At 66.4% G+C, this 56,117-nt stretch carries 51 protein-coding genes (2 of these 51 cut by a window edge); 17 read left to right on the top strand and 34 right to left on the bottom strand.

Annotated features, from left to right (window positions below):
• From accD to AC56DV_RS18590, 13 genes are all read right to left on the bottom strand, one after another.
• On the bottom strand, positions 1 to 393 hold the beginning of the coding sequence (gene accD / locus AC56DV_RS18650) for an acetyl-CoA carboxylase, carboxyltransferase subunit beta (RefSeq protein ID WP_056394440.1). The gene continues 480 nt to the left of window position 1, outside the view; 393 of the gene's 873 nt are visible here — the first part of the coding sequence; the start codon lies at positions 391 to 393; its stop codon lies beyond the left edge, outside the window.
• A gap of 101 nt (positions 394 to 494) precedes the next feature.
• Positions 495 to 1,292: a tryptophan synthase subunit alpha gene (gene trpA / locus AC56DV_RS18645; RefSeq protein ID WP_496315741.1), complete on the bottom strand. Its 798-nt coding sequence runs from the start codon at positions 1,290 to 1,292 to the stop codon at positions 495 to 497.
• 45 nt (positions 1,293 to 1,337) lie between these two features.
• Positions 1,338 to 2,573, bottom strand: a complete 1,236-nt coding sequence (trpB, locus tag AC56DV_RS18640) for a tryptophan synthase subunit beta (protein ID WP_496315740.1) — start codon at positions 2,571 to 2,573, stop codon at positions 1,338 to 1,340.
• Positions 2,554 to 3,249, bottom strand: coding sequence for a phosphoribosylanthranilate isomerase (locus tag AC56DV_RS18635; protein ID WP_496315739.1), 696 nt, complete (start codon positions 3,247 to 3,249; stop codon positions 2,554 to 2,556). Before AC56DV_RS18635 ends, trpB begins: the two co-directional genes overlap by 20 nt.
• 12 nt (positions 3,250 to 3,261) lie before the next feature.
• Positions 3,262 to 4,104 (bottom strand): tRNA pseudouridine synthase A, encoded by an 843-nt coding sequence (locus tag AC56DV_RS18630; RefSeq protein ID WP_496315738.1) that lies wholly within the window; start codon positions 4,102 to 4,104, stop codon positions 3,262 to 3,264.
• A 69-nt stretch (positions 4,105 to 4,173) separates the two neighbouring features.
• Positions 4,174 to 7,071 (bottom strand): motility hub landmark protein FimV, encoded by a 2,898-nt coding sequence (locus tag AC56DV_RS18625; RefSeq protein ID WP_496315737.1) that lies wholly within the window; start codon positions 7,069 to 7,071, stop codon positions 4,174 to 4,176.
• A 257-nt stretch (positions 7,072 to 7,328) separates the two neighbouring features.
• Positions 7,329 to 8,456, bottom strand: a complete 1,128-nt coding sequence (asd, locus tag AC56DV_RS18620) for an aspartate-semialdehyde dehydrogenase (RefSeq protein WP_496315736.1) — start codon at positions 8,454 to 8,456, stop codon at positions 7,329 to 7,331.
• An 18-nt stretch (positions 8,457 to 8,474) separates the two neighbouring features.
• Entirely contained in the window at positions 8,475 to 9,548 is a 1,074-nt protein-coding gene (gene leuB / locus AC56DV_RS18615; protein WP_496315735.1) for a 3-isopropylmalate dehydrogenase, read from the bottom strand.
• 9 nt (positions 9,549 to 9,557) lie between these two features.
• Positions 9,558 to 10,205, bottom strand: coding sequence for a 3-isopropylmalate dehydratase small subunit (gene leuD / locus AC56DV_RS18610; protein ID WP_496315734.1), 648 nt, complete (start codon positions 10,203 to 10,205; stop codon positions 9,558 to 9,560).
• A gap of 49 nt (positions 10,206 to 10,254) precedes the next feature.
• Complete coding sequence (locus tag AC56DV_RS18605) at positions 10,255 to 10,377, bottom strand: hypothetical protein (RefSeq protein WP_496315733.1); 123 nt, start codon at positions 10,375 to 10,377, stop codon at positions 10,255 to 10,257.
• Positions 10,378 to 10,407: 30 nt separating this feature from the next.
• Positions 10,408 to 11,811, bottom strand: coding sequence for a 3-isopropylmalate dehydratase large subunit (leuC, locus tag AC56DV_RS18600; RefSeq protein ID WP_496316422.1), 1,404 nt, complete (start codon positions 11,809 to 11,811; stop codon positions 10,408 to 10,410).
• A 186-nt stretch (positions 11,812 to 11,997) separates the two neighbouring features.
• Entirely contained in the window at positions 11,998 to 13,899 is a 1,902-nt protein-coding gene (locus AC56DV_RS18595) for a chemotaxis protein CheA (RefSeq protein WP_496315732.1), read from the bottom strand.
• A complete protein-coding gene (locus tag AC56DV_RS18590; RefSeq protein ID WP_496315731.1) occupies positions 13,899 to 14,744 on the bottom strand; it encodes a protein phosphatase CheZ in 846 nt (281 codons plus the stop codon). Before AC56DV_RS18590 ends, AC56DV_RS18595 begins: the two co-directional genes overlap by 1 nt.
• Positions 14,745 to 15,162: 418 nt before the next feature.
• On the opposite strand from AC56DV_RS18590, the gene AC56DV_RS18585 reads away from it, so the two are divergent.
• From AC56DV_RS18585 to AC56DV_RS18560, 6 genes are all read left to right on the top strand, one after another.
• Positions 15,163 to 15,630: a universal stress protein gene (locus AC56DV_RS18585; RefSeq protein WP_496315730.1), complete on the top strand. Its 468-nt coding sequence runs from the start codon at positions 15,163 to 15,165 to the stop codon at positions 15,628 to 15,630.
• Positions 15,631 to 15,701: 71 nt separating this feature from the next.
• A complete protein-coding gene (locus tag AC56DV_RS18580; protein ID WP_496315729.1) occupies positions 15,702 to 16,346 on the top strand; it encodes a response regulator in 645 nt (214 codons plus the stop codon).
• A gap of 137 nt (positions 16,347 to 16,483) precedes the next feature.
• Complete coding sequence (locus AC56DV_RS18575; RefSeq protein ID WP_496315728.1) at positions 16,484 to 17,416, top strand: Crp/Fnr family transcriptional regulator; 933 nt, start codon at positions 16,484 to 16,486, stop codon at positions 17,414 to 17,416.
• Positions 17,417 to 17,563: 147 nt separating this feature from the next.
• Positions 17,564 to 17,761, top strand: coding sequence for a hemin uptake protein HemP (hemP, locus tag AC56DV_RS18570; protein ID WP_496315727.1), 198 nt, complete (start codon positions 17,564 to 17,566; stop codon positions 17,759 to 17,761).
• Positions 17,762 to 17,857: 96 nt separating this feature from the next.
• The gene (locus AC56DV_RS18565; protein ID WP_496315726.1) at positions 17,858 to 18,193 is read left to right on the top strand and encodes a hypothetical protein; all 336 of its coding nucleotides are present in this window, start codon (positions 17,858 to 17,860) and stop codon (positions 18,191 to 18,193) included.
• Positions 18,194 to 18,202: 9 nt separating this feature from the next.
• Positions 18,203 to 19,483: a DUF2325 domain-containing protein gene (locus tag AC56DV_RS18560; protein WP_496315725.1), complete on the top strand. Its 1,281-nt coding sequence runs from the start codon at positions 18,203 to 18,205 to the stop codon at positions 19,481 to 19,483.
• A gap of 60 nt (positions 19,484 to 19,543) precedes the next feature.
• Here AC56DV_RS18560 and AC56DV_RS18555 read toward each other — a convergent pair whose 3' ends face one another.
• From AC56DV_RS18555 to AC56DV_RS18490, 14 genes are all read right to left on the bottom strand, one after another.
• On the bottom strand, positions 19,544 to 22,297 hold the full coding sequence (locus AC56DV_RS18555; protein WP_496315724.1) for a TonB-dependent receptor: 2,754 nt from the start codon (positions 22,295 to 22,297) through the stop codon (positions 19,544 to 19,546).
• Positions 22,298 to 22,573: 276 nt separating this feature from the next.
• Entirely contained in the window at positions 22,574 to 23,938 is a 1,365-nt protein-coding gene (locus AC56DV_RS18550; protein WP_496315723.1) for a sulfite reductase subunit alpha, read from the bottom strand.
• An 11-nt stretch (positions 23,939 to 23,949) separates the two neighbouring features.
• Positions 23,950 to 25,059 carry an FAD:protein FMN transferase gene (locus AC56DV_RS18545; protein WP_496315722.1) on the bottom strand — a complete coding sequence of 370 codons (1,110 nt, stop codon included), beginning with the start codon at positions 25,057 to 25,059 and terminating at the stop codon, positions 23,950 to 23,952.
• Between the two features lie 121 nt (positions 25,060 to 25,180).
• Positions 25,181 to 25,999 (bottom strand): DUF4198 domain-containing protein, encoded by an 819-nt coding sequence (locus tag AC56DV_RS18540; RefSeq protein ID WP_496315721.1) that lies wholly within the window; start codon positions 25,997 to 25,999, stop codon positions 25,181 to 25,183.
• A 14-nt stretch (positions 26,000 to 26,013) separates the two neighbouring features.
• Complete coding sequence (locus AC56DV_RS18535) at positions 26,014 to 26,526, bottom strand: DUF2271 domain-containing protein (RefSeq protein ID WP_496315720.1); 513 nt, start codon at positions 26,524 to 26,526, stop codon at positions 26,014 to 26,016.
• Between the two features lie 11 nt (positions 26,527 to 26,537).
• The gene (locus tag AC56DV_RS18530; RefSeq protein ID WP_496315719.1) at positions 26,538 to 27,170 is read right to left on the bottom strand and encodes a PepSY-associated TM helix domain-containing protein; all 633 of its coding nucleotides are present in this window, start codon (positions 27,168 to 27,170) and stop codon (positions 26,538 to 26,540) included.
• A gap of 211 nt (positions 27,171 to 27,381) precedes the next feature.
• Positions 27,382 to 27,756 carry a KGG domain-containing protein gene (locus tag AC56DV_RS18525; protein ID WP_496315718.1) on the bottom strand — a complete coding sequence of 125 codons (375 nt, stop codon included), beginning with the start codon at positions 27,754 to 27,756 and terminating at the stop codon, positions 27,382 to 27,384.
• Positions 27,757 to 27,875: 119 nt separating this feature from the next.
• Positions 27,876 to 28,580, bottom strand: a complete 705-nt coding sequence (gene pdeM, locus AC56DV_RS18520; RefSeq protein WP_496315717.1) for a ligase-associated DNA damage response endonuclease PdeM — start codon at positions 28,578 to 28,580, stop codon at positions 27,876 to 27,878.
• On the bottom strand, positions 28,577 to 31,243 hold the full coding sequence (locus AC56DV_RS18515; protein ID WP_496315716.1) for a ligase-associated DNA damage response DEXH box helicase: 2,667 nt from the start codon (positions 31,241 to 31,243) through the stop codon (positions 28,577 to 28,579). Before AC56DV_RS18515 ends, pdeM begins: the two co-directional genes overlap by 4 nt.
• On the bottom strand, positions 31,240 to 32,892 hold the full coding sequence (locus AC56DV_RS18510) for an ATP-dependent DNA ligase (protein WP_496315715.1): 1,653 nt from the start codon (positions 32,890 to 32,892) through the stop codon (positions 31,240 to 31,242). Before AC56DV_RS18510 ends, AC56DV_RS18515 begins: the two co-directional genes overlap by 4 nt.
• The gene (locus AC56DV_RS18505) at positions 32,885 to 33,931 is read right to left on the bottom strand and encodes a ligase-associated DNA damage response exonuclease (RefSeq protein WP_496315714.1); all 1,047 of its coding nucleotides are present in this window, start codon (positions 33,929 to 33,931) and stop codon (positions 32,885 to 32,887) included. Before AC56DV_RS18505 ends, AC56DV_RS18510 begins: the two co-directional genes overlap by 8 nt.
• A gap of 89 nt (positions 33,932 to 34,020) precedes the next feature.
• A complete protein-coding gene (locus AC56DV_RS18500) occupies positions 34,021 to 35,496 on the bottom strand; it encodes a RecQ family ATP-dependent DNA helicase (protein WP_496315713.1) in 1,476 nt (491 codons plus the stop codon).
• 98 nt (positions 35,497 to 35,594) lie between these two features.
• Positions 35,595 to 38,537: a hybrid sensor histidine kinase/response regulator gene (locus AC56DV_RS18495; protein ID WP_496315712.1), complete on the bottom strand. Its 2,943-nt coding sequence runs from the start codon at positions 38,535 to 38,537 to the stop codon at positions 35,595 to 35,597.
• Entirely contained in the window at positions 38,534 to 39,664 is a 1,131-nt protein-coding gene (locus AC56DV_RS18490; protein WP_496315711.1) for a hybrid sensor histidine kinase/response regulator, read from the bottom strand. The genes AC56DV_RS18495 and AC56DV_RS18490 overlap by 4 nt, the downstream gene beginning before the upstream one ends.
• A gap of 128 nt (positions 39,665 to 39,792) precedes the next feature.
• Between AC56DV_RS18490 and AC56DV_RS18485 the strand changes: the two genes are divergently transcribed.
• Both AC56DV_RS18485 and AC56DV_RS18480 read left to right on the top strand, forming a co-directional pair.
• On the top strand, positions 39,793 to 40,299 hold the full coding sequence (locus AC56DV_RS18485; RefSeq protein ID WP_496315710.1) for a GAF domain-containing protein: 507 nt from the start codon (positions 39,793 to 39,795) through the stop codon (positions 40,297 to 40,299).
• Positions 40,300 to 40,421: 122 nt separating this feature from the next.
• Positions 40,422 to 40,664, top strand: a complete 243-nt coding sequence (locus tag AC56DV_RS18480) for a DUF29 family protein (protein WP_496316421.1) — start codon at positions 40,422 to 40,424, stop codon at positions 40,662 to 40,664.
• On the opposite strand, the gene AC56DV_RS18475 is transcribed toward AC56DV_RS18480, so the two are convergent.
• Positions 40,661 to 41,497, bottom strand: coding sequence for an HDOD domain-containing protein (locus tag AC56DV_RS18475; RefSeq protein ID WP_496315709.1), 837 nt, complete (start codon positions 41,495 to 41,497; stop codon positions 40,661 to 40,663). The two genes, AC56DV_RS18480 and AC56DV_RS18475, sit on opposite strands and share 4 nt — an antisense overlap.
• 99 nt (positions 41,498 to 41,596) lie before the next feature.
• Positions 41,597 to 42,361: an alpha/beta fold hydrolase gene (locus AC56DV_RS18470; RefSeq protein WP_496315708.1), complete on the bottom strand. Its 765-nt coding sequence runs from the start codon at positions 42,359 to 42,361 to the stop codon at positions 41,597 to 41,599.
• Between the two features lie 208 nt (positions 42,362 to 42,569).
• On the opposite strand from AC56DV_RS18470, the gene AC56DV_RS18465 reads away from it, so the two are divergent.
• The gene (locus AC56DV_RS18465; RefSeq protein ID WP_496315707.1) at positions 42,570 to 43,025 is read left to right on the top strand and encodes a DUF29 domain-containing protein; all 456 of its coding nucleotides are present in this window, start codon (positions 42,570 to 42,572) and stop codon (positions 43,023 to 43,025) included.
• Here the strand turns inward: AC56DV_RS18465 and fdhD are convergent.
• On the bottom strand, positions 43,022 to 43,852 hold the full coding sequence (gene fdhD, locus AC56DV_RS18460; protein ID WP_496315706.1) for a formate dehydrogenase accessory sulfurtransferase FdhD: 831 nt from the start codon (positions 43,850 to 43,852) through the stop codon (positions 43,022 to 43,024). The two genes, AC56DV_RS18465 and fdhD, sit on opposite strands and share 4 nt — an antisense overlap.
• A gap of 185 nt (positions 43,853 to 44,037) precedes the next feature.
• Between fdhD and AC56DV_RS18455 the strand changes: the two genes are divergently transcribed.
• Positions 44,038 to 44,784 (top strand): substrate-binding periplasmic protein, encoded by a 747-nt coding sequence (locus tag AC56DV_RS18455; protein ID WP_496315705.1) that lies wholly within the window; start codon positions 44,038 to 44,040, stop codon positions 44,782 to 44,784.
• A 202-nt stretch (positions 44,785 to 44,986) separates the two neighbouring features.
• Here AC56DV_RS18455 and AC56DV_RS18450 read toward each other — a convergent pair whose 3' ends face one another.
• Positions 44,987 to 45,586, bottom strand: coding sequence for a TetR/AcrR family transcriptional regulator (locus AC56DV_RS18450; RefSeq protein ID WP_496315704.1), 600 nt, complete (start codon positions 45,584 to 45,586; stop codon positions 44,987 to 44,989).
• A gap of 118 nt (positions 45,587 to 45,704) precedes the next feature.
• Here AC56DV_RS18450 and AC56DV_RS18445 point away from each other — a divergent pair, with 118 nt between their 5' ends.
• From AC56DV_RS18445 to AC56DV_RS18430, 4 genes are all read left to right on the top strand, one after another.
• Positions 45,705 to 46,766, top strand: a complete 1,062-nt coding sequence (locus tag AC56DV_RS18445) for a sugar phosphate isomerase/epimerase family protein (RefSeq protein ID WP_496315703.1) — start codon at positions 45,705 to 45,707, stop codon at positions 46,764 to 46,766.
• Between the two features lie 14 nt (positions 46,767 to 46,780).
• Complete coding sequence (locus AC56DV_RS18440) at positions 46,781 to 47,647, top strand: alpha/beta fold hydrolase (RefSeq protein WP_496315702.1); 867 nt, start codon at positions 46,781 to 46,783, stop codon at positions 47,645 to 47,647.
• A gap of 110 nt (positions 47,648 to 47,757) precedes the next feature.
• Complete coding sequence (mutS, locus tag AC56DV_RS18435) at positions 47,758 to 50,469, top strand: DNA mismatch repair protein MutS (RefSeq protein WP_496315701.1); 2,712 nt, start codon at positions 47,758 to 47,760, stop codon at positions 50,467 to 50,469.
• Positions 50,466 to 51,428 (top strand): hypothetical protein, encoded by a 963-nt coding sequence (locus tag AC56DV_RS18430; protein ID WP_496315700.1) that lies wholly within the window; start codon positions 50,466 to 50,468, stop codon positions 51,426 to 51,428. The genes mutS and AC56DV_RS18430 overlap by 4 nt, the downstream gene beginning before the upstream one ends.
• A 36-nt stretch (positions 51,429 to 51,464) precedes the next feature.
• Here the strand turns inward: AC56DV_RS18430 and AC56DV_RS18425 are convergent, their stop codons facing one another.
• A complete protein-coding gene (locus AC56DV_RS18425) occupies positions 51,465 to 52,007 on the bottom strand; it encodes an FKBP-type peptidyl-prolyl cis-trans isomerase (RefSeq protein ID WP_496315699.1) in 543 nt (180 codons plus the stop codon).
• Positions 52,008 to 52,164: 157 nt separating this feature from the next.
• Here AC56DV_RS18425 and AC56DV_RS18420 point away from each other — a divergent pair, with 157 nt between their 5' ends.
• The 3 genes from AC56DV_RS18420 (at position 52,165) to AC56DV_RS18410 (ending at position 54,353) form a co-directional block, all read left to right on the top strand.
• On the top strand, positions 52,165 to 53,298 hold the full coding sequence (locus AC56DV_RS18420; protein WP_496315698.1) for a JmjC domain-containing protein: 1,134 nt from the start codon (positions 52,165 to 52,167) through the stop codon (positions 53,296 to 53,298).
• Positions 53,299 to 53,309: 11 nt separating this feature from the next.
• Positions 53,310 to 53,786, top strand: a complete 477-nt coding sequence (locus AC56DV_RS18415; protein ID WP_496315697.1) for a DUF7931 domain-containing protein — start codon at positions 53,310 to 53,312, stop codon at positions 53,784 to 53,786.
• 294 nt (positions 53,787 to 54,080) lie between these two features.
• Positions 54,081 to 54,353 carry a hypothetical protein gene (locus AC56DV_RS18410; RefSeq protein ID WP_496315696.1) on the top strand — a complete coding sequence of 91 codons (273 nt, stop codon included), beginning with the start codon at positions 54,081 to 54,083 and terminating at the stop codon, positions 54,351 to 54,353.
• Positions 54,354 to 54,470: 117 nt separating this feature from the next.
• On the opposite strand, the gene bamC is transcribed toward AC56DV_RS18410, so the two are convergent.
• Together bamC and dapA are read right to left on the bottom strand one after the other, a co-directional pair.
• Positions 54,471 to 55,646 carry an NlpB/DapX family lipoprotein gene (gene bamC, locus AC56DV_RS18405; RefSeq protein ID WP_496315695.1) on the bottom strand — a complete coding sequence of 392 codons (1,176 nt, stop codon included), beginning with the start codon at positions 55,644 to 55,646 and terminating at the stop codon, positions 54,471 to 54,473.
• Positions 55,647 to 55,682: 36 nt separating this feature from the next.
• Positions 55,683 to 56,117, bottom strand: the final stretch of a protein-coding gene (gene dapA / locus AC56DV_RS18400) for a 4-hydroxy-tetrahydrodipicolinate synthase (RefSeq protein ID WP_496315694.1). The gene runs 444 nt beyond the window's last position; the window shows 435 of its 879 coding nt (coding positions 445–879); the start codon falls outside the window, past its right edge — the gene reads right to left on this strand; the stop codon is at positions 55,683 to 55,685.

The raw sequence follows: 56,117 nt of genomic DNA, 5'->3' as shown, positions 1-56,117 counted from the left end.
GAATTCGAAGCAAGCCACCACAACCGGCAGGCTCATGATGGCGCCGCCCATGACGATCAGCGCATCGGTCTCGCCGGTGGCTTCCATGGCCTGTTTCAGTCGGTCCGGGTACTTCTTGCTGTCCTTGAACTTCAGCGTGTCGACCGGCAGCGTTTCCTGGCCGATTTCATAACGGCCGCCCGCGTCCAGCAGGCCGTCCAGGCGCTCGCGCGCGCGGATGCGCATGTGGTGGTCGCACTTGGGGCAAACGTGCAGGTTCGATTCCAGGTCGGTACGGTACAAAACGGCTTCGCACGACGGGCATTTCACCCACAGGCCTTCGGGCATGGTCTTGCGTGCGGCAGCTTCGGAACGCTGGATGCGCGGTGGCAGCAATTTTTCCAACCAGCTCATAAATTTCTCCTAATGCACAATTCAGTGGCGGCAGTGTAGCCGTTTTAGCCGCCACTGTCGAACTTTACACCAGGACAACTTTACGCACGATCGTGATATTTTCAGGCGTCCAGCGCGCTGCGGATACCCGAAACGAAGGCCTGCACGGCCGCCGGCGCGCCGCCTTTCGGCGCGTTCTCGATCTCCTGGATGATGCGGCTGCCGATCACCACGGCGTCCGCCACCTCGGCCACTGCCCTGGCGGTGGCGCCGTCGCGGATGCCGAAGCCGACGCCGATCGGCAGCTGCACATGCTTGCGGATGCCTTTCAGGCGCTCGGCCACTTCCACGGTGTCGATATTGCCGGCGCCGGTCACGCCTTTGAGCGACACGTAGTAGCTGAAGCCGCCGCCCACCTTGGCCACCTGGGCGATGCGCTCCTCGGTCGAGGTGGGCGCCAGCAGGAAGATCAGGTCCAGGCCCGCCGCGCGCATCTGCGCGGCGAAGTCCTCGCACTCCTCCGGCGGGTAGTCGACCACGATGGCGCCGTCCGCGCCCGCTTCCAGCGCGGAGGCGATGAAGGCCTGCTGGCCGATGCGTTCGATCGGGTTGGCGTAGCCCATCAGCACCACCGGCGTGGTCTGGTTGGTCTTGCGGAACTCGCGCACATAGGCGAAGCAGTCGCGGATGCCGACGCCGAACACCAGCGCGCGCTCGCAGGCGCGCTGGATCACAGGGCCTTCGGCCATGGGGTCGGAGAACGGCACGCCCAGCTCCAGTACGTCGGCGCCGCCGGCCACCAGCGCGTGCATCAGCGGAACGGTCTGCTCGGGGCCGGGGTCGCCAGCGGTGATGAAGGTGACCAGGGCGGTTTTTTTCTGTTCTTTCAGGGCGGCGAAAGTGGATGCAATACGGGACATATTCAATTCCTTATAAGTAGTGAGCGTGGATGGGGCGAGCCGGCATTACCCGAACTTGAGCCCCATGCGCTCCGCTACCGTATGCATATCCTTGTCACCACGGCCCGACAGGTTGGCCAGCACGATCTTGTCCTTGGGCAGCGTGGCCGCCAGCTTGGCCGCGTAAGCCAGCGCGTGCGACGACTCCAGCGCCGGGATGATGCCCTCGATGTGGCAACAGTCGTGGAAGGCCTGCAGCGCTTCCTCGTCCGTGATCGACACGTACTGCGCGCGCCCGCTGTCCTTCAGGTAGGCGTGCTCCGGCCCCACCCCCGGATAGTCCAGGCCGGCCGACACCGAGTGCGTCTCGATGATCTGGCCGTTGTCGTCCTGCAGCAGATAGGTGCGGTTGCCGTGCAATACGCCCGGGTAGCCCTTGGTCAGCGAGGCCGCGTGCTTGCCGCTGTCCAGCCCCTCGCCCGCCGCCTCCACGCCCACCAGCTGCACCTGCTGCTGGTCGATATACGGGTAGAAGATGCCCATGGCGTTCGAGCCGCCGCCGATGCAGGCCACCACGTAGTCCGGCTGGCGGCCGGTCATTTCCGGCATCTGCACCAGGCATTCCTCGCCGATCACCGACTGGAAGTCGCGCACCAGCATCGGGTACGGGTGCGGGCCGGCCACGGTGCCGATGATGTAGAAGGTGTTTTCGATGTTGGTGACCCAGTCGCGCATGGCTTCGTTGAGCGCGTCCTTCAGGGTCTTGGAACCGGACTCCACCGGCACCACGGTGGCGCCCAGCAGCTTCATGCGGTACACGTTCTGCGCCTGGCGCTTGACGTCCTCGCTGCCCATGTAGACCACGCACTCCAGCCCGAAACGGGCGCAGATGGTGGCCGTGGCCACGCCGTGCTGGCCGGCGCCGGTTTCGGCGATGATGCGCTTCTTGCCCATGCGGCGGGCCAGCAGCGCCTGGCCGATCACGTTGTTGATCTTGTGCGCGCCAGTGTGGTTCAGGTCTTCGCGCTTGAAGTAGATCTGCGCGCCGCCGGCCTGCTCGGACCAGCGCTTGGCGTGGTAGATCGGCGATGGACGGCCGACGAAGTGCTTCAGCTCGTAGCGGAACTCGTCGAGGAAGATGGGGTCTTTGCTGTAGTGCTGGTAGGCGGCGTTCAGCTCGGCCAGCGCGAAGGTCAGCGTTTCGGCGGCGAAGGCGCCGCCGTAGGGGCCGAAATGGCCCTTCGCGTCGGGCAGATGGTAATCGGACGCGTGGAACAGCGAATTAGGGACTTGGTCTTTCATGGTGCGGATCTCTCTCAAAGGTGGCATCGGCCGCACGGACCGCGCGCACGAAGGCGGCGATCTTGTGGGCGTCTTTTATGCCCTTGGACGCTTCGACACCACTGCTGATGTCAACCGCGTAGGGGCGTAGCTGAGCCACCGCGCCAGTCGCGTTGAGTACGCTCAAGCCACCACTCAAAACGGCCCGATGCGCGAGATCTTTTGGAACGAGTGACCAATCGAAAACCTTTCCTGCGCCGCCGTAGGCATCCACCCAGGTATCGAGCAACAGGCCCGAAAACAGCCTGCTGGATGCACGGCATTGTGTTTCGTATTCTAGCAAATCGCCCGGCGTAGTGTCGGGTTTGACGCGAAATACCCGCAAATAGGGGCGGTTTGCCAGTTCGGCGGCGGCCGCGCACTGCTCGGCCGTCTCGTCGCCGTGGAATTGCAGCAGGCCCACCGGGGCGATCCGCACCGTCTCGGCCACCTGCTGCGGCGTGGCGTTGACGAACAGGCCGGTGGCGGTGACGAAGGGCGGCAGGCCCGCGATCAGCTCGGCGGCCCGCCGCGGCGTGACGTAGCGCGGGCTCTTGTCGTAGAACACGAAACCGACAGCGTCGGCGCCGGCGGCCACTGCGGCGGCCACGTCTTCTTCGCGGGTCAGGCCGCAGATCTTGATGCGGGTGCGGTGCATGCGCTTATCCTTTTAAAACCACGGCAGCGGGCGCGCGCTTTCCTGCGGCAGGCCCCACTTGTCGTCGTATTCGATGTCGGCCAGGTACAGGCCATCCGGCATGAAGGTGGGCGCGGCCTTTGACCGGTCCTTCATCGCCAGCAGCCGCCCCAGCCATTCCGGCTCCTCGCGCCCGGCGCCGATGTAGACCAGCGAGCCCACCAGGTTGCGCACCATGTGGTGCAGGAAGGCGCTGGCGCGCAGGGTGAACACGATCAGGTCGCCATGCCGCTCGATGCGGATCTCGTGCATCTGCTTGACCGGGGTCTTGGCCTGGCAGTGCGCGGCGCGGAAAGTGGTGAAGTCGTGCTCGCCGATCAGCGCGGGCACGGCGGCGCGCATGCGCTCCACGTCCAGCGGGCGGTGCGTGAACCCGGCGCGGCCGGCCAGCAGCGGCGAGCGCACCTGGTGGTTGTGCAGCAGGTAGTGGTAGGTGCGGGAACGGGCGCTGAAGCGGGCGTGGAAGTCCTGCGCGGTGTGCAGCGGCGGATTGGCATCCGCTGCGGCGGGGTCGTAGGGCGCCACCTCGTGCAGTTCCTTGGCCCAGCGCACGCCGATCGAGTCCGGCAGGAAGGCATTGATGCCGCGCACCCAGGCGTGCATTTCGCGGTTCAGTTCGGTGTCGAAGTGCACCACCTGGCCCAGCGCGTGCACGCCGGCGTCGGTGCGGCCGGCGCAGGTGGTGGCCAGCGGCACCGTGGCGAAACGTTCGATCGCCTTTTCCAGCTGGTCCTGCACGGTGTTGCCGCAGGGTTGGGTCTGGTAGCCTTGCCAGGCTGTGCCGTCGTACTGGACTCCTAATGCGATGCGTTTCAATTGCTGCTCTGTATGTTGTGTGCCTCGGCGCATTATACCCGCCGGGGCAAGGGGCCGCTGCCCTGCCCCTTAGCCCAGCAAGGCGCGCATGGAGCTGGCGCGGGCCACCTGGTCGTCGCTGCCGCCGCGGATGACTTCATCCAGCAGCTCGCGCGCGCCTTCCTTGTCGCCGATTTCCTGGTAGGCGATCGCCAGGTCCAGCTTGGTGTCCATTTCCATGTGCATGGCCGACATTTCGTCGTCGCCGGCCAGCGGGCTCTTGGCGGCGGCGCTGCCCAGCAGGTCCAGGTCGATGCCGGACAGGTCGAACTCCGGTGCGGCCTGGGCCGACGGCGCGGCAGCGGGCGCCGGGGTGGCGGTGGCGTCGGCCAGGTCGGGAATGTCGAAGTCGTCCATGGACAGCTCGGCACCGGCAGCAGCCGGTGCCGGCGCCGGTGCATCGGGCAGCTTGAAGTCCATCATGTCCAGTTCGGCCAGCGGGTCCGGCTGTACCGGGGCCGGGGTGGGCGCGCTGGCGGAGGCCGGCAGGTCCAGGCCGAAGTCCATGCTGAAATCTGCCGCCTCGGCGTCTGCCGACAGCGCGGCCGGGGTGGCCGTGGCGTCGTTCTGTGCCGCTGCCGGTGCCGGGGCCGGTTCGGCCTTGGCCGGCGGCTCGAGGTCGAAGGCGAAGTCGAATGGCTCGGCGGCGGCCGACTCGGCCTTCCGCTCCAGCGCCTCGGCCACGATGGCCGGCTCTTCCGTCGGCGCCGGCATTTCGATGGCCGGTGCGGCGGCGGCGACCGGCTCGAAGCTCAGGCCGCCCAGGTCGAAGTCCAGGAAATGGTCGGCGTCGGCGGCCGCAGCCACCGAGGCCGGGGTCGGCGCCGTGGTGGCGGCCGGCTCGTCGAAAGACGGCAGCGCGGTGGCGTCGCGGTCCAGGTCGAAGTCCATCAGGTTCGATTCGGCGACCGGCTCCGGCGCGGCAGGAGCTGCCGGGGCGGGGGTGGCGTCCAGGCTCAGATCCAGGTCCAGGCCGCTGAAATCGGCGGCAGACGGCGCTTGCGTGGCGGGCGCCGGCGGCGGCTCGGCGAACATGCTGGCGAAGTCGTCGGCCGTCGGCTCGCTGGCGGCCGCGCCGGCAGCGGCAAAGCCTGCGGCGGCGCCTGCCACGGCAGCGCCGGCGCCAACGCCGGCACTGCCGCCGGTCGCATTGGCGTACAGCGGATTATGCGGATCGATGGCCTGGCCCAGCAGCGCCGCCTGCGCCCACTCTTCGCCCTCGCCCTTGGTCATGGCATACAGCTCGCTGGCCTGCATTTCGAAGGAGCGCGCGTCCTTGCGGTTGGCGTAGATCTCCAGCAGCTTCAGGCGCACCGGGTGGCGTTCCGGGTGGGTGCGCAGCGCTTCCTTCAGGATTTCCTCGGCCTGCGCGTCGCGGCCGTAGGCGATGTACACGTCCGCCTCGGCCACCGGATCGACTTCATTGGTGTCGAGCTGGCTGGCCGACGGGGCGAAGTTGGAGTTGAACACGCTGTTGTTGGTGTCCACGCTCTGGCCGCCGGTTTCGGCGATCAAAGGCTGGGCTTGCGCGCCGGGATCGCCCAGCACGCTGATTTCCGGCTTGCTCAGCACGGTGGCCTGCTCCTGCTTGCGGCGACGCGCCAGGATATAGCCGGCGCCGGCCAGCAAGGCGGCCAGGGCGATGCCGATGGCCTGGATGTTGTCCATGATGATGTCCATCACGCCCGGCTCGGCAATCGGCGGCGGCGCCACGGGCACTTTCGGCTTGGGCGCCGGAGCAAGCGGCGCGGCAGCAAGCGGCGCCGGCGCGGGGGCCGAGGCTGCCGGAGCGGCCGGCGTGGCGGCCGCTTGCTGCTTCTCGGCCATGGCCTTGCTCTTCACCGCCATCAGCTTTTCCAGGTCGGCGACGTTCTTTTCCAGTTCCTTGACGCGGGCATTGGCTTCGGCCACCTGCTTTTCGCGGGCGATCTTGTCTTCCTCGCCCGCCATCGCGGTCTTGCCTTCCGCTGGCGCGCCGGTGGCCTTGGACAGCTTCAGCTGGTCTTTCGATTCGGTGACGGCGGTGGGGCGCTCCTCCACTTTCGCGGTGATCTTGCCGGCCGCGCTCTGGCTGGTTTCCGGCGCCTTGGCCGGCGTGCTGGCCGACACCTGGCCCGCCAGCTTGGCGCGGTAGGCGTTGAAGTCGGCCGCGTGGGCCACCACCACGCCGTGCGCTTCGCCCTGATCGGCGCCGCCCTTGATGGCGTCCGAATCCGGCACCGCCAGGATCTGGCCCGACTTCAGGCGGTTCATATTGTTGCCGATGAAGGCTTCCGGATTGGCGCGGTACAACGCCACCAGCATCATGTCCAGCGACACGTCGGCAGGCTTCAGGCGCGAGGCGATGCGGCCCAGCGTGTCGCCCTGCTTGACGCGGTATTCCTTCTCGCCCTCGGCGGACGGCTCGCGCGGGGCCGGGGCCGGGGCGGCGCGCGGCGCCGGGGCTTGCGCCTGGGCTTGGGCGCGCGCCGCTGCCGCCAGGGCGGCCGGCGACGGGGTGGCGGCGCCGGCCTGCGCGGCGGCGCGGCCCGGCACGTCGACCGGGGCGGCCACCTGCGCCGGCTGGGTGCTGCGCAGCTCGGCCGGGTCCAGCAGGAAGGTGTATTCGCGCACCAGGCGCCCGCCGGTCCAGCTCAGCTCGAGCAGCATGTCGACGAAGGGCTCGTTGACCGGCTGGGTGGAGCTGACGCGGATGAACTGGCGGCCGTTGCGCTGGTCCACTTCAAAGCGCAGCGACAGCAGCGCCGGGTTGAACTCGATATTGGCGAGGCGGAAGGCGTCCGCCGGGGCCAGCTTGGCGGCCAGGCCGGCAGCCTCCTCCGGAGTGACGGCGGTCAGTTCGATCTCGGCGCGCAGCGGCTGGCCCAGCGACGACAGCACGGTCAGCTTGCCCAGCCCGGCTGCGTTGGCTGCCGGGGACAGCAGCACTGCACAGGCAATAGCGCTGGCGAGTGTTTTCAACGCGAACGTAACGGTCTTGGGGGGGCGATTTACATGCATAGTGTCGTGGGCGTCTGTGGTGAGCGGAAAAGTTGCTTTCCGAGATATACCAACATATCACCATGGACAACAGCATGCAAGCTTTGCCGCTGCTTCTGTCACCTCTGTGCTGAATTCAAAGTTTGATGCTTAAAAAAAAGGCCGATTTCCCTATGAAATCGGCCTTTTGCACGGCTGCTTACAGCTTACTTGTCGAGCACGATGCGCAGCATGCGGCGCAGCGGTTCGGCCGCGCCCCACAGCAGCTGGTCGCCCACGGTGAAGGCCGACAGGTACTCGCCGCCCATGCTCATCTTGCGCACGCGGCCGACCGGGATGGTCAGGCTGCCGGTGACGGCGGCCGGCGACAGGTCGCGCACCGACGCTTCGCGCGTGTTCGGCACGAACTTCACCCACTGGTTGTCGCCGGCGATGATGTCGTTTACTTCATCCAGCGGCACGTCCTTCTTCAGCTTGATGGTCAGCGCCTGCGAGTGGCAACGCATGGCGCCGATGCGCACACACAGGCCATCGACCGGGATCGGGGCGCTGCCGAAGTCCAGGCCGCGGCCCAGGATCTTGTTGGTCTCGGCGCCGCCCTTCCACTCTTCCTTCGACTGGCCGTTGCCCAGGTCCTTGTCGATCCACGGGATCAGGTTGCCGGCCAGCGGGGCGCCGAACTGCTTGATCTCGTCGGCCGAATAGCCGTGCTGGGTGGCCAGCACCTGGCGGTCGATTTCCAGGATCGCCGAGGCCGGGTTGTCCAGCAGCGGACGCACGGCGGCGTTGATGGTGCCGAACTGGGTCAGCAGTTCGCGCATGTGCTGCGCGCCGCCGCCCGATGCCGCCTGGTAGGTCATGGAGGTCATCCATTCCACCAGGTCGTGCTTGAACAGGCCGCCCAGGCCCATCAGCATGCAGGACACGGTGCAGTTGCCGCCGACGAAGTTCTTCACGCCCTTGGCCATCGCGTCCTTGATGACGTTCAGGTTGACCGGGTCCAGCACGATGACGGCGTCTTTTTCCATGCGCAGCGTGGAGGCCGCGTCGATCCAGTAGCCGTTCCAGCCGGCCGCGCGCAGTTTCGGGAACACTTCCGAGGTGTAGTCGCCGCCCTGGCAGGAGATGATGATCTCGCAGCGCTTCAGTTCGTCGATATTGGTGGCGTCCTTCAGCACGGTTTCATTCTTCGCCATCGCCGGCGCTTTGCCGCCGGTGTTCGAAGTGGTGAAAAACACCGGCTCGATGTGGGCGAAATCGCCCTCTTCCTGCATGCGCTGCATCAGGACCGAACCGACCATGCCGCGCCAACCTACCAGACCTACGAGTTTCATTTTGCTATCCCTTGAGTTTTATTGTGCCAGCGCTGCAACCACTGCATCGCCCATTTGTTCCGTGCCGACCTTCGTGGTGCCGGCTTCATAGATGTCCACGGTGCGCAAGCCTTGCGACAGCACCTTCTTGACGGCGCTCTCGATGCGGTCCGCCTGCCCGGGGCGGTTCAGCGAGAAGCGCAGCATCATGGCTGCGGACAGAATGGTCGCCAGCGGATTGGCGATGCCTTTGCCTGCGATGTCCGGCGCGGAACCATGCGACGGCTCGTACAGGCCCTTGTTGTTGGCGTCCAGCGAGGCCGACGGCAGCATGCCGATCGAGCCGGTCAGCATGGCGGCCGCGTCCGACAGGATGTCGCCGAACATATTGCCGGTGACGATGACGTCGAACTTCTTCGGCGCGCGCACCAGCTGCATGGCGGCGTTGTCGACGTACATGTGCTCCAGCGCCACGTCCGGGTATTCCTTGTGGACGTCGATGACGATGTCTTTCCAGAACTGGAAGGTTTCCAGCACGTTGGCCTTGTCCACGCTGGTCAGGCGCTTGCCGCGCTTTTGCGCGGCCTGGAAGGCCACGTGGGCGATGCGGCGGATTTCGCCTTCGGCGTAACGCATGGTGTCGAAGCCTTCGCGCTGGCCCTTGAAGGGGCCGTCCGGGCACTCGCGCACGCCGCGCGGCTGGCCGAAGTAGATGTCGCCGGTCAGTTCGCGGATGATCAGGATGTCCAGTCCGGACACCACTTCAGGCTTGAGCGTGGAGGCGCCGGCCAGCTCGGGGTACAGGATGGCGGGACGCAGGTTGGCGAACAGGCCGAGGTTCTTGCGCAGGCCGAGGATGGCCTGCTCCGGGCGCAGCGCGCGTTCCAGGCCGTCGTACTGGTAGTCGCCGACGGCGCCGAACAGCACCGCGTCGGCCGCCTTGGCCAGCGCCAGCGTGCCTTCGGGCAGCGGGTGGCCGTGCGCGGCGTAGCCGGCGCCGCCGACCGGGGCGGTTTCCAGTTCGAACTTCTCGTCCAGCACATTCAGTACCTTGACTGCCTGCGCCACGATTTCCGGGCCGATGCCGTCGCCCGGGAGGATTGCAATTTTCATGGTGGGTTCTTAAATGACGTTGGCCAGCCAGGGCTGGTTCGCCAGATGACGCTCTTCGAAGGCGCGGATCTCGTCTGCGTGGCGCAGCGTCAGGCCGATATCGTCAAGTCCGTTCATCAGGCAGTATTTGCGGAAGGCGTCGATCTCGAAGGGGTAGGAGACGCTGCCGTTGCTGGTGGAAATACGCTGCTGTTCAAGATCCACCACCAGGCGATAACCGGGGAAGGCCTTGACTTCATTGAACAGATGATCGATCTGTTGCTCGCTCAATACGATGGGCAGCAAGCCGCTTTTGTAGCTATTGTTGAAAAAGATGTCGGCGAAGCTGGGCGCGATAATGGCGCGGAAGCCGTACTGGTCCAGCGCCCACGGCGCGTGCTCGCGCGAGGAACCGCAGCCGAAGTTCTTGCGCGCCAGCAGGATGGAGGCGCCCTGGTAACGCGGCTGGTTCAGCACGAAGTCCGGGTTCAGCGGACGCTTGCTGTTGTCCATGCCGGGTTCGCCGTGGTCCAGGTAGCGCCACTCGTCGAACAGGTTGGGGCCGAAGCCGGTGCGGTGGATGGACTTCAGGAATTGCTTCGGGATGATGGCGTCGGTGTCGACGTTGGCGCGGTCAAGCGGCGCCACCAGTCCTTCGTAGATCGTAAATTTTTCCATGATGTTTTTCTGCGATGTGCAGTCCGGCCCGGGGCCGGGTGCATAGCTGTTATTTCCCGCCGGCGCCGGTCACGACCTGGCCGACCTTTTGTACGTCCCTGCCGATGCCGGATATGGTGTTGCAGCCGGTCAGGACGAGGGTGGCGATAATCAGGGTGGTCAGCGTTTTCATGGTGGGATACTCTTAGTTTCGGTTAAATGATCAGTGTACTTTGCGCACGTCGACGAAGTGGCCGGCGATGCCGGCTGCCGCCGCCATGGCGGGCGACACCAGGTGGGTGCGTCCGCCCTGGCCCTGGCGGCCTTCGAAGTTGCGGTTGGAGGTCGAGGCGCAGCGCTCGCCCGGTTCCAGGCGGTCGGCGTTCATGGCCAGGCACATGGAGCAGCCCGGCTCGCGCCATTCGAAGCCGGCGTCGCGGAAGATGCGGTCCAGGCCTTCGCGTTCGGCTTGTTCCTTCACCAAGCCGGAACCCGGCACCACCAGCGCCAGCTTGACGTTGGAGGCGCGCTGCTTGCCGCGCACCACGGCGGCCGCCGCGCGCAGGTCCTCGATGCGGGAATTGGTGCAGGAGCCGATGAAGACCTTGTCGATGCGGATGTCCTCGATGGCCGTGTTCGGCTTGAGGTTCATGTACACCAGGGCTTTTTCCATGGCGTCGCGCTTGACCGGGTCTTTCTCGAGGTCCGGGTCCGGCACGCGGCCGTCCACGGAAATGACTTGCTCGGGCGAGGTGCCCCAGGTGACCTGCGGCTTGATCTCGGCCGCGTTCAGCGTGACCACCAGGTCGAATTTCGCGCCGGCGTCCGAATGCAGGGTGCGCCAGTATTCCACCGCGCGGTCCCAGTGCGGGCCCACCGGCGAGAACGGGCGGCCCTTGACGTAGTTGATGGTGGTGTCGTCGACGGCGACCATGCCGGCGCGCGCGCCGGCCTCGATCGCCATGTTACAGACCGTCATGCGGCCTTCCATCGACAGCGCGCGGATGGTCGAGCCGCCGAACTCGATGGCGTAGCCGTTGCCGCCGGCGGTGCCGATCTTGCCGATGATGGCCAGCACGATGTCCTTGGAGGTCACGCCGGCCGGCAGCGCGCCGTCCACCTGCACCAGCATGGCCTTCGATTTCTTCTGCAGCAGGGTCTGGGTGGCCAGCACGTGCTCCACTTCCGAGGTGCCGATGCCGTGCGCCAGCGCGCCGAAGGCGCCGTGGGTGGAGGTGTGCGAGTCGCCGCAGACCACCGTCATGCCCGGCAGGGTGGCGCCCTGCTCCGGCCCGATCACGTGCACGATGCCCTGGCGCTTGTCGTTCATGTTGAAGTAGGTCATGCCGACCGACTTGGTGTTGGCGTCCAGCGTTTCGACCTGCAGCCGCGAGGTCGGGTCGGCGATGCCGTGCGAGCGGTCGGTGGTCGGCACGTTGTGGTCTGCCACGGCCAGGTTGGCGGAAATGCGCCACGGCTGGCGGTTGGCGGCGCGCAGGCCGTCGAACGCCTGCGGGCTGGTTACTTCGTGCACCAGGTGGCGGTCGATATAAAGAATGGACGTACCGTCGTTTTCGGTGCGCACCACATGGGATTCCCAGAGTTTGTCGTAAAGCGTCTTCATGATTGCTGCTACTGCCCGTGTGAGAATTTCACTTTGATTATGCCATATTTGTGCAATGCAAAACCAAGCCCGTCTGTCCGCCTCGTGAGCCGATGCGGCTTAGGGTTCCGATCCACCTGTTATGACGCCCTTTGAAAAAAAAGCCTGCGGATCTCGCAGGCTTTTGTGTTTTCTTGCTGCCGGCGGGTTTCAAGCCGCCATGCGCACACTACCCCTGCATCCGTCCATCAGGAACGATAGGCCTACCACTAGCACCAGTTCGCCCTCGGCGGAACGCGCGGTGCCGGTAATGCCTTCGACCGAAATCGCCGTCATCGGCTTGATCACCAGGTCGGCCGTGCCGTCGACCGCTTCCACGGCCAGGATGTATGGCTGCGGCGCGTTGACCACGATGCCGACACGTTCCGACGCGGGCGCGTAGCCCAGCGCGCCGGCCAGCGTGCGCACCGGCAGCGGACGGCCCTGGTCCTTCAGCACCGGCGCGCCGCCCACTTCCATGAACTCCTCCGGCAGTTCGACCACGCGCTGCACCACGGCCATCGGCAGCGCCAGCAGCGCGCCCGAGGTCGAGACCAGCATGGTCGGCACGATCGACAGCTCGATCGGCAGGCGGATGGCGAACTTGGTGCCCTTGCCCAGCGTCGAGTCGATGTGGATGGCGCCGCGGTTCTTTTCCACGGCGGTTTTCACCACGTCCATGCCGACGCCGCGGCCGGACACGCTGGAGGCCACTTCCTTGGTCGAAAAGCCCGGCAGGAACACCAGCTGGTACGATTCGTCGTCCGTCATGTTAGCAGATGGCGAGATCAGGCCCTTTTCCGCCGCTTTTTTGCGCAGCGCGATCGGGTCCATGCCCTTGCCGTCGTCCTGCAGCACGATCATGACGCTGTTCGCTTCCTGCCACGCTTTGAGCGAGATGTAGGCCTTGGCCGGCTTGCCGGCGGCCACGCGCACGTCCGGCGACTCCACGCCGTGGTCGAGCGCGTTGCGCAGCATGTGCACCAGCGGATCGTACAGGCTGTCGACCACCACGCGGTCGACTTCGGTCTCCGCGCCTTCGATGGTCAGCTCGACTTCCTTGCCCAGGTCTTTCGCCAGCTCGCGCACCAGGCGCGGGAACTTCTGGAACAGGCGGCCCACCGGCTGCATGCGGGTGGCCAGCGTGGCGCGCTGCAGTTCGCTGGAGTAGCGCGAGGCGCGCTCCAGCGTTTCGGTCAGCGCCGACATCAGGCTGGCGGCCTGGCCTTCGAATTTGAATTGCTGCAGGCGTTCCAGCAGCACGGCGGCCTGGTTGGCGGCCTGCACCGACTCTCCCGCCACTTCCAGCAGCGCGTCCAGCTTGACCGCGTCGATACGGATGCTTTCTTCCTTGGCCGGCGCGGCGTGCGCCTTGTCGTCGCGTTCCGGACGGGCGCGCGGGGCTGCGGCGGGCGCGGCCTCGGCGTGCACCTCGGCCAGCGCGGCGGGCGGCGTGCCGCCGGCGGCCACGATGGCTGCGGCCACGCCTTCCGAGACGGCCGGGGCCGCGGCAGGCGCCGGGGCGCTGCGCGTGTAAGTACCTTCCGGCACCACGGCGATGTACATGCCTTCCCAGTCCAGGCCGTCCGCCGAAGCGGCGCCGGCCGGCGCGGCGGCGGCAGCCGGCGCGGCAGCCGCAGCAGGGGCAGCCGCAGGCGCGGCGGCGGCAGGCTTGGCCGGTGCGGCGGCCTTGCCTTCGATGGCGTCCTTCAGGATCGCTTCCAGCTCGGCCGGCATGGCCGGCAGGTCTTCGGCCGCGCCGCCGTTGTTCAGTTCGGTGAGCTGGTCGGCCACGAAGCCGGACGCCATCAGCGCCGCCTCGATCGCGATCGGCGTCACCGGCGCGGCGCCGGTGCGCAGCGCGTCGAACAGGTTCTCCGTCAGGTGGCAAGCCGACACCAGCGCGCCCAGGCTCATGAAGCCGGCGCCGCCCTTGATGGTGTGGAAGGCACGGAAGACGGCGTTCAGCGTTTCCTTGTTTTCCGGGTCGCGTTCGAGGCGCAGCAGGTTTTCTTCAACATTTACAGCCAGGTCCATCGCCTCGACGACGAACTCCTTGAGCATATCGTCCATTAGAATCCCAGATCGGCAAGCAGATCATCGACACTGTCCTGGTTCAGCGCCACCGCCGGGGCGGATGGGCCGGACATCAGCGACACCTCTTTCTGCGCAATCTTCTCGCGCACTTCGGTCGGGGCGTTGTCTTTCAACAGCTGCGCCAGTTCGGACTCGACCGTCTTGGTGATGCCGACCACTTTCTTGATCAGCTGGCCGGTGATGTCCTGGAAGTCCTGCGCCATCATGATTTCCAGCAGGCGGGCTTTTTCCGCCTCGGTGGCGGCCGACACCGCTTGCGCGAAGGCGCGCGAATCGCCGGCCAGGGTCTTGAATTCGTCCAGGCTGAGCTTGCCGGCGAACAGCGCGGCCCAGCGGTCTTCCATTTCCCTGGACTGCTTGGACAGCACGTCCTGGGCCGGCATGCCGTCGTCCAGCGTGTTGAGCACCTTGTTGGCGGCCTGTTCGGTCAGGGTGGCGACGTACTCCAGGCGGTCCTGGGCGTCGCCGATCTGGGCCGACGCCTCGGTCAGCGCCTTGTCGTAGCCCAGTTCGCGCAGCGAATCGTGCAGCAGGCGCACGATGCCGCCCAGGCGTTCGAACATCGGGTTGTCGCCGTGGTCGACGGCGGCTGCGGGCTCGGCGGCCGGCGCAGTTGCCGCCGGAGCGGCCGGCGCGGCGGCGGCGGCCGGGGCCGGGCGGGCGGCGGAGACTTCGTCGAACAGGCTCTCCAGGTCGTCCTCGGCCGAGGCGGCTGGAGCGGAGCTTGCGGGTGGGGTTGCAGTTGCAGGTGCCGGTTCTGTAGCGCGTTGCGCGGACACTTCATCAAATAGTGCGTCGAAATCATCAGCGGCGTTGGTCATATCCCTGCTTCTCCATAATTTGTCAAATTGCTGCTTGCTGCGCGCCGCGGCATCCCTTGTGATGACGCCCGGCAATATTCAAACCGCTTACGCGAGTGTAGCAGGGCGCCGCCCGGTTGTTCAATCACCGGCTCGGCAAAGGCGTGTGCCCTGTCCTGCGGCATGGCGAAAACGAAGTTTACTGTTGTATTTGCAGATACTAACATCGCCAGGGCATGCACGGATATGCCCCAGAGGAACAAAAACCACCCAGCAGGGAAAAAAAACCGCGTCCAGGACAGTCCTCGGTTTTTTCCGACCGTCCGCGAGTTCCTTGATAAATATCAAGTCTTTCCATCCTAATAATGGACGGAATCGGGGCTACAATGAAGTATGGGCACCGTGTAGCGATGCGGATTTCACAGAAAAGGAGCTGCATATGTACCGCAAAATCCTGATTACCACCGATGGTTCGGCCGTCTCCAAGATGACGGCCTGCGCCGGCGTGTCGTTCGCCCAGCAGATGGGCGCCGAAGTGCTGGCCCTGTTCGTGGCGCCGGAATACCAATATCCGATCTACGTTGAAATCATTCCCCCCAGCTATCCCAGCGAAGAGGAATACCGCGCCGCCATGCAGCGCGCCGGCGCCGAGCACGTGCTGCCCATCCTGGAGTCCTGCCGCAAGAAGGGCGTGGAGTGCCAGGGCATGACGGCCTTTGCCGAAAGCACGGCGCTCAAGATCGTCGACGTGGCACAGCAGCAGGGCTGCGACCTGATCTTCATGGGCTCGCACGGCCGCAGCGGCTGGGGCCAGCTGCTGCTGGGCAGCGTCACCAACAAGGTGCTGTCGCATTCCAAGCTGCCGGTGCTGGTGCACCGCCTGCTGAAAGAACCGCTGCCCGACTAATCCCGCCTGCGGGTGGCGCCTCTGCGCCACCCTTGTTTATCCATCATCACGCATCGACACCACCGCAATCCATGATCAGAATTGTCATTGCCGACGACCACACCATTATGCGCGAGGGACTCAAGCGCATCCTCGACGGAGCACCCGACATCGACATCGTAGGCGAAGCCATCGACGGCTTCGATGTGCTGAACCACATCCGGCAAGGCGGCTTCGACCTGCTGCTGCTGGACTTGTCGATGCCGGGCCGCAGCGGCGTCGAGCTGATCCGCCAGATCAAGAGCGAGGCGCCCAAGCTGGCCATCCTCATCCTCACCATGCACGAGGAGGAACAGTACGCGGTGCGCGCCATCCGCGCCGGCGCGCAGGGCTACCTGACCAAGGAAAGCGCCGGCACCCAGCTGGTGGGCGCGATCCGCCGCGTGGCCGCCGGCCGCCCCTACATCAGCACCGAAGTGGCCGAGCAATTGGCCCTGAACATCATGATGCCGAACGAGAGCCTGTTGCATAAACAGCTGTCGGACCGCGAATTCGAGGTCTTTTCGCTCTTGGTGGCCGGCAAATCCATCACGGAAATCGCCAATGGCTTGCATTTGAGTGTAAAGACGGTCAGCACCCACAAGACCCGCATCATGCAGAAGATGGGCATGAATTCCCTCTCGGAGATGGTGCAGTACGCAGTGGCCCACCGCCTGCTATCCCCCTTCAAGACGTAGGATTAGTCCTACGGCTGGGCGCTTACTCCTACGCCCACAATCAGCCTCGGCTGATATCAATGGCAAGACCATGTTGGCATACTGAAATCACACGTTAGAAGTTGCCAGATGGTCATAACTGCTACAAGGAGAAAAGCATGCAGTCTACGCAAATCACTGAATTCCGCCCCGGCGCGCCGGCGGTGCCTCCGTCCGGCCTGGAAGCCGGACGTCAGCGCCAGGGCCGGCTGTGGTCGAATCTGAAGGAAGTCTGCGAGCTGCTGCATATCCCTCCAGTCAACATCGCCCACTCGGAAGAGCTGCTGTTCCAGCACGTGCAGTTCAAGACCGGCCAGCGCATCCACACCATCGGCCAGCCGTTCGACATGCTGTACATCGTCAATTCCGGTTTCCTGAAAACCGTGCTGATCGACGAGTTCGGCAACGAGCAGGTGCTGAGCTTTCCGATGAAGGGCGACATGATGGGCGTGGACGGCATCCACACCCGCCACTACTCGTCCGAAGCGGTGGCGCTGTCGGACTGCGACCTGATCCTGCTGCCGTTCCGCAAGCTGGCGGCCCTGGGCCGGGTCCACATCGAACTGGAAAACATGATGTACGGCGTGATGAGCCGGGAACTGGTGCGCGAGCAAGCCATGATCGGCATGCTGGGCGCGCTCAGCGCCGAGGCCCGCGTGGCGCGCTTCCTGGTGGCGCTGTCGGACCGCTTCGCGCAAATGGGCTATTCCAGCAAGCTGTTCAACCTGCGCATGACGCGCCACGAAATCGGCAGCTACCTGGGCCTGACGCTGGAAACGGTGAGCCGCACGCTGTCGGCCTTCAACGAGGTCGGCCTGATCAGCGTGGACCAGCGCACCATCGGCATCAAGGACCCGGAGGCGCTGAAAAACCTGCGCCGCCTGCCGCCGTCGCGCGCGCGCGGCCGCCAGCCGGGCGCAGCCCGCGCCAAGCCGGCGGCAGCGGCCGCCACGGCCGCCGCCATCGCCACCGCCGCGCCCATCCTGGCGCCGAACGCACCCGCCCCGGCCCAGCCGGCGCCGGCCAGCCAGCCGCTGTACGCCGCCGTTTAGCGTTTTTCCCCGGTTTTACCCCAGTTTGGCCCGTCCCCCGGCGGGCCTTTTTTCATGCCCGCGCTCCATGTAAATTGTTCTTGCAAATAAAGCAGCCTTGAACAATAATGCAAATGCGAATCGTTCTCATTTAATGGAGTGTCCAATATGCATGCAGAGAAATCCAGCCCGGTCCCGGCCGGCACCGCCATCCCCGCTCCGGTGCGCAGCCCCGCCGCGTCCGCCGTCCGCCGCCTGACCAGCGCCGGCCTGATGCAGGACCAGCGCGAAGTGGAAATTGAACACGGCAACAAAGTCTACCGCCTGCGCATCACCCAGCTCGGCAAGCTCATTCTTACTGCCTGAACCCGCGCCCGGGCGCCCAGCGACGCCGCCCTATATTTCCCCGCCAGCCATCCGCCCTGCGGTAGCCAGCCACCCTGACCTTGCGAGGAGTGCCTGATGGCTATCATCGACCGTACCGACCCTATCTTCCTGACCACCAACCAGAGCGGCCAGCGCCCGGAGCTGATGCTGTCTGCGGTGCTGCACCTGATGTCGCATTACACGGCCAACGCCGGCGAAAGCGGCGCCTGCCTGAAGCTGGCGTCCGTCATCGAACGCCACCTGAAGGCGCTGGCCAGCCTGCCGGAACTGGCGCCGGTGCTGAGCGCCACCTGCCAGCAGCTGTCCGAGCAGTGGGCCGGCGTGGTCGAGCGCTCCATGCCGGCGCGGGAAAAACACAACTTCCTGGAGCGGCTGATTGCCCGCTCGCGCTCCGGCGAACAGGCGGCGTGAGGCGGCGGCATGTGCGATAAACACCTGGCAAAACCGGACCCGGCCGCGCACACTTCGCGCCGGCGCCGCCTGTGGGAACTGGGCCATGCCTGCCACTGCCCGCTGGTGGGCGTGGGCATGCCGCTGGCCGCGCTGCGCAAGCTGGTGGGCAAAGTCACCGGCGGCACCGTGGTGGCCGACGACTACGAAGTGCACGTGGGCGTGGTCACCGAGTGCGGCGCCCGCAACCGCCTGTCCGAAGCGCTGCAAAAGGAACTGGAGCGGCGCTACGCCGGTGTGCTGCTGCGCTTCAAGAGCGCCAAGGACACCGAAGCGGTGGCCGCGCTGTGGCGCGCCGCCGTGGCCAACGGCGACGTGGCCGGCGCCTTCTGGGCCGGCCTGACGCACGCGCGCTGCACGCCGGAGCTGGAAGAACAGATGTGCCGCGACCTGCACATGGTGCAGCACCAGGCCGGCGCCTGCGCGCGGGCCGACATCACGCGCTTCCACGCGGTGCTGGAGGAAAACTCGCGCATGACGCGCGAACTGGCGCGGCTGCAGCAGCGCAACGCCGCCATGCAGCTGGAGCGCAATGCCGAACTGGACCGGCACGCCGGCCAGCTGATGCAGCTGCGCGCCCAGCTGGTGGGGCGCGACAGCATGGCCGACTCGCTGCGCCATGAACTGGAGCAGCTGCGCGCCTCCATCCCCGGCCTGGAAACGCGCGACCGCCTGGCGCAGCGCCTGAGCCAGGTCGACGAGCGCGAGCGCGCGCTGCGCAACCAGGTGGCGGAACTGAAGCAGAAACTGGCGCGGGCCCAGGGCGCGCTGGCGGCGCACGCCGCCCAGGCCAGCCATGCCGCGCAAGCCATGCAGGCCGCGCAGGCGGTGCCGGGCGGCCACGCCGCCGCCCAGCACGCGGCCGACAGCGCGGCGGCGGGCGCCGGCGCGCCCGGCCAGGGCGCCGCCGGCGTCACCGAGCACGTGGTGCGCATGCCGGAGCGGCTGGCCGACCGCAGCATCCTGTGCGTGGGCGGGCGCACCGGCAACGTGGCCACCTACCGCGCCCTGATCGAACGCGTGGGCGCGCAGTTCGCGCACCACGACGGCGGGCTGGAGGACAACGCCAACAAGCTCGAAGCCAGCCTGGCCGCCGCCGACCTGGTGATCTGCCAGACCGGCTGCATCAGCCACAGCGCCTACTGGCGCGTGAAAGACTTCTGCAAGCGCACCGGCAAGCGCTGCGTCTTCATCGACAACCCCAGCATTTCCAGCTTGGCGCGCGGGCTGGAGGAAGCCGACCTGGCATAAAAAAAACCCGCTGGCTTGCACCAGCGGGGTTTTTTACGGCTTCTTCATTAGAACGTGTAGTTAGAACGTGTAGTTGCCGGTCATGTAGAAGGTGCGGCCCATCGGGTCAGCATAGCGCGGGTCGAAACCAACCTGGTGGCCCGACGAAGCGCGCAGCGAGAACGGCGGGTTGCGGTCGGCGATGTTCTTGACGCCGGCGCGCAGGCCGACCTGCTTGCTCACCTGCCACTTACCCTGCCAATCGAACGTCAGGTACGAAGGCACTTCCAGACGGAATTTCTCCAGCTTGTTGGTCGCCACGTTGCGGCTTTCCGCTTCCGCGTCGGTGTAGCCGTTGCGGTAGTTAGCCGTCAGCGTGTTGGAGAACTTGCCGGTGTCCAGCGTGGTAGCCAGGCGGATAATGTGGCGGAACGCCACTTTATCGTTGGAACCGAAGTAGTTCATGTTCGAGGTCCACTCGTTCGACGTGCCCGCCTTGGTGTAATCGGACTTGATCAGGTAGGTGCCGTTCAGCACGCTGGTCAGGTTGCCGAACGCAAAGCGGTGGCGATAGGTCGTTTCCCAGTCCACGCCCTGGTTGTGGGTCTGGCCGATGTTGACCGACAGGGTTTTCTTGGCCCAGTAGGTCTGGTTGTTGCCCGGATCGACGAAGGTCGTGAACAGGTCGCGGAACTTGACCGGGTCGGTGAAGATTTGGTTCTCGCTCACACTGGACACCGCATCGCGCATTTTCACGTCCCACAGATCGGCCTGCACCGAGAACGACGAAGTCGGCTCGTAGCGGAAGCCCACCGTGAACTGCTTGGATTTCTCCGGCTTCAGGTTTTCGTTACCACCCGAAAGAACGTTGTACTGGCGCTTGCCCACCTGGCAGTAGTCGGCGTTTTCCGCCTTCAGGTTGGCCGGGCAGTCCCACGACGACGCCGTGAAGCCGGCCGCCACCAGCGGCTGGCCGATATCCAGCATGCTTGGCGCCTTGAAGCCGGTGCCGTAGGAGCCGCGTGCCAGGAAGGACGGGGTCGGCTGCCAGCGTGCCGACACCTTGTAGGTGCTGGACGATTCTTTCGAACCCATGTCGCGCTTGGCAAGGGCGTTCTTGACGGCGTTGAAGGTGTCGTAGCGGGCAGCGGCGGTCAGCTCGACGGTCTTGTGCACCGGCGCAGCCAGCTCGGCGAACACGCCGTAGTTGGCGCGTTCCAAGTCATAGGCTGGCGACGCGCTGAAGCCAAAGATATCCGAGCTGGTGGCGTGCGGGGTCTGCTCGTAGTGGTAGTTGCGGTAGTCGCCACCCAGTGCGATCTGCGCCGGACCACCCGGCAGTGCGAACAGCTCGCGCGAGGCGCGCGCGTCGATGCCTTTCAGCGTGGTCGAGGCGTCGCGGATCGAACCCTTGTACACCGAGTTCGCAATCAGCTGCTTGGTGGCGTCGGTCTGCTCGCCGATGCCCAGGAAGGGATTGAACAGGTTCTTCGACAGCATGTCGCGGAATTCCTTGTTCTTCACGTAACCGCCGACATAGCGCTCGTCGATCGCGTTCTGCGACCAGGTCAGGCCGGTGCCGAAGCTCCAGGCGCCCAGTTCGCCTTCCGCGCCCAGCACGAAATTCTTCGAATCGGTGATGGTCTGGCTGTCGCGGGTGCCCCAGTCGTAGGTACGGTAGCTGGCGGTCACCGCCTTGACGTCGGCGTCCTGCGCTGCCGTCATGTAAGGCTTGACGTAGGTGTTGTACAGCGGCGAGTTCTTGGCGATCGACACCGACGCGGTGTTCGGCGCGATGCGGGCGGTCAGGTCCAGGCGCGAATACGCCGCTTCGGCGAACACGGTCAGGTTGTCGGTGGCCTTGAAGGTGGCTTTACCGAAGAAGCTGTCGCGCTTGTTTTCCGGCACGATCTCGATAGTCTGCACGAAGTCGAAGCCGCAGTTCTGCACCAGTGCGGTGTTGCTCAGCGCCAGCTGGTTCATCGGCGCGCAAGTGCCGTTTTTCTTCTGGTACGGATTGAAGCCGATCGGCTGGCTGCCGGCCGCGTTGAAGGTGGCCGACACGTTGGCCGGGATGGCTGCCGGGCTGGTGCGGTCGTAGATGTAGTTGTTGCCTTTGTTGCTGAACGGAACATAAGCGGTGTCCGCGAAGTCGCGGTCCAGCGCTTTGACCTGCTTGCGCTCGTCGTGGCGGAACGAAGCCATCAGGTTGAAGCGATCTTTCTCCAGGTCGCCGAAGCCGTAGGTGGCGCTGATGTTCGACTGGGCTCCTGCGCTGCTCTCGCCCGGCTGGTTGTAGGTGGCTTCGATGGTGCCGCCCTGCAAGTTTTTCTTCAGGATGAAGTTGATCACGCCGGCGATTGCGTCCGAGCCGTACAGGGCCGAAGCGCCGTCGGTCAGGATTTCCACGCGCTCAACCGCGCTCATCGGAATGGCGTTCAGGTTGATGGTGCTGCCCGAACCTTGCGGCGCAACGCGGCGGCCATTTAGCAGCACCAGAGTGTAGTCCTCGCCGAGATCGTGAATCGAAGCGGAAACGCGGCCACCCGAGTTGGTGCCGGCTGCAATCGCGTCGATGGTGAAACCTTGCATCGAAGGCAATGCTTGGATCAGGTCGGCCACGGTGGTGGCGCCCGACTTGGCGATCTGCTCCTGCGACAGGCGCTGCACCGGCAGTGCGCCTTCCACGGCGATGCGCTTGATGGCCGAACCGGTAATCTCAACCTTCTGGATCTGCTCCTGAGCAACAGCACTGCCGCCCAGGGTCGCGGCACCCGCCATCACAGCAAATGCCAAACGTACCGAACGCACGCCAATTTTCTCTTTCAAAACCATGCACAACTCCTGTCATCGTGGATCAACGCAAGGAATACGTGCGAACACGTAATTTTTACAAAAAGTTAACCGCCTTGCCCTCGGAAGACCTGATTATGTAATGCAACGGTCATAAACGTCATGGCCAATCTGACAGCAATATTGCCAAAAGGTTACAAAAAACGTGAGAATTGGAGATAATTCAGAGCGAGCTCGGCCAAACAAAATTAAGTTCCGCCAATTCGACGAAGAAACGGCCAACTTGTCTTATTTCCACAACGTTGGCCGTGAAAGCCGTCAGTAGACGTCGCGCCGGTAGCGGCCTTGCGCCGCCAGCTGATCGAGCGCGGGACGGCCCAGCAGCGTTTCCAGCGCCTGGTCGACGCCGGCCGCCATGCCCTCCAGGCTGCCGCACACGTAGATCGCCGCGCCGTCTGCCAGCCAGGCGCGCAGCTGTTCGGCGCGGGCCGGCAGCAGGTCCTGCACGTAGCGCTGGGCGCCGCCGTCGCGCGACCAGGCCAGGTCCAGCCCGGGCAACTGGCCGGCCGCCTGCCAGACGGCAATTTCGTCGCGGTAGTGGAAATCGTGGGCGGCCTGGCGTTCGCCGAACAGCAGCCAGTTGCGCACCTGGCCGGACACGGCGCGCGCGCGCAGATGGCCGCGCAAGCCGGCGATGCCGCTGCCGTTGCCGATCAGGATCAATGGCCGGCCGGCGTTCGCCTCCAGGCGGAAGCGGCGGTGCTGGCGCAGCCGCAGCTGCACCGTGTCGCCCGGCTGGGCCTGCATGCACAGCCAGCCGGAGGCATGGCCGTGGCTGCCGTCGGCGTGCAGGTGCAGGCGCACCAGCAGGTGCACCCGGCCGTCGGACGGCACCGAAGCGATCGAGTACTCGCGCGCGCGGGACGGGTCGGACGGCGCCGCCACCTGCACCAGGTCGCCGGACTGCCACTCCGGCAAGCCGCCCTGCAGCGGCTCCAGTTCGATGTGGAAAATGGGCGCGCCGGCGCTGCCCTGGTTGAGCTGGCGCCGCGCGGCCAGGCGCCAGCCTTCGAAGGCCGGAGCGCTCCAGTCCGGCGCGTCGCTGGTGCCGGCCAGGTGGCTCAGCTGCTGGCGCCACGCGGCGAGGGCCGGCGCGGCGTTGCAGTTGACCTCGACGCGCTCGAACAGGCTGCTGGCGCCCTGCTCCTGCAGCCACTGGTCCAGCGCGCGGCCGAAGCCGCAATAGTTGATGTAGGACATGTCGCCCAGCGCCAGCACCGCGTAATGCAGCTGCGCCAGCGGCAGGCTGCGCGTCATGATGCGGCTGGCGAAGGCGGCCGCCGCGTCGGGCGCGTCACCCTCGCCGTAGGTGCTGACCAGGAACAGGATGCGTTCGGCGCCCGCCAGGTCGCGCTCCTTCAGGCCGGACAGTTCGCACAGGCGCGCCGGGATGCCCGCCAGGCGCAGCGTTTCCAGGGTCTGCCCGGCCAGCTCCTCGGCGTTGCCGGTCTGGCTGGCGTAGGCAACGATCCAGCCCGGCGCCAGCGCGGCCGCCGCGTCGCCGGCCGCGTGCGCCAGGCGCTTGCGGCGCTGGCGCAGCCACGGCGCCAGGCACACCAGGCCGTAGCTGATGAAACAGGCCGCCGTCAGGGCCAGGCGCAGGGGATCGTTGGTCAGTATCATTGCTTGTTCGTCTATTCGTCGTCCAGCATGCCGCGCATCGGGCTGCTGAGGTATTCGGTGTAGCCGTCGCGGCCGTCCGGACCGACACGCAGCACGAAGCGCGCCGCCAGGCCCTGCCGTTCGGCCAGCGCCAGGCCCTGCTCCGGCCCCAGCACGGTCAGCGCGGTGGACCAGGCGTCGGCCGCCATGCAGTGCGGGTGCACCACGGTGACCGAGGCCAGCCGGTTGCCGATCGGCGCGGCGCGGCGCGGGTCGATGGTATGGGCGAAGCGCGCGCCGCCGTGCAGGAAGTAGCGCCGGTAGTCGCCCGAGGTGGCCACGGACAGGCCGTGCAGCGCCAGCGCGATCTCACGCGGAATCGCGCCCGGCATGGCGGCGCTCGGCCCGGATGCCGGCCCGGATGCCGGCGTCCCGGCAGGCGGCTGCTCGAGCGCCACCCACCACGGCTGGCCGTCCGGCTTCACGCCCGCGCCGCGCAGCTCGCCGCCCACCTCCACCAGGAAGTGCTGCAAGCCATGCGCCATCAGGCAATGCGCCAGCCGGTCCACGCTGTACCCCTTGGCCACGGCCGACAAATCGAGCTGCACGCCGCCGGGCTGCCACGCCCGTCCGCCGCCGGTGCGCGGCGTGCCGGGCACCGCGTCCGCCGCCTCGGGCCGGGGCTCCAGCACCAGCTGTTGCCGCGCGCGCTCGGCGCGCAGTTCGGCGATGCGCGCCGCCGTGGGCGCTGCAAAACCGGGCTGGTCGTACCGTCCGCTGGGACCGAAGCCCCAGGCGTTGACGATGGCGCCGGCGCAGGGATCGTAGGCGCCGCCGGAGAGGCGCGCCACCTCCATGGCAAACGACAGCACATCGAAAAACGCCGGCGGCAACTGCAGCCAGCTGCCAGGGGCGGCGCGGTTGTAGCGGCCCAGGTCGGAGTCCGCCTCCCAGTGGCTCATTTCGGCCACCACGCTGTCGAGCTGCTGCTGCAGCGACGCCTGCAGTTGCGGCGGCGGCGCCACGTCCGCCACCAGCACAGTCCAGCTGGTGCCCATGCTCAGGCCGCCAAAGCGATGAATGGCGCTGCCCGCGGGCGGGGCCAGTTCGGAAATCTGGTGCGGTAAAAGGATGCGGCGCATAGAAAAAACGGCGGCCCGTAGCCGCCACATGGGACAAGACGGCCTGAGCCGCATTCGGGGTATGACGGGGACGCCGAGTCCCCGAATGCGGCTCAGGCCGGTTGGGTCTTACTACGCGACCTTATTGCGGCAGCACTTCCACGGTGGCGCCGTAGGTCGCGCGGCGCGCCGGCATTTGCGGCGGCTGGCCGGGGACCGGCGCGGCGGCGGCGGGCCAGCTGGAGGTCACCAGGTACATATTCGCTTCCGGCAGCGTGAAGGTGATTTCACCCTTGGCGTCGGTGGTGTGGCGCACTTCGCCCAGCGTGCCGCGGTATTTCACGCCGCCGGGAATCAGGCTGAAGGCCTGGTTGGCGGCAGGCTTGCCGTCCAGCAGGAAGCGCCAGGTGGCCTTCTCGCCCGCGCGCAGGTCGTTCGGGTGCGTCACCGGCACCAGTTCCAGGCCCACGCCGGTCGGCTTGAAGACCGCCGTGTCGGTCGAGTTGGCCGATACAAAGGTTTCCAGGCGGCTGGCGGTGCGGGTCAGCTTGACTTCCTGCGCGTCGGCAGGCACGTCCTTGGCCAGGGTTTCCTCGGTGCCGCGGAAACGCTTCATCTCGCCGTTCAGCTTGTAGCTGCCCGACACGTTCTGGCTCACCATGGCGATCTTGTAGGTGCCGGGCTTGCTCATTTTTACGTCGAAAGTGCTGCGCAGGCGGCCGGTGCTGGCGTTCTGCAGGTCCACCTTGGCGCCGTCCGGGCCGGTCACCACGATGGCGTCCAGCTTCAGCGGCACGTGGTCGATGTCGAACAGGCCTTCGGAGATGGCGGCGTCCACCGTCACCCACGGCTCTTTGGCGTCCACCAGCGAGGACGACGGCAGCAGCCATGGCTTGTGGGCGTAGGCGTTCAGGGCCAGGCCGGCCAGCGCGGCGGCCAGCAGCAATTTGGTAGGTTTCATTGAACTGTCTCGTGTTATTTGAGTTGAACGGCAACGGCGCCGACTTCTTCCTTGCCCTTGGCGCTGGCCACTTGCGCGGCCTTCAGCGGCCAGCTCAGCGGCACTTTCACCACTTCGCGGCCGCCCGCTTCGCGCGACACTTCCACCAGCAGGTTGTACTGGCCGGCCGGCAGTTTGTCCAGGCCGTCCTTCGAGAGCGGGAAGTTCAGCGTGTGTTCGCCCGGCGCCTTGGTCGCGCCGCTCACGCCGTCCATCGGCATGGCCAGGTCGCGGCCGCTCTTGCGCCACCACTGCCGCATGTCCTTGAGCCACTTGGTGCCGGCGTTGTCCTTCTTCTTGGTGTCGTACAGCACGGCCAGGTTGGCCACCACTTTCTGGTCCGCGTTTTCCAGCCACGCCGCGATGTACGGGCGGTGGTATTCAGCCACGTTCAGTTGCGGGATTTCCAGCTTGAGGGCCAGGTCGGCCGCCATGGCCTGGGCGCTGAGCAGGGGAATGGCGGCAGCGATGGAGTAGCGTAATTTCATGGGTTGCCTTCTTAATGGATGAACAGCAGTGCGATGACAAAAGGAATCAGGATGCCCAGCCCGACCATCGGCCAGGTGAACGGCCGGTTGGCGGCGTGGAATTTCAGGATCAGCAGGCCGGTGATGCAGAACACCAGGCAGGCGCCGGCGAAGATGTCGATGAACCAGTTCCACGCGGCGCCGGTGTTGCGGCCCTTGTGGACGTCGTTCAGCCAGGACACCCAGCCGCGGTCGGTGTTTTCGAATTCGGCGGCCCCGTCCTCCAGGCCGATGCGCACCCAGGCGTCGCCGCCGGCTTTCGGCAGCGGCAAGTAGACCTCGTCCACCGACCATTCCGCGCTGCGCCCTCCCGCCTTGACGGACCAGGTGTCGCGCAGCCAGCGTTCGGCCGCGTCGGGCAGCGGCGCTTTCTCGCCGTCGTGCGCCTCGGCGAACTTCTTCAGTTCGGCCGTCAGCGCGGCGGGCGCTTCGGCCTGCTTGCGCACCACGCTGGGCTTGGCTTCGATCTGCGACGCGTGGTTCAGGGTGATGCCGGTAATACTGAACAAAAACATGCCCAGCAAGCACAATGCGGAGCTGATCCAATGCCATTGGTGCAGGTTCTTCAGCCACAGGGCTCGGCCGGCATTGGAGGGTGCGCTCACTGTATGCTTTCTTGATAGGGACTTAAGAGACTGAGAATGATAATGATTATCATTTGCGGAGTCAATCTCGATGATAAAGTTGTTACATTAAGATATGTTCCTTTGCACAGCAGTTACATTCCACAAAAAAGAACTGCCTGGCTCCGGTGCACCGGTGCCAGGCAGGGCTAAGTATGTGGATCAGGGGTGTTCTTGAAGCGAAGTGCGACGCTTAACGGTTGCCGCCGGTCCCTCCGGAGCCGCCGCGCGAGCCGCTGCTGCTGCCCTCATTGCCGCCGCTGCTGCCGCCGCGCGAGCCGGAGCTGGCCGAGCTGCTTTGGCTGCTCTGGTCGTTCTTGTGGCTCATGCTGCCGGCGCGGCGCGCCTCTTCCGAAGTGAACTCGTGCGCCGTGCCTTTTTCATGCGCGGCACGGCCGCCCTCGGCGGCGATTTCACGCTGGCGCTGCGGGTCCATCGAAGCGAAGCCGCGGTTGCTGGTGTCGCCGCTTTGCTTGCTCGATTGCGAGCTGCTTTGCTTGCTGCTGCCCTGGTTGCTGGCCTGCGAGCCTTTGGTGTCCTGATCCTTGCCTTGATTGGATGAAGCCATGATATGTCTCCTTGAAATGGATAGGGAAACTCATGGTAGTGCAAGGTTTACAGGCCGCCCATAGGACGCATGCAGGACACCCTGTAGGAACAGTCCCGCATTTCGTGACTGAGTTTTTCTTACCTTCCAACGGTCAATTTTGCATGCGCCAGCACCACGTCGCCGGCTGCCAGGAACAAGCGCTCGCCTATGGCGGGCCGCACCGCGTGGCCGCCGGTAAAGGCGCCGAACGAAGGCAGGATGGCGCGCTGCCCACCTATCAGGAAACAAGGCAGGCGCAGCGCGTCGCCCCGCGCCGCCAGGTGGAACACCGGATGCACATGGCCTGCCAGCACGTAGCCTTGCGCGGCCGCCCCCGCCAAATCGGGATGGTGGCAGAACGCGAACGGCGCCAGCAAATACGGTTCGCAGGCCGGCTTGATGCCAAGCTGCGGCGGCGGATCGCCGGCGCGCAGGTCGTGGTTGCCGCGCACCAGCGTCAGCCGCAGCGCCGGCCGCTCCGCCTGCCAGCGGGCCCGCCACTGCGCCAGCGCGGCCAGCGTGGCGGGCGCATGCGCCGCCCTGGCATGCAGGAAGTCGCCCAGGAACACCAGGTGCTCCACGTCATGCGCGGCCAGCAGCAGGTCCAGCAGCGCCAGGTTTTCCGCCGTGGTGCCGCCCGGCACCGGCACGCCCAGCGCGCGGAACGAGGCCGCCTTGCCGAAGTGGATGTCGGCCACGGCCAGCAGGCGCATGCGCGGCCAGTACAGCGCCTTCTGCGGCAGCAGCAGCACCTGCTCGCCGGCCAGCTCGATGGTGCATGCGCCGCCCGCGCCGCCGCTCATGGCCCGGCCGCCTTTTCCAGTTCGCGCAGCATGCGCGCCACGCGGTCGGACAGCTTCTCGGTGGTAAGCTTTTCGCGGAAGCGCTCCACCATCAGCGCAAAGCCGAGCGGCGTAGCGCGTCCGATGGCGTGAAAGGACACGCTGCGCCGCTGCAGTTCCAGCAGGGTCTCGCGCAGCCGCTGCAGTTCCAGCTCCTGCTCCAGCACTTCGCGCTGCGCCTGCGTCAGCAGCAGGTTGCCCGCGTCGTGCTTGCGGAACACCTCGAAGAACAGCGACGAGGAGGCCTGCAACTGGCGCGCGCTTTTCGGCTGGCCGGGATAGCCCTGGAACACCAGCCCCGCGATGCGCGCGATTTCGCGGAAGCGGCGCTGCGACAGCTCGCTGGCGTTCAGGCTGGCCAGCACGTCTTCCAGCAGGCGCCCGGTGGCGAACAGCGGCGTATCCCTGCCCTCGGCGGCGCTGAACACGGCCTGCCAGTCGGGCGCGCCAGCGCCCTCCGGCGCCAGCAGTTCGAAGCCGTAGTCGTTGACGGCGATGGAGAACGTCGCCGGATGCAGCCGCGCCATGCGCCAGGCCAGCAGCGACGCCAGGCCGATGTGCACGGCGCGCCCGGCAAAGGGATAGATGAACAGGTGCCGCCCTTCGCGGCTCTGCATGCTCTCGACCACGGTGCGCTCCGGCGTGGGCAAGGCGGACCAGCGCTGCTGCACCTCGAGCAGCGGACGCACGGACTGCATCTCGGGGCCGTCGTAGCGGCCCAGCGTGGCGCGCCGCATCTGTTCCAGCACCGCGTGCGCCAGTTCGGACGACAGCGGCATCTTGCCGCCTTGCCAGCGCGGCACCGCGCCTTTGCCGCCGGCGGCGCGCTTGACGTAGGCCGTCATTTCGTGGATCCGCACGAACTCGAGGATGCGCCCGCCGAACAGGAAATGGTCGCCCTTGTGCAGCCGCGAGATGAACGATTCCTCCACCGTGCCGATCCGCCCGCCGCTCATGAACTTCACCTGGATGCTGGCTTCGGAGACGATGGTGCCGATGCCCATGCGGTGGCGGCGTGCGATGGCCGCATCCGGCACGCGGTACACGCCCTGATCGTCCTGCAGCACGCGGCGGTATTCGGGATACGCGGTGAGGCTCTGGCCGCCGCGCGCCACGAAATCCAGCGCCCATTGCCATTCTTCGTCCGTCAGCGCGCGGTAGGACCAGGCGCTGCGCACTTCCGCCAGCAGGTCCGCCGACCGGAAGCCGCCGCCCGCCGCCACGGTGACCAGGTGCTGCACCAGCACGTCGAGCGGCTTGTCCGGCGCGGCGCGCGATTCGATCTGGCGTTCCGCCACCGCCTGTTTGGCGCCCGCCGCTTCCAGCAGCTCCAGGCTGTGCGTGGGCACCAGGGTGACGCGCGAGGCGCGGCCCGGCGCGTGGCCGGAGCGCCCGGCGCGCTGCAGCAGGCGCGCCACGCCTTTGGCGCTGCCGATCTGCAGCACGCGTTCCACCGGCAGGAAGTCCACGCCCAGGTCCAGGCTGGAGGTGCACACCACGGCTTTCAGCGCGCCGCTCTTCAGGCCCTGCTCCACCCATTCCCGCACTTCCCGGTCCAGCGAACCGTGATGCAGCGCGATCAGGCCGGCCCAGTCGGGGCGGGCGTCCAGCAGGTTCTGGTACCACAGCTCGGACTGCGAGCGCGTGTTGGTGAACACCAGCGTGGTGGCGTGCCGCTCGATTTCGGCGATCACCGGCTGCAGCATCTGCAGGCCGAGGTGGCCAGCCCAGGGGAAGCGCGAAGGATGGTCGGGGATCAGGGTGTCGACGACGAGGTCTTTGCGGATATGGCCTTCGACGATGGCGCCTTTGCCGCCGCCCGCCCCGCCGCCCATCCCCTCTCCCAGCAGCACGTCCCTGGCGCGCTGCAGGTTGCCCAGGGTGGCGGACAGGCCCCACACCAGCAGGCCCGCATTCCATTGCCGCAGCCGCGCCAGCGCGAGCTGGGTCTGCACGCCGCGCTTGTTGCCCATCAGTTCATGCCATTCGTCGATCACCACCATGTCCAGCAGCGCGAACTGTTCGATCGCGTCCGGCTTGCTGAGCATGAGGGTCAGGCTTTCGGGCGTGGTGACCAGCGCGTCCGGCAGGCGCCTGGCTTGCCGGGCGCGCTGGCTGGAGGTGGTGTCGCCGGTGCGGGCGTCGATTTCCCAGCCGGGGGCCAGGTCGGCGGCGGACGATTGCAGCGCGCGCAGGGTGTCGGCGGCCAGGGCGCGCATGGGGGTGATCCACAGCACGCGCAGGCCGGCCTTGCGGCGCGCTTGCGGGCGTGCAGCCGCAGCCTTGGCGGCGCGCAGCAAGGCGGCGAACCAGACGGCATAGGTCTTGCCGGAGCCAGTGGTGGCGTGCAGCAGACCCGATTCGCCCGCCAGCGCGGCGCGCCACACCTCGCGCTGGAAGGGGAACACGCTCCAGCCGCGCCGCGCGAACCACGCGTCGACGTCGGCCGGGGCTGCGGCCACTGCGGCCACCGCTGCCGCAGCGGAGCGGCCGGACCAGGACGTAGGCCCTGGCGCTTCGGCGGCGTCGGGGACGCCGTCCGCAGCAGGCGGCGCGGTGGCAGGCGGCGCGAAGGCAGGCAGGGCGCGGCGGGGCGGCAGGCGCCGGGGGCGCGGGGCGTTCATGCGGGACCGCTGCCGCCGAGCAGGCCTTTGAGCGTTTCCAGCGTGTCGGCGTCGTCGATGGTCTTGTCGTCGCGGCGGCGCAGGATGCGCGGGAAGCGCACCGCGATGCCGGACTTGTGGCGCGGCGACAGCGCGATGCCTTCAAAGCCGATCTCGAACACCATGCTGGGCTTCACGCTGCGCACCGGACCGAATTTTTCTATGGTGGTGCGCCGGATCGCATTGTCCACCTGCGCGATCTCCGCGTCCGTCAGGCCCGAATACGCCTTGGCGAACGGCACCAGCTGCCGCTCGCCGTCCGCGCCGCCCTCGCCGTCCCACACGGCGAAGGTGTAGTCCGTGTACAGCGAGGCGCGGCGCCCATGGCCAGCCTGCGCGTAGATCAGCACCGCGTCCACCGAATACGGATCGATCTTCCATTTCCACCACGTGCCCATGTCCTTGGTGCGCCCCACGCCGTACTGCGCCGCCGCAGCTTTGAGCATCAGCCCTTCCACGCCGCGCGCGCGCGACTCGGCGCGCACCTGCGCCAGTGCGTCCCAGCTGGCCGCCTGTACCAGCGGCGACAGGCGCAGCTGCGGCAAGTCCAGCCGCGCCACCAGCTGCTCCAGCCGCGCGCGCCGCGCGCGCTGCGGCAGGCCGCGCAGGTCGGCGCCGTCCAGTTCCAGCAGGTCGTACGCCACCAGCACCGCCGGCAGCTCGCCCTGCAGCTTGGCCGACACGCTCTTGCGCGTGATGCGCTTCTGCAGCTCGGCGAACGGCGCCGGCGAGAGGGTTTCGACGCCGCCGCGCCAGATCAGGATCTCGCCGTCGATCACCGTGCCTTCCGGCAGGCGCAGCGCCGCCAGTTCGGGGAAGCGGTCCGTGATCAGGTCCTCGCCGCGCGACCACAACCAGTTCTTTCCCTCCCTGCTCACCAGTTGCGCGCGCATGCCGTCGTACTTCCATTCCACCTGCCAGTCCTCCAGCGCGCCGAGCGACTCGGGCGCGGCCAGCAGCTGGTGCGCAAGGAAGAAAGGATAGGGCTGGCCGCCGCGCTGCGCGTGCTCGTCGGCCGACTGCGCGCTCACCAGCTGCAGAAAGCCTTGCGCGGTGGGGCTGACGCGGCCATCGGTCCAGCCCATCAGCCGCTGCGCCACCAGCTTGCTGTCCACCGATGCGATGGCGCTCAGCGCGCGCGTCACCAGCAGGCGCGAGACGCCGACGCGGAAGCCGCCGCCTATCAGCTTGGTCAGCAGGAAACGCTCGCGCGTTTCCAGTTCGTCCCAGTAGCCGAACAGCGCCGCGCGGATGGCCTCCGGCGCGGCGCCGCGCAGCGGTGCGATGCGCTGCTCCACCCATTCGGCCAGGCCCACGTCGCTGCGCCGGCGCGGCGCCGGCAAAATGTGGGCAATGGTTTCCGCCAGGTCCCCCACCGCGTGGTAGCACTCGTCGAACAGCCACTCGTCCAGCCCCGCGAACTCGGTGGCGTACTGCCGCAGCAGCTTGACCGGCACCGCCTGGCGCGGCTTGCCTCCGGCCAGGAAGTACACCGCCCACGCTGCGTTCTCCGGCGCCGCGCTGCCGAAGTAGGCTTGCAGCGCCTCCAGCTTGCGGCCGGTGGCGGTGGTCTCGTCCAGTTCGGCGTACAGGCGGGCGAATTCACGCATGCGGCGCCTCCGCAACTTGCGCTACTTGCGCACCCGCCGCCGCTTCGGCGTCTTCCGCCTCGTCGTCGCCGTATTCGGTATCGAAGCCGCTGGCGTCCAGCCCGTTCTGGCACAGCCAGCGCACCATCACGGGAATCGAGCCGTGCGTGACGATGACGCGCTGCGCGCCGGTGGCCTTGATGGCGGACATCAGCCCCGGCCAGTCCGCGTGGTCCGACAGCACGAAGCCCCGGTCCACGCCGCGCCGGCGGCGCGCGCCGCGCAGCAGCATCCAGCCGCTGGCGAAGGCGTCGCTGTAGTCGCCGAAGCGCTTGATCCACGGCGAGCCGGCGGCCGACGGCGGCGCCAGCACGATGGCGCGCCGGATGTCGGCCTTGGCCACCTCCGTCACCATGCGCGTTTCCGGCAGCGCCACGCCGGCCTCGCGGTAGACCCGGTTCAGCGGCTCCACCGCGCCGTGGCAGATGATGGCGCCGATGGACGGATCGAGCCCGCTCAGCATGCGCTGCGCCTTGCCGAAGGAATAGCCCAGCAGCACGCTGGCCCTGCCCTGCTCCGCGTTGCGCGCCCACCAGGCGTTGATGTCGGCGTAGACTTCCTCCTGCGGCTGCCAGCGGTAGATCGGCAGGCCGAAGGTGGACTCGGTGATGAAGGTGTCGCAGCGCACCGGCTCGAACGGCGCGCAAGTGGCGTCCGCCTCCACCTTGTAGTCGCCGGAAGCCACCCACACTTCGCCGCGGTGCTCCATGCGCACCTGCGCCGAGCCGAGCACGTGCCCGGCCGGATGCAGCGAGATGTGCACGCCGTTGTGCACCACCCGGATGCCGTATTCCAGGCCCTGGATGTTGATGTCGCCCAGGCGCGCCTTGAGGATGTTCACGCCGGGCGCTGCGGCCAGGTAGTGGCCGTGCCCGACGCGGGCATGGTCGGAATGCGCGTGCGTGATGACGGCCCTGGCCACCGGCCTCCAGGGGTCGATGTAGAACTCGCCGGGAACGCAATACAACCCTTCCTTGCGCACTATCACCATATCGGACATCGCGGACACTCCATGACGGAATGGCGTCATTGTAGCGAGGCTTTCAGCGGCTTTTCTGTCCGCTTCCTCACATAGGCGGCATCGCCAGCCTAAGCAGGCTCAACAAATTCCGCCATGAAGGTCTTGGTGGTGTTCTCAGGAAATTCGATGGTAACCTGGTCGCCCGCCACGCACAGCACGGTGCCGACGTCGAACTTGGGCACCCGGACGCGGGTGCCGACGGCAAACGGCGCCAGCCCGGCGGCAGGCTCCGCCGTGGCGGCGAACTCCTCGCCGGGTTCCAGCTCAACCTGCGGCGGCGCCAGGCAGTTGTCGCAGCAGCCGCAGTGCTCGAAGCCGGGCGCCGCGTCGCCGAAATAGTCGAGCAGCAGCTTCCAGCGGCAATAGCCGCTTTGCGCGTAGCCCACCATCAGCTCCAGCGCCTCGCGGTCGCGCTGCTGCTTCTCGGTCTGCTGGTGGCTCTTGACGAGGAAGAACTGCTGCAGGCGCTTGTCGTCCTGGAAGTACAGCAGCGTGCAGTCGGCCGCCTCGCCGTCGCGCCCCGCGCGGCCGGACTCCTGGTAGTAGGCTTCCAGGCTGGCCGGCACCTGCAGGTGCAGCACGAAGCGCACGTCGGCCTTGTCGATGCCCATGCCGAAGGCGTTGGTGGCCACCATCACGCGCCGCTCGCCTTGCATGAACAGCTCCTGGCCGTCCCTGCGCTGCTGGGCCGGCAGCCGGCCGTGGTACAGCGCCACGCTCTCGCCGGCCTGGTCCAGCAGCGCATGCAGTTCCTCGGCCGCCTTCACGGTGGCGGTGTAGACGATGCCGCAGCCGCGCGCGCGCTGCACCAGCGCCAGCGCCTGCTCCAGCTTCTCGTCCGGGTTGGTGATCTGCAGCACGCTGTAGCGCAGGTTGGGCCGGTAGATGCCGGTGTTGATGACGTTCAAGTCCTTCACGCCCAGCTGCCCGGCCAGGTCGTCCACCACTTCGCTGGTGGCGGTGGCCGTCAGCGCCAGCACCGGCGGCCGGCCCAGCGCCTTTACCGCCGCGCCGATCTCGAGATAGGCCGGGCGGAAATCATGGCCCCACTGCGACACGCAATGCGCCTCGTCGATGACGATCAGGTCGATGTCGGTGGCTTGCAGCAGCGCGCGGAACTCCGGCGTGGCCAGGCGCTCCGGCGTGCAGAACACGATGTCGCTGCTGCGCGCGCGGATGCTGGCCAGCGCTTCCAGCTCCTCTTCGCGCGGCAGGCTGCTGTTCACCTGCGCGGCGCGGATGCCGATCTCCTCCAGCTTGTCGAGCTGGTCCTGCATCAGCGAAATGAGCGGCGACACTACCACCGTGGTGCCGGGCAGGATGGACGCGGGTATCTGGTAGCACAGCGACTTGCCGCTGCCGGTGGGCATGACGGCCAGGGTGTTGCGGCCCTCCAGCACGCTGTCGATGACTTCGCGCTGGCCCGGCCGCAACTGCTCCACCCCAAACACGCGGCGCAGCAGGCGGCCGATCAGCCGCGTGCGCGCCGCAGCGGCCTGCTTTGCGCGCTTCTTTTGCGCAGCGGTCTTGCTGCTGGTAACCATAGGCACCGCCTCTCTGTCGATACCAGCACTGTACGCGCCGGACGAGGCGGGCGCCATAGGAGGACGCCTACCTTGCCCGTAGGAGGACGGCGAGCACGCTACGAATTATCGAGGGCGGCCTTCAGTTCCAGCAGATCGTAGGGCTTGCGCAGCACGCTGGCCGGGAACTCCAGCTGCTCCAGCGACTCCTTGCCGTAGCCGGTGGAGAAGATGATGCGGGTCTGGCGGCCGGCCGCCAGCATGCGGCGCGCCAGGTCGATGCCGGAGATGCCGGGCAGGCTGATGTCGGTGAACAGCAGGTCGAACTGCTGCGCCTGCATCAGCTCCCAGGCGCGCTCGCCGTCGCACACGCCGCTGACGGTGTGGCCCAGCATGCCGATCAGCTCGCACACCATCTGCTGCGAATCGAGATTGTCCTCCACCACCAGGATGCGCAGCGAGCTGTTGCGCGCGATGGCCGGCAGCGGCGGCAGCAGGTCGCTGGCGTGCTCCTGCTTGTGCTGGCGCGCCAGCCTTTCCTGGCTGCGGTTGTTGAACACGTGGCGCAGCTTGCGCGCCAGTTCGTCGCGCCGGTAGGGCTTGCTCAGCAGCTCCAGCCCGGCGTCCAGGCGGCCGCCGTGCACGATGGCGTTCTGCGGATAGCCGGAGGTGAACAGCACCGCGATGTCGGGCTGGATGCCGCGCGCGGCCAGCGCCAGCTCCGGGCTGCGCAGGGCGCCCGGCATCACCACGTCGGTAAACAGCAGGTCGACCGGCTCGCGCTCCAGCACCGCCAGCGCCTGCTCGCCGTTCTCGGCCTGCAGCACGCGGTAGCCCAGGCCGCCCAGCATGTCCAGCACCACCGCGCGCACGCCGGGGTCGTCCTCCACCACCAGCACGGTTTCGTCGCCGCCCACGGCCGGGCCGCTCAGGCCGGGCAATTCCTGGGTCTCGTCGGTGAGCGAGCGCGGCAGGTAAATCTTGACGCTGGTGCCCTCGCCCGGCTCGCTGTAGATCTTGATGTGGCCACGGCTCTGCTTGACGAAGCCGTAGGCCATCGACAGGCCCAGGCCGGTGCCCTCGCCTTCCGGCTTGGTGGTGAAGAAGGGTTCGAAAGCGCGCCGCAGCACTTCCGGCGGCATGCCGCAGCCGGTGTCGGTGACCGACAGCATCACGTATTGGCCGGACGGCACGTCCAGCAGGTTGTTCACGTAGTACTCGTCCAGCATGGCGTTGCCGACCTCGATGGTGAGCTTGCCGCCGCCGCGCATGGCGTCGCGCGCGTTGATGGCCAGGTTCAGCACCACGTTCTCGATCTGGCCCGGGTCCACCAGCGTGTTCCACAGGCCGCTGCCGATCACCGTGGCCACTTCCACCGTCTCGCCCAGGGTGCGGCGCAGCAGTTCGTCCATATTGCCGACCAGGCGGCCCAGGTTGGACACCACCGGCTGCAGCGGCTGGCGCCGCGCGAAGGCCAGCAGCTGCGACGACAGCTTGGCGCCGCGCTCGACCGCCGCGATCGCCATGGCCAGGCGCTTGCGGGCGTTGTTGCTGCCCTCGCCGCCACCGGCATCCTCGGGCAGGTCTTGCTGCAGCAGGTGCAGATTGCCGTAGATAATCTGCAGCACGTTGTTGAAGTCGTGCGCCACGCCGCCGGTCAGCTGGCCCACCGCTTCCATTTTCTGCGACTGGCGCAGCGCTTCCTCGGCCTTGTCGCGCTCGGCGATTTCGCGGCCCACGCGCTGCTCCAGCGTGTCGTTCAGGTCGCGCAGCGCCACTTCGATGCGGCGCCGCTCGCTGATGTCGGTCTTGACGGCGATCAGCGCCAGCGGCTGGCCGGCCTCGTCGTCCAGCCGGCTCATGCTGCTGGAAATCCAGACCCAGTCGCCGTCCGGCTTCACGTAGCGCTTTTCCAGGGTGAACGGCACGCCGTCGGCCAGCAGGCGCGCCACGCGGGCGCGGTTCTCGGCCATGTCGTGCGGGTGGATGATGTCGTCCATATGCAGGCCCAGCATCTCCTCCTCGCTACGCCCCAGCATCAGGCACAGCGCGCCGTTGACGCGCCGGAAACGCCCGCTCAGGTCCAGCTCGGACAGGCCCACCGAAGCCTGGCCAAAGATCGCCGCCAGGCGGTCCTGGCTGGCGCGCAGCGCCTGCTCCATCTGCTTGCGCGAGGTAATGTCGAACGTCACGCCCACGTAGCGGCGCTGCTCGGGCGTGTTGCCCTCCACGACCTCGCCTTGCCGCGCCAGCCAGCGCAGCTCGCCCGTGTCCGGGCGGCGCACGCGGTATTCAGTGTAGGACAGCGGGTTGGGCTGGGCCATGCGCTCGGTCCCCACCCCGGCGCGGTCGCGCCCGTCGACCAGGCTGACCAGGTATTCGGCCGTCACCGCCTGCTCATCGGCCAAGCCCCACAGGCGGCGGAAAGTGGCCGAGACGATCATCTCGCCGCTGGCCGGGAACCACTCGAAGCTGCCGATGCCGCCGGCCTCCTGCGCCATGCGCAGGCGCTCTTCGGTGGCGGCGCTGGCGGCCTTGTCGCGCTCGAGCTGCAGCCGCTGCTGCACCTGGGCCGTCACGTCGCTGACGGTGCACAGCACACCGCCCACTTCACCGCAGCTGTCGCGCACCGGCGTGTAGTACATGTCGAACCAGACCTGTTCGGGCGCGCCATTGCGCAGCAAGGTCATCGGCTGCTCACGCACGCTGCGCACCTCGCCGCGAAAGCCGGCCGCCAGGATCTGGCGGTTCCAGTCCCAGATCTCGGGCCAGGAAGCGGGCACGGTAGCGCCCAGGATGGCCGGATGGCGCGCGCCGGCGATGACGGCGTAGGCATCGTTGTAGATCATCACGTGCTCCGGTCCCCACATCAGCACCATGGCAACCGGCGTGTTGAGCAGGATGTCGACCGTGGTGCGCAAGGCCGGCGTCCAGCCGGCCATGGGGCCGAGGGCGGTGGCGCTCCAGTCGAGATCGCGCACCAGCTGGCCGGTGGCGCCACCGCCGTGCGGCTGATAGCTGTGCGGCTGCTGGCCTGGGAACTGGTAGCTGGGCGAATTCATGCGGACTGCGGCTCCTGCGAATAGTGCGGCGGCTGAGGCTGGCGGGGCATGGTCACGGTGAATACCGTGCCCTGCGCTGCGTCTGACTGTACCGCAATGTCGCCGCCGTGGGCGCGCGCAAACATGCGCGCCGTGTACAAGCCCAGGCCCAGGCCCTGGCCGGTCTTGCGGCTGTCGCCACCCTGCTGGTAGGGCTCGAACAGGCAGCCCAGCTGCGGCGCCGGGATCACGCCCCGGCTCGCCACGCTGACGGCCACCTGCCCGCCGGCCGCGCCGTCGATCACCACCTGCACGCGCTGCCCGGCCTCGCCGTGCAGCAGCGCGTTGCCCAGCAGATTGGACAGGATTTGCGACACCATGCCGGCGTCGCACTGGCCGCCGGCGTCGCCGCTGGCGCTGATGTCGATACGGGGCGCCGGCTCGGCGGCATCGAATTCGTCGGCGATGGCGCGGCACAGCTCGGCGTAGTCGGCGGCGGCCAGGCGCAGGGGCATGCCGCCGGAGCGGATGCGCGCCAGGTCGAGCAGCTGGTCCACCATGTGGGCCATGCGCCGCGCGCTGCTCTGGATGCGCTGCGCCGTGACCGCCACCTTCGGATGGTCCGTCATCATCGGCAGCAGCATGGCGCCGTTCATCACCACCGACAGCGGGGTGCGCAGGTCGTGGCCCAGCACGGCGGTGAACATTTCGTTCAGGTGCAGCGCGCGCTGCAGTTCCTGCAGCTGCGCCGACAGCTGCTGCTTCTGCTGGTACAGCTCGACAAACACCTTGACCTTGCTGACCAGGGCCTGGCTGTCGATGGGCTTGAACATGAAATCGACGGCGCCCGCCTCGTAGCCCCGGAAGCTGTAGCTCGGTTCGCGTGTGGCGGCGGTCAGGAAGATCAGCGGGATGCTGCGGGTGCGCTCGCTGCCGCGTATCAGCTCGGCCAGCTCGAAACCGTCCATGTTCGGCATCTGCACGTCGATCAGCGCCAGCGCCACCTCGTGGACCAGCAGTAATTCCAGCGCCTCGGCGCCGGAGCCCGCCTTGAGCAGGCGCAGGCCCGGCCCGGCCAGCAAGGCCTCGACTGCCGCCAGGTTTTGCTGGATGTCATCCACGACAAGAATATTGATAGCGGCAGTCACAACGGCATTCGGTGGGTGGTGAAGTTTATTCCATATTACCAATTTTTCTAATGCCGCCGCGCATGGTTGGGCAAACATGGCGGCAGCGGCGTAAGATACTGTCCTCAGCCATTCTTTTCCGCACCATTATGACTTTTACCATTAGCGACGCCGCCTACGGCACCGACACGCCGGAAGCCAAGCGCGCCATGTACGCCGACCTGCGTTCCCAGCTGCAAGGCCTGCTGGCCGGCGAAACCGATGTCATCGCCAACACGGCCAACTTCAGTTCGCTGGTCTTCAATACCATGCCGGGGCTGAACTGGGCCGGCTTCTATTTCCTCAAGGGCGACGAACTGGTGCTGGGGCCGTTCCAGGGCAAGCCGGCCTGTATCCGCATCAAGAAGGGGCGCGGCGTGTGCGGCACCACCGTGGAAAAAGGGGAAGCCATCGTGGTGGCGGACGTACACGCCTTCCCTGGCCACATTGCCTGCGATGTCAATTCGCGTTCCGAGCTGGTGGTGCCGGTGTTCGCGCAAGGCGCCATCTTCGGCGTGTTCGACCTCGACAGCCCGCTGCCAAACCGCTTCGACGAAGTCGATTCGGAAGGCATCCAGTCCCTGGTGCGCCTGCTGGAAGCCACCCTGCCCGCCTGATTCCGCCGGACTTCCCCTGCCACGCTGCCAACGTGGTTTTTGGAGGTGCCAGCATGCTTAATTCTCAACAAGATTCTCAACAAATGACGCCCACCGCGCCGGCATGCACATGCTGAAAATCGATTTCCAGCCCGAACGCCGAACGCGCAGCTGGAGCAGAAGCTTCAGGGGAGCAGCGGCGCAAGATTGCCTTCATCCTGGACGATAGCCCTAGTTTGCGGCGGGAATTGCAAAATGACATAGACCGCGCTTACCGTGCCGCCGTCTACGAGGCGGTGAAGCAAACCGGCCTGCCCGAGTCAACACTCCCGGTAGACTGTCCCTACTCGTCAGACCAGATCCTGCACGGCGAAGCTTGGGCTTAAACCAGCAGCGCCGCGCTCATCGAGCGCGCTTCTTCGGCGGACTCGAGCAGGATCTCGTCGATTTGCGTGTTGCCGTTCAGGTAGGCGTCCACCGCCGCCGTGCGCGCCAGCACGGTGTCGTCTGCCAGCGGGATCGGCGAGCGCAGCGGCGCCAGGCGCTTGGCCAGCAGCAGCGTGTCGCGCAGTCCGCTTGGCGGGATGGAGATCGCGCCGCCGCGCAGCGAACCGATCGCCACCGCCACCGGCTCGGGCACCATCAGCTTGGACAGCAGTTCGCGCGTGACAATCTCGTGCAGCGCGCCGATGCGCGCGTCCGGGTCATCCAGCAAGCCCGGCATGTCGTCCGCGCGCGACAGCAGGTAAAAGCCGCCCACTTCGTGCATGATGCCGGCGAACAGCGCCGTGTCCGGATCCACCCGCGTCAGGTGCCGCGCCAGCAAGTGCGACAGCGACGCCACGTGCGCGCAATGTTTCCACAGCTGGTCCGCCTGGAAACGCAGCTGCGGGTTGCGGATGCGCGCGCCGAACTGGCGCACCACCATGGCCGCCGCCAGCGAATACAGGTTGCGATAGCCGACTCGCACCACCGCGCCGCGCGCACTGGTGACCACCGGTCCGCCCAGGCGGCTGAACACCGCCGAATTGGCCAGCGCCACCGCGCGCGCCGCCAGCACCGGCTCGGCCAGCACTTTGCGGATCGCATCCTCCACGTGGCAATCCGGGTCGGCCAGCGCCTGCTGCAGCTGCAGGGCGGCGTTCACGCTGGTGGGGAACACCAGCTGGCCGCGCCGCGCTTCGGCAACGATCTGGGCGTAGTCTCTCAGTTTTTCCATGAATAAAATTATACAGGCGTGCCAGCCCTGCAAGCGCGCATTGCGCAATTGCGCGTGCGCTATTTCTTTATCCTATGAGAAAACTGCCGCCTGCTCCGCTCAGCGCTTGACGGCGGCCAGGATCACGTCGGCAACCTGCTTCGGCTGCGACACCATCGGCACGTGGCTGGTTTGCACGGTGGTGGTGACGGCGTTGATCTTCTTGGCGAAGTCGCGCTGCAGGCCCGGATCGATCATGCGGTCCTTGCCGGCCACGATGTAGTAGTTGGGCTTATTCTTCCACGCGGCCACGGTCACCGGTTCGGCGAAATTCTTGGCCGGGAACAGGCCCTGGGTGGCGGCCAGCACGCGGGTGGTGGCTGCCGGCAGATCCTGGGCGAAGTTGGTGGCATAGGATTCCACCGGCAGGCTGACGAAACCGGCCGGACCTTCCTGCAGGGTCGGCACACCGGCCGGGGTCGGGTAATTCTTGCCGCTGGAACCGAGCGACTCGCCTTCCGACAGCGCGAACGCGGCCACGTAGACCAGCGCCTTGACCTTGTCGCTGGTGCCGGCTTGCGTGATCACGGCGCCGCCCCAGGAGTGGCCCACCAGCACCACTTTGCCGGTTTGCGCGTCGATCACGCGCTGCGCGGCCACCACGTCGTCCGCCAGCGAGGACAGCGGGTTCTGCACCGACACTACTTTTACGCCCTTGGCTTGCAGCAGCGGGATCACTTTGTCCCAGCTGGAGCCGTCGGCGAAGGCGCCGTGCACCAGCACGACGGTGGTGTCGTCCGCCGCTTTTTCAGCGCGGGCAGGCGCGGCAGCGAAAGCGGCCAGAACAGCGGAAGCCAGCAGAGCGGATTTGATCGTGGTTTTCATGTGAATCTCCAAGTTAAGTTGCACATTAATATTTAGCGTACTATGTTTTTATGGCTGTGTGCCTGTGTCCGGCGCTGCCATGGAATGAACTATAGCGCACAATTCATTAGCGTGCAAATTATTTTTAACGCATGTCCGTTTGACCAAACGCACGCCTTTGCACCCCGGCCGGGCGTAGACTGCTATCGTGCAGTGAAGGAGGTGCATCATGCTTGATTTCAAAGACGAGGCAACCGCGTCCCCAGACTATGAAGAAGACTTCGTCGTCTGGCTGGATGCACAGGCGGAGTTCTTGCGCGCAGGCCGGCTTGAACTCCTGGACCGTGAAAACCTGATCGATGAGCTCACAGCCATGGCCAATCATCACCGCCGTAAAGTGCAGAGCAGGATGGAGGTCGTGTTGGCCCACTTGCTCAAGTGCCAGTTCCAGCCCGATCACAAGACACGCAGCTGGCAATTAACCTTGCTTGAGCAACGGCACAAAATCAAAGGCCTGATTGCCAGCAGCCCCAGCCTGCGGCATGTGGTGACAGACAAAATGGAACATTGCTACCAGTTTGCGCGGCGCATGGCGGCCACCGAAACCAGCCTGCCTCTCGCGCAGTTTCCCCAGCAGTCCCCCTACACTGTCGAACAAATGCTGGACGAAGACTTTCTGCCCTAACCGGCATCCTGGTCGGCATCCAGCAGCGTGTACTCCACGCAGCCGTCCTGCCGGCAGAAACTGACCAGCTTCAAGCCGGCCTGCTCGGCGATGTCGATGGCCAGCGAGCTGGGCGCCGAGATCGTCGCCAGCATCGGAATGCCCATGCGCGCCGCCTTGCGCGCCAGCTCGTAGCTGGCGCGGCTGGACATGAAGACGAAGCCGTCCCGCATGTCCTGCCCCTGCAGGGCCAGCGCGCCGACCAGTTTATCGAGCGCGTTGTGGCGCCCCACGTCCTCGTAGACGCGCGCGATGGCGCCATCCGGCGCGCACCAGGCGGCCGCGTGCACGCCGCCGGTGGCGCGCATCAATTCCTGGTGCTGCCCCAGCTCGCGCGCAGCCCGCGCCACGGCCGGCGCGACATCGCGCCCCTTCCATGGCGCCGCCACCTGCTCCGGCGCCAGGTCCAGCATGGACAGGCTTTCGATGCCGCACACGCCGCAGCCGCTGCGTCCCGCCATGGCGCGGCGCTTTTCCTTCATCTGCATGAAGCGCTGCTGCGCCACCGCCAGCGCCACCTCATAGCCCGCGCCATGCCGCCGCACTTCGATCTCGTAAATGTCCGAGCGCGCCGCCACCACGCCCTCGGTCAGTACGAAGCCGGCGGCGAATTCCTCCAGATCGGTCGGCGTGGCCATCATCACCGCGTGCGAAATGCCGTTGATCGCCAACGCCACCGGCGCCTCCTGCGCCACGCAGTCCATGCCCGGGCCGCCACCGGTGCGGCGGCGCAGCACGGGCCGCAACTGAAAGCCTGCGTCCGGCGTCTCGGTTTCGCTCTCATGCATGGTGGGGCTCCTCGGTGTGTGCGGCAGGCGCGGGATCATGCCCCCATGGTAGCGCCGCGGCCCGGACAAGGGAAGCACAGTCGTTTGCTAACCGGACAAGTACAGTTATGATGCGGCATGCACCCGCGTGCATCCCAAATCATAAAACGGACATAATGCGCCATCACGCCCTCCTGATATTGCTGATGCTTGCCGCCGGCGCCGATGCCTGCACTCTGCGGCTCGGCTACACCAACCAGAACGCGCCGCCCTACTACGTCGGCGCGGACACGGTGGCCAAAGCGCCGGGCGCGATAGTCGAATTGCTGCAGGAAATGGCGGCCAGCCGAGGCTGCACGGTCGCACCACAAAGGCTGCCCACTGCCCGCCTGCTGTGGGCACTCAATTCCGGCCAGATCGACGCGCTCGCCATGACCACGCCGCCGGCCGGCATGGCGCAAGTCGCGCTGCCGCTCGACAGCCGGGGCAAGCCCGACACCAGCCGCGGCCTGCCGCAGTTCACCATGATCTACGTGCGCGTCGGCGACCGGGAGCTGGCCAGCCAGAACAGCGCCGCCTTCCTGCGCGGCCGCCGCGTCGGCGTCACGCACGGCGTCTCGTTCGCGGACGAGCTGCGCGAAGCGGGCATGCAGATCGACGACGGCGCCGCCAACGCCCGCCGCAACTTCGACAAGCTCAAACTGAACCGCGTGGACGCGGTGGCCGTCTCGCTCAACACCCCGGCCGACATGGACGACATGCTGGCCAAGGAATACGGCGGCCAGCTGGTCCGCCTGGAGCGCCCTTTCCGCACCCGCGCGCTGTGGCTGATGGTCAACCGCACCTATTACAACGCGCACAAGCCGGCGGTGGAAGGCATGTGGACCTGGCTCGGCGACAGCGGCAGCAAGCGCCTGCCAGCCCTGCTCAAGAAGTACGAAGCGGCGCGCTGAGCCGATGGGGATGGGCAAAGTTTGAGCAAACGCACGCCGGGCCAACGCGCGACGGCGTACGCTGGACTTTCAGCGGGACTTTGCTACCGTGAAGTAAAGGAGGTGCACCATCCCAGCGCATACGCCGTACAGCGTCGAACAACTCCTGGACGACGATTTCCTGCCCTGAAGCTCAGTTGTTCCGCTGCTTTATTCCGCTGCCTTATTCCGCTGCCGCCAGCTGCAGCGGCAGCATGGCCGGCCCGATCAGCGCCAGCAGGCGCTCGGCGCCGATACCGTCGCGGGCTTGCACCGACAGGCCGTGCAGCAGCGCCGCGTAATAGTCGCCCAGCGCCTGCACATCGCATCCTTTCCTTAACTCCCCTTGCGCCTCGGCCTCGCGCAGCCGGTCGACGATGGCTTGCGTACGCGCGCGCCGGTGGCTGGCCAGCCAGTCTGCCACGCCGGCATTGTCCGCGCTGGTGTTGGTGGCGGCCGTGACCACCATGCAGCCCTGCGGCTGGCCGCTGCGCGTGTACAGCAGCACGGCCTGCTCCAGCATGCGGGCGATCGCGTCGCGCGCGCCCAGCGGCTGGGCCAGCGCCAGTTCGGCAAACGCCCCTGGGCCGGTTTCATACAATTCCACCGCCTCCCGGAACAGCTGCTCCTTGGAGCCGAAGGCCGCGTAGATGCGCGCCGATGCGATGCCCAGCGCCGCCACCAGGTCGGCCATCGACACGCCCTCATAGCCGCGCGTCCAGAACAGGTCGCGCGCCTTTTCCAGCGCCAGCGCGCGGTCGAATTCCCTCGGTCTTCCTGCCATTGCCCACCTCGAATTAAGCACGGCGGCCAGTATAGCGCCTCGCCCGCGTTGAAAGGCCGCTTGACCGCGCCATGAATTTATTCTATTCTTTGTCGATCGACAAATAATAGGAAACGATATGAAAACCATCCATGGCTCCAGCCTGCACCTGGCGCAGTTCGCCAGCGACCGCGCGCCCTTCAACAGCCTGCCCTCGATTGCCGCCTGGGCAGCGGGCCTGGGCTTCAAGGCGCTGCAGATTCCCGCCTGGGACGCCCGCCTGTTCGACGTGGCGCAGGCCGCGCACAGCCAGGCTTACTGCGACGAACTGACCGCCATGCTGGCGGGCCACGGCCTCGTCATCAGCGAACTGACCACCCACATCTTCGGCCAACTGGTGGCGGTGCATCCCGCCTACGACGCCATGTGCGACAGCTTCGCGCCGGCCGAGTTGCACGGCAAGCCGGAACAGCGCACCGCCTGGGCCATCGAGCGCATCAAGCTGGCGGCCATGGCGTCGAAACGCCTGGGCCTCGCCAACATGGGCACTTTCTCCGGCTCGTTCGCCTGGCCCTACCTGTTCCCCTTCCCGCAGCGTCCGGCGGGCCTGATCGAAACCGCCTTCGACGAACTGGCGCGGCGCTGGCTGCCGATACTCGACGTGTGCGAGGAACAGGGCGTCAACCTGTGCTACGAAATCCACCCCAGCGAAGACTTGCACGACGGCGCCAGCTTCGAGATGTTCCACCAGCGCGTGGACCGCCACCCGCGCTGCAAGATGCTGTTCGATCCCAGCCACTTCGTGCTGCAGCAGCTGAACTACCTCGACTTCATCGATATCTACCAGGACCACATCCGCATGTTCCATGTGAAGGACGCCGAGTTCAATCCCACAGGCCGGCAAGGCATCTACGGCGGCTACCAGTCCTGGGAAAACCGCGCAGGGCGCTTCCGCTCGCTGGGCGACGGCCAGGTGGACTTCAAGGCCATCTTCTCCAAGCTGGCGCAATACGATTACGCGGGCTGGGCCACGCTGGAATGGGAGTGCTGCCTGAAGGACCAGGAAGTGGGCGCGCGCGAAGGCGTTGCCTTCATCAATGCCCACATCATCCCCGTCACGAACATCGTGTTCGACGACTTTGCCGGCGCGCCGGTCAGCCAGGCCCAGATCGACGGCCTGCTGGGAATTCACCGCAACTAAACAGAAAGAAATCCATGCACCACATCTCCCCAAGCGATCCCTCCTTCACGCACAGTTACGTCCGCATCGACGGGCAGCGCATCCATTGCGTCAGCTCAGGCCAGGGCAAACCGGTGCTGCTGATCCCGGGCTGGCCGCAGACCTGGTACGCCTGGCGCCACGTGATGGCGGCGCTGGCCGCGGAAGGCTACCTGGCCATCGCCGTCGACCCGCCCGGCAGCGGCCACTCGGACCGCCCGGCCGGCGGCTATGACACCGGCGCCGTCGCGTCCACCCTGCACCGGGCCATGCTGGCCCTGGGCCACGAGCGCTACGACGTGGTCGGCCACGACATCGGCATGTGGGTGGGCTATGCGCTGGCCAGCGACTTCCCGCAGGCGGTGCGCAAGCTGGCGCTGACCGAAGCGGTGATCCCCGGCCTGGCGCCCGCGCCGCCCATCTTCGTGGCGCCGGCCGACAATATCTTCCTGTGGCATTTCATGTTCAACCAGGTGCCCGACCTGCCCGAAATGCTCACCGCCGGCAAGGAGCGCGAGTATCTGCGCTATATCTTCGACAAATGGTCCTACCAGCGCGACAAGGTGGCCGTTGAGGAGTACACCGAGGCCTACGCCACGCCGGGCGCGCTGCGGGCCGGCTTCGCCTATTACCGCGCGATCCCGGAAACCATCCGCCAGAACCTGGAGCGGGCAAAGCGGCCCCTATCCATGCCGGTGCTGGCCATCGGCGCCGACCACGCCACCAACGACGCTCCCCTGCTGACCATGCAGGGCAAAGCGGCGTTCCTGCGAGGCGCCATCGTGCCGGACTGCGGCCATTTCATCGTGGAAGAGGCGCCGCAAGCCTTCCTCGGCCACCTGCTGCCTTTCCTGGCGGAATAGCCTGCAAGAAAAACGCACGAAACTCGGCGTGAAGTTGTGAAAGCGGTAAAATGTCGGCCTTAACGCCCCATTGCGCGCCGTTGCGCGCAGCCACATCGAACCACGAAACAATGACCACCATCCCTAGCGAAATCAACGCCGCCGCCGTCAAGAACAGCCCCGCTGAAAAAGTCACGCCCATGATGCAACAATACTTGCGCATCAAGGCGGAGTACCCGTCGATGCTGGTGTTCTACCGCATGGGCGACTTCTACGAGCTGTTCCACGAGGATGCGGAAAAAGCTTCGCGCGTGCTGGGCATTACGCTGACGGCGCGCGGCTCGTCCAACGGGGTGCCGATCAAGATGGCCGGCGTGCCCTTCCACTCGCTGGAAGGCTACCTGGCCAAGCTGGTGAAGATCGGCGAGTCGTGCGCGATCTGCGAGCAGATCGGCGATCCGGCCACCAGCAAAGGCCCGGTCGAGCGCAAGGTGATGCGCGTGGTGACGCCGGGCACGCTGACCGATTCGGACCTGCTGCCCGAGAAGGCCGAGCGCCCGCTGCTGGCGCTGTGCATGATCAGCCAGCGCAAGGTGGTGACGGCGGGCCTGGCCTGGCTGTCGCTGGCCAGCGGCGCGCTGAAGCTGATGGAATTCTCCGGCGACAGCCGCACCGTGGCGATCCGCATGCAGCAGGAACTGGAGCGCATTTCGCCGGCCGAGATCCTGCGCGGCGACGACGCCGAGCTGTTCGAGGACGCCTTCAACTGCCACGTGAACCGCGTGCCGGAATGGCACTTCGACGTGGTGAGCGGCCACAAGGCGCTGCTGGACCAGCTGAGCGTGGCCACGCTGACCGGCTTCGGCGCGGACAACCTGGGCGCAGCCTTCGGCGCGGCCGGCGCGCTGCTGCGGTATGCGCAATCGACGCAGGGACGCGGCCTGCAGCACGTGCGCAGCCTGTCGACCGAGACCGAGTCCGAATTCATCGGCCTGGACGCGGCCACCCGCCGCAACCTGGAGCTGACCGAGACCATACGCGGCCAGGAGGCGCCCACCCTGTTCTCGCTGCTGGACCACTGCCGCACCGCCATGGGTTCGCGCCTGCTGCGCTACTGGCTGCACCACGCCAAGCGCGACCAGGGCGTGGCCCGTTCGCGCCACCAGGCCATCGCCGCGCTGGCGCAGAGCGACACCACCGGCATCCTGTCGCAGACCCTGGCGCAAGTGCCGGACATTGAACGCATCACCACGCGCATCGCGCTGCTGTCGGCGCGCCCGCGCGACCTGGCCAGCCTGCGCGACGGCCTGAAGCAGCTGCCGATGCTGCGCCATGCAATGGAACGCAGCGTGGGCCAGGACACCGGCACTTTGCTGGCATCGATTCACAACGCGCTGGCTACGCCGGACGATTGCGTGGACCTGCTGACGCGCGCGGTGATGGAGGAACCGGCCACCATGGTGCGCGACGGCGGCGTGATCGCGCGCGGCTTCGACGCCGACCTGGACGAACTGCGCGGCCTGTCCGAGAACGCGGGCCAGTACCTGGTGGACCTGGAGACGCGCGAACGCGCGCGCACCGGCATCGCCAACCTGCGCGTGGAATACAACCGCGTGCACGGCTTCTACATCGAGGTGACCAACGGCCAGGCCGACAAGGTGCCGGACGACTACCGCCGCCGCCAGACGCTGAAGAACTGCGAGCGCTACATCACGCCGGAATTGAAGGCCTTCGAGGACAAGGCGCTGTCGGCGCAGGACCGCGCCCTGGCGCGCGAAAAAGTCCTGTACGACCAGCTGCTGGCCGACCTGGCGCCGTTCATCGGCACCCTGCAGACCATCGCGCAGGCGCTGGCCCAGATCGACACGCTGACCGCCCTCGCCGGCCACGCGCTGCGCCACAACTGGTGCGCGCCGGAGCTGGTGGCCGAGCCGTGCATCAATATCGTGGAAGGCCGCCACCCGGTGGTGGAAGGCCAGATCGAGCGCTTCATCGCCAACGACTGCCGCTTCGTCAACGACCGCCGCCTGCTGCTGATCACCGGCCCGAACATGGGCGGTAAATCGACCTTCATGCGCCAGGTGGCGCTGATTACGCTGCTGGCCTACGTGGGCAGCTACGTGCCGGCCACCAGCGCGGTGATCGGCCCGATCGACCGCGTGTTCACCCGCATCGGCGCCACCGACGACCTGGCCGGCGGCCGTTCCACCTTCATGGTGGAGATGACGGAAGCGGCGGCCATCCTGAACGGCGCCACCGACAATTCGCTGGTGCTGATGGATGAAATCGGCCGCGGCACCTCCACCTTCGACGGCCTGGCGCTGGCCTGGGCCATCGCGCGCCACCTGATCGACACCAGCCGCAGCTTCACGCTGTTCGCCACCCACTACTTCGAGCTGACGCAGCTGCCGGAGAGCCATCCGACCGCCGCCAACGTGCACCTGTCGGCGGTTGAGCACAAGGACACCATCGTGTTCCTGCACGCGGTGCAGAACGGCCCGGCTTCGCAGAGCTACGGCTTGCAGGTGGCGCAGCTGGCCGGCGTGCCGCAGCCGGTGATCAAGGCCGCGCGCAAGCACCTGGCGCGCCTGGAAGCGCAGGCGCTGGACGCCACGCCGCAGCTGGACCTGTTCGCCGCGCCCACCGCCGACGCCAATGACGACGAGGCGCCGCAGCCGCAAGGCGCGCAGCAGCAGGCGGCGCAGGCCCAGGCGGCCGAGTCGCCCGCCATGCGCGAGCTGCTCGACGCGCTGGACGGCCTCGATCCGGACGCGCTGACCCCGCGCGAAGCGCTGGAGCGCCTGTACCAGCTGAAGCGCCTCGCGGAGCCGGCGCTGGCATGATGCGGCGCGCCGCCCTGCTGCTGACAGCCTGCCTGGCCGCCACGCCGGCCTTCGCCCTGGCGGCGGGCAAGCCTGCTGCAGGCAAGGCGGCGAAGAATCCGCGCGCTTTCCAGTTCGGCGTGATCGGCCACGCCTTCAAGGCGGACGCCGACGAAGCGCTGCTCAAGCGCGCCATTTCGGAAGTGAGCCAGGAAAAGCCGGCGTTCATCGTGGCCACCGGCATCAAGTCGGCCAGCGAGCCTTGCAGCGACAAGCTGTATGCGCAGCGCAAGGAAGTGCTGGACGAAGCGCCGCGCCCCCTCATCGTGTCGCCGGCCGGCAGCGACTGGACCGCGTGCCGCAATTCGGCCGGGCGCTCGAACGCCATCGAGCGGCTGAACTGCATCCGCGAAGTGTTTTATCCGAATAACCAATCGCTGGGCGCGCAGCCGCTCACGCTGACGCGCCTGTCGGCCACGGCCAAGTTCCGCAGTTACGCCGAGAACGCCTACTGGGAGCACGGCCCGGTGCTGTTCGCCACGCTGAACCTGCCCGCCAAGAACAACCACTTCCTGCTGGAGGCGGGCCGCAACAGCGAGTTCGAGGACAGGCTGGTGGCCAACCGGGCCTGGCTGCACCGCCTGTTCGCGATGGCGCAGCGGCGCGGCGTGGAAGGCATCGTGCTGTTTTCGGACGGCGACCTGGGCGCCCACGTGGAGGAAGGCTTCTCGCTGCTGGGCGGCTTCTCGGAAAAGCAGGACGGCTTCACGCAAGTGCGCAAGCAGGTGCGCGGGCTGGCCGAGAAGTTCAAGGGCAAGGTGCTGCTGGTCGATAACCAGGGCGACGGCAAGACGGCGCCGGCCATCAACTGGCGCGGCAACCTGGGGCACCTGGGGCTGGGCGTGGAATGGGAGGCGATTCAGGTCCAGCCGGGCAGCGCCGCGCTGTTCACGCTGATGGGCGGCGATACCTCGCCATAAAAAAAGCACGCTGTCCGCGTGCTTTTTTGATACTGCTTAATGAATCGGGTGCGAGCGGAACTCGTCGCCTTCGTCGCCGTCATCTTCTTCGCCATGGTGGTGGCCATGGGCGCCGTGCACGTGCTCGTGCGCGATTTCTTCGTCGGTGGCGGCGCGGACGTCCACCACTTCCAGCTCGAAGCGCAGGGCCATGCCGGCCAGCGGGTGGTTGCCGTCCAGGACGACCTTGTCGTCGGCGATTTCGGTCACGGTGAAGATCATGGCTTCTTCGTCGCCTTCGTCGCCGTCAGGCATGCCTTCGAACTGCATGCCCACTTCCAGCGGTTCCGGCAGGCGGTTGCGCGGCTCCACTTTCACCAGGCTGGCGTCGTAGTCGCCGAAAGCGTCTTCCGGTTCGATCTGCAGGTTGGTCGCGTAGCCGGTCTCTTTACCATCCAGTTCTTCTTCGATTTTCGGCAGGGTGTTCTCGTACCCGCCGTGCAGGTAGACCATAGGCTGGCGACCGTCTTCGATGAGGTTGTTCTGTGCGTCGGACAGTTTGTAGTTCACGGTCACGACGGTATTCTTGGCGATCTTCATATGGCTTCCTTTCATATTTAAGCTGCCAGATTATACCTTGTCATGGAGTCCGCGCTTGCAAGCGCGGACCGTTCCGTTGGCGCGCGGCATGCCACGCGAATTCCCAACTTCACCCGCATGCCGGATTCCCCCATCGGCGTGCTTGTTATAATGACGTATGAAAAAATTACCTCTCCTGGGCGATATCACGCCCGCGCAATTCCTGCGCGACTACTGGCACAAAAAACCATTGTTGATCCGTCAAGCGGTGCCCGGCTTCAAGCCGCTGCTGACGCTCGACGCACTGGCCGACCTGGCCGCTAAAAATTACGTCGAGTGCCGCCTGGTCACCATGGTGGACGGCAACTGGGACATGCAGCACGGCCCGCTCGAATCGCTGCCGGCGCGCGACGAGAAGGAATGGACCATGCTGGTGCAAGGCGTGAACCTGTTCGACGCGCGCGCCGACGCGCTGCTGCGCCAGTTCCGCTTCATCCCGGACGCCCGCCTGGACGACCTGATGGTGAGCTTCGCCACCGACGGCGGCGGCGTCGGTCCGCACTTCGATTCCTACGATGTGTTCCTGCTGCAGGCGCAGGGCCAGCGCCGCTGGCGCATCAGCGCGCAGAAGGACCTGAGCCTGGTCGAAGGCCTGCCGCTGAAAATCCTGGCCAATTTCGAGGCCGAAGAGGAGTTCGTGCTGGAGCCGGGCGACATGCTTTACCTGCCGCCGCACTACGCGCACGACGGCACCGCCATCGGCGACTGCCAGACCTATTCGATCGGCTTCCGCTCGCCGTCGTTCCAGGAACTGGGCGAGAACTTCCTGCAGTGGATGGCCGACTCGATCGACCTGCCCGGCCGCTACGCCGACCCGGACCTGGAAGCCACCGCCAAGCCGGCCGAGATCCCGCGCCACATGCTCGACACGGTGATCGAGGAGCTGAACAAGGTGCGCTTCACCGAGGACGACATCACCATCTTCCTGGGCGAGTACCTGTCCGAGCCCAAGCACAATGTGTTCTTCACCGGCCCCGCCAAGCCGCTGACATTGGAGCGTTTCCTCCAGAGCGCGGCCAAGAAAGGCGGCGTGGTTCTGTCGGCCAAGTCGCAGATGCTGTACAGGGGCAGCCATGTCTTCATCAACGGCGAATCGTTCGCCATCGGCCGCGCCGACAAGGCCGCGCTGGTGGCGCTGGCGAACGAGCGCGCGCTGGACGCGCAAGCGCTGGCCGCCGCGTCGGACGACGTGGTCGACGCGCTGTACGCCTGGTACACGGACGGCTGGCTGGAACTGGCCACCGGCAAATAAGGAGCACACCCATGGAAAAGCAGATCCAGCCCTTCGACACCCGCGCGGGATTCCAGGAGCAATTGCGGGTCTGCATTTCCCGGGCGCGGCTTACTTTGCAGGTATTCGACCCGGACTTCGCCATCTGGGAACTGGGCAGCAGCCAAATGGACGCCTTATTGCGCCACTTCCTGTCCCACCACGGCAAACTGGAACTGATCTCGCACAGCAATACGGAACTGGAGCGCAATGCGCCGCGCTTCCTGCGCCTGCTGCGCGATTACAGCCATGCCATCGAATGCCGCGGCAGCAGCCCCGCGCTGCGCCTGCTGACCGACTCTTTCTGCATCGCCGACCAGCTGCACCTGGTGCGCCGTTATCACTCGGACCACTTCCGCGGCGAAGCAGTGTATGATTCAGCACCCGATACACAAGTCTGCAGCGAGCGTTTCACGGGGATATGGGCGGAATCGGTACCCGGTTTGAGTGCGGACACTACTGGACTCTAGCCCTTATCAATGTAGAATGCTGCTGTTCGACACGTATGCCGGTAATGGCAGTCGATGCAGGCAAATGGCCGAGGAAGCAATTTATTGCGTTATCGCAAAATAGTTGTGATTTCGGCCTTGTCCGCTATTGCGACGCACCAAAAATCGCTATAATATTCGGTTAGGAAGTTTCCGTTGTCTGGCAGGCACCATTTGGTACGAAAGGCCTACGAAGACGCCCTAATGAGCGATAATTACCGGTAATTATTCATCGCAACATTGTTGTTTATTTTTTGAATTAATTAAGGAAAACCCATGAAAAAATCCCTGCTGATCGCCTCCCTGCTGGCTGTTGCTCTGGCTGCTTGCTCCAAAAAAGAAGAAGCTCCTGCTGCTCCAGTAGCAACCCCAGAAGTAGCAGCTCCTGCTGCTGCTCCAGCTGCTCCAGCCGCTGACGCTGCTGCTCCAGCCGCTGTTGCTCCAGCCGCTGACGCTGCTGCTGCTGCTGCTACCGCCGCTTCCGCTGCTGCTTCGGCCGCTTCGGCTGCTGCTTCGGCTGCTTCCGCTGCTGCTGCTCCAGCGAAGTAATCAGTCAGTCGGAAAAGAAAAACCGGCTTCGGCCGGTTTTTTTTCGCCTGTACGGGCCGGCATCAGCGTTCCGGACGTAAAAAAACCGGCCGAAGCCGGTTTTTTTAATGTAACAACTTATTTCAGCTGTTCGTGCAGCAGGGTCAGGATCTTCTCGCCGGTGGCGCTGGTTTCCGGCTTGCCGTCGTTGCTCAGCACGGTCACGTCGCTGGTCGAGCCGGCCGCGCTGGCCTTGACTGCCACGCGGTAGCGCTGCGCTTCCTTGTCCTTCTCGGACGAGCCCCAGCTGAACAGCTTGGAGAAGAAGCCCTTGGTGGTGCCGGCGTCCTGGTCCACGTAGCGGACGAAGTAGATGCCCTGCACGCGGTCGCGGTCTTCCACGGTGAAGCCGGCGCGGTCCAGCGCCAGGCCGACGCGGCGCCAGGCGCGGTCGAAGCCCTCGTCCACTTCCACCAGGCGCGCTGCGCCCGTGCCCTTGATGGTGGCGTGCTGCGGCTGGACGATGGCGTTGTCGACGGCGGTGCGCGCCGTGGCTTCATCCTTGCCGCCGCCCAGCTTGGTCATCAGCTTGGCGATGAACAGCGCTTCCAGGTTAGGGTCGTTGGCGCGCGTGGTCCACATCGTGGTTTCCTTCTGGGCGCCGGTGATGACTTCCTCGGCGCCGCGATGGCTGATGTAGATCTCGGTGCTGCCGTCCGGCAGGCGCTCCAGGCGGGTGCGGTACTTGTCGCGCTCGCCGCTCGAATACAGCGAATCGAACACTTTGCCGATGGTGTTGCGCACGAAGTCCTGCGGGATCTTGGCGCGGTTTTCATTCCATTCCGTTTCCAGGATGCCGGCCTTGGGCTCGTTCATGGACAGGGTGAAACCCGACTCTTCCCAGAAATTCTTCAGCTGCGGCCACAGTTGCTCAGGCGTCTGCTTGACCACCAGCCAGCGCTGGTTACCCGCGCGCATGACTTTCACGCTGTCGGAGCCGGTGGAGGCCACCTGGTTGCTGCTGACCGCCGCCACGGCGGTGCCGCCGGCTGCGCGCTGGGCCTGGTAGCCCGATGCGGTGGCCACGCCACGGTTGCTATCCGGCAGCGAATAGCGGTTATCTGCTTGCAACTGCGTCAAATCCGGCGGCACGTCCAGGGTGCTGGCTTTCTTGGCCGACTTGTAGTCGACCTTGTCCTGGCCGACGACCGAGCTGATCATGCCGCAGCCGGTCAGACTGACGGCCATGGCGGCGATGGCGGCGATGCCCAGGCCGCGCTGCGGGGTAATGGATGCTGTCTTGCGAATAGTCATGTTTTACTGGAAAGAAAAGCGCGCCTGGGGCGGGGCTTAGTTGATCAGGCCGGCTTCGCGCAGCGCGCCGCGCACGGTCTCATGGTACTCGGCTGCCAGCGGCACCAGCGGCAGGCGTATGCCGGCTGGCATCATGCCCATTTCCGCCAGCGCCCACTTCACAGGCACCGGATTGGGCTCGACGAACAGCTTCTGGTGCAGCGGGAAGACCTTGTTGTTGATCTCGATGGCCTTGGCGATGTCGCCTGCCATGGCGGCCTTGCACATCTCGTGCATGGCGCGCGGCGCCACGTTGGCGGTCACCGAGATATTGCCTTTGCCGCCGGCCAGCATCAGGGCCACGGCGGTCGGATCGTCGCCGGAATAGACGGCGAATTCCTTCGGCGCCAGGCGCAGCAGGTCCAGGCCGCGGCCGATGTTGCCGGTCGCGTCTTTCACGCCGATGATGTTCTTGATGGCGGCCAGGCGCAC

The sequence above is a fragment of the Massilia sp. BGA-UO-ETr-WB1 genome, assembly GCF_059567845.1.
The sequence above is the reverse complement of the archived record's forward strand: the minus strand, read 5'-3'. Positions and strand labels throughout refer to the sequence as shown.

Excerpts from the sequence above, each read along its gene's own strand:
- AC56DV_RS18550 (WP_496315723.1), bottom strand. The coding sequence starts at position 23,938 with ATGATACTGACCAACGATCCCCTGCGCCTGGCCCTGACGGCGGCCTGT.
- leuB (WP_496315735.1), bottom strand. The coding sequence starts at position 9,548 with ATGAAAATTGCAATCCTCCCGGGCGACGGCATCGGCCCGGAAATCGTG.
- hemP (WP_496315727.1), top strand. The coding sequence starts at position 17,564 with ATGCATGCAGAGAAATCCAGCCCGGTCCCGGCCGGCACCGCCATCCCC.
- AC56DV_RS18430 (WP_496315700.1), top strand. The coding sequence starts at position 50,466 with ATGATGCGGCGCGCCGCCCTGCTGCTGACAGCCTGCCTGGCCGCCACG.
- AC56DV_RS18505 (WP_496315714.1), bottom strand. The coding sequence starts at position 33,931 with ATGTCCGATATGGTGATAGTGCGCAAGGAAGGGTTGTATTGCGTTCCC.
- AC56DV_RS18595 (WP_496315732.1), bottom strand. The coding sequence starts at position 13,899 with ATGGACGATATGCTCAAGGAGTTCGTCGTCGAGGCGATGGACCTGGCT.
- AC56DV_RS18455 (WP_496315705.1), top strand. The coding sequence starts at position 44,038 with ATGCTTGCCGCCGGCGCCGATGCCTGCACTCTGCGGCTCGGCTACACC.
- AC56DV_RS18635 (WP_496315739.1), bottom strand. The coding sequence starts at position 3,249 with ATGCACCGCACCCGCATCAAGATCTGCGGCCTGACCCGCGAAGAAGAC.
- AC56DV_RS18515 (WP_496315716.1), bottom strand. The coding sequence starts at position 31,243 with ATGAACGCCCCGCGCCCCCGGCGCCTGCCGCCCCGCCGCGCCCTGCCT.
- AC56DV_RS18495 (WP_496315712.1), bottom strand. The coding sequence starts at position 38,537 with ATGAATTCGCCCAGCTACCAGTTCCCAGGCCAGCAGCCGCACAGCTAT.
- AC56DV_RS18545 (WP_496315722.1), bottom strand. The coding sequence starts at position 25,059 with ATGCGCCGCATCCTTTTACCGCACCAGATTTCCGAACTGGCCCCGCCC.
- AC56DV_RS18540 (WP_496315721.1), bottom strand. The coding sequence starts at position 25,999 with ATGAAACCTACCAAATTGCTGCTGGCCGCCGCGCTGGCCGGCCTGGCC.
- AC56DV_RS18445 (WP_496315703.1), top strand. The coding sequence starts at position 45,705 with ATGAAAACCATCCATGGCTCCAGCCTGCACCTGGCGCAGTTCGCCAGC.
- AC56DV_RS18485 (WP_496315710.1), top strand. The coding sequence starts at position 39,793 with ATGACTTTTACCATTAGCGACGCCGCCTACGGCACCGACACGCCGGAA.
- AC56DV_RS18565 (WP_496315726.1), top strand. The coding sequence starts at position 17,858 with ATGGCTATCATCGACCGTACCGACCCTATCTTCCTGACCACCAACCAG.
- AC56DV_RS18420 (WP_496315698.1), top strand. The coding sequence starts at position 52,165 with ATGAAAAAATTACCTCTCCTGGGCGATATCACGCCCGCGCAATTCCTG.
- bamC (WP_496315695.1), bottom strand. The coding sequence starts at position 55,646 with ATGACTATTCGCAAGACAGCATCCATTACCCCGCAGCGCGGCCTGGGC.
- AC56DV_RS18560 (WP_496315725.1), top strand. The coding sequence starts at position 18,203 with ATGTGCGATAAACACCTGGCAAAACCGGACCCGGCCGCGCACACTTCG.
- AC56DV_RS18450 (WP_496315704.1), bottom strand. The coding sequence starts at position 45,586 with ATGGCAGGAAGACCGAGGGAATTCGACCGCGCGCTGGCGCTGGAAAAG.
- AC56DV_RS18440 (WP_496315702.1), top strand. The coding sequence starts at position 46,781 with ATGCACCACATCTCCCCAAGCGATCCCTCCTTCACGCACAGTTACGTC.
- AC56DV_RS18475 (WP_496315709.1), bottom strand. The coding sequence starts at position 41,497 with ATGGAAAAACTGAGAGACTACGCCCAGATCGTTGCCGAAGCGCGGCGC.
- AC56DV_RS18590 (WP_496315731.1), bottom strand. The coding sequence starts at position 14,744 with ATGACCAACGCCGCTGATGATTTCGACGCACTATTTGATGAAGTGTCC.
- trpA (WP_496315741.1), bottom strand. The coding sequence starts at position 1,292 with ATGTCCCGTATTGCATCCACTTTCGCCGCCCTGAAAGAACAGAAAAAA.
- AC56DV_RS18465 (WP_496315707.1), top strand. The coding sequence starts at position 42,570 with ATGCTTGATTTCAAAGACGAGGCAACCGCGTCCCCAGACTATGAAGAA.
- AC56DV_RS18525 (WP_496315718.1), bottom strand. The coding sequence starts at position 27,756 with ATGGCTTCATCCAATCAAGGCAAGGATCAGGACACCAAAGGCTCGCAG.
- pdeM (WP_496315717.1), bottom strand. The coding sequence starts at position 28,580 with ATGAGCGGCGGCGCGGGCGGCGCATGCACCATCGAGCTGGCCGGCGAG.
- AC56DV_RS18410 (WP_496315696.1), top strand. The coding sequence starts at position 54,081 with ATGAAAAAATCCCTGCTGATCGCCTCCCTGCTGGCTGTTGCTCTGGCT.
- leuD (WP_496315734.1), bottom strand. The coding sequence starts at position 10,205 with ATGGAAAAATTTACGATCTACGAAGGACTGGTGGCGCCGCTTGACCGC.
- AC56DV_RS18555 (WP_496315724.1), bottom strand. The coding sequence starts at position 22,297 with ATGGTTTTGAAAGAGAAAATTGGCGTGCGTTCGGTACGTTTGGCATTT.
- AC56DV_RS18575 (WP_496315728.1), top strand. The coding sequence starts at position 16,484 with ATGCAGTCTACGCAAATCACTGAATTCCGCCCCGGCGCGCCGGCGGTG.
- asd (WP_496315736.1), bottom strand. The coding sequence starts at position 8,456 with ATGAAACTCGTAGGTCTGGTAGGTTGGCGCGGCATGGTCGGTTCGGTC.
- AC56DV_RS18470 (WP_496315708.1), bottom strand. The coding sequence starts at position 42,361 with ATGAAAACCACGATCAAATCCGCTCTGCTGGCTTCCGCTGTTCTGGCC.
- AC56DV_RS18585 (WP_496315730.1), top strand. The coding sequence starts at position 15,163 with ATGTACCGCAAAATCCTGATTACCACCGATGGTTCGGCCGTCTCCAAG.
- AC56DV_RS18425 (WP_496315699.1), bottom strand. The coding sequence starts at position 52,007 with ATGAAGATCGCCAAGAATACCGTCGTGACCGTGAACTACAAACTGTCC.
- mutS (WP_496315701.1), top strand. The coding sequence starts at position 47,758 with ATGACCACCATCCCTAGCGAAATCAACGCCGCCGCCGTCAAGAACAGC.
- AC56DV_RS18580 (WP_496315729.1), top strand. The coding sequence starts at position 15,702 with ATGATCAGAATTGTCATTGCCGACGACCACACCATTATGCGCGAGGGA.
- AC56DV_RS18500 (WP_496315713.1), bottom strand. The coding sequence starts at position 35,496 with ATGGTTACCAGCAGCAAGACCGCTGCGCAAAAGAAGCGCGCAAAGCAG.
- trpB (WP_496315740.1), bottom strand. The coding sequence starts at position 2,573 with ATGAAAGACCAAGTCCCTAATTCGCTGTTCCACGCGTCCGATTACCAT.
- AC56DV_RS18510 (WP_496315715.1), bottom strand. The coding sequence starts at position 32,892 with ATGCGTGAATTCGCCCGCCTGTACGCCGAACTGGACGAGACCACCGCC.
- AC56DV_RS18535 (WP_496315720.1), bottom strand. The coding sequence starts at position 26,526 with ATGAAATTACGCTACTCCATCGCTGCCGCCATTCCCCTGCTCAGCGCC.
- fdhD (WP_496315706.1), bottom strand. The coding sequence starts at position 43,852 with ATGCATGAGAGCGAAACCGAGACGCCGGACGCAGGCTTTCAGTTGCGG.
- AC56DV_RS18415 (WP_496315697.1), top strand. The coding sequence starts at position 53,310 with ATGGAAAAGCAGATCCAGCCCTTCGACACCCGCGCGGGATTCCAGGAG.
- AC56DV_RS18605 (WP_496315733.1), bottom strand. The coding sequence starts at position 10,377 with ATGAAAACGCTGACCACCCTGATTATCGCCACCCTCGTCCTGACCGGC.